The organism is Klebsiella sp. V115_8 (assembly GCF_029967715.1).
Taxonomy (GTDB): Bacteria; Pseudomonadota; Gammaproteobacteria; order Enterobacterales; family Enterobacteriaceae; genus Klebsiella; species Klebsiella quasipneumoniae.
The window spans coordinates 224,486-282,156 of sequence record NZ_JASCAR010000044.1 but is presented as its reverse complement, the minus strand read 5'-3'; the positions used below and the strand labels follow the sequence as shown (position 1 = coordinate 282,156).

The window sequence follows — 57,671 nt, the reverse complement described above, 5'->3', positions numbered from 1 at the left end:
AAGGTCATCAACATGCGAACGCCTACGCTTGCCCGATAATTCGCCCTGACAATCGCGCCACGCGTAGGAACCACGGTTTTAACCGTTTGCTCTAACTCAACGTTAGCCGGTAATGTATCGGTGATTAATGACACATCATTTTTGCGATAAGGCATTAAGTTAGAGGCAACCGTATATCCGCGATAATCGGTTGTCGCTCCGGTCATATTCTGGATGCCTACGCCGGCAGCCCCGGGGGCGGCAATCAGCACGTTGGTTTCACCCAAGGGCTGAGAAAACGTCAGGCCATTGGCATGCGCAACCACACCTCCCTGAATCCCATAATTCAGACGATCGGTATTTTTGTCATAGCTGTACCCGGCTGTGATTTCGCCATAGGTGCCGCGATAATCACCATTCATATTGCCGGTGTAGGCCGCATCGTGAGTGCCGAAACCCTGTTGAATATTCCAGTTGAGCGTATTATTCGGCAAAGCAACGCCATTTAACCCAGCGCTGTGTGTCGTACCGTTATTCTTGCTGGTATTCATGCCATAGTTTGCCCATGTCTGCGGCAACAGTTTTTCCAGGGGAATGCTGATATTCAGCGCCAGCATCTGGTTTTTATCGTCGCTCTGGGGTGAGCTGTACGATCCCGCGCTCCCATTCTTACTCAGCGTCCAGGTCAGGCCATAACTGATACTGTGCCAGTAGTTGTTATACCCAACGCTCCATGATTCCATCGCCTTACCCGAATTCCAGTAATCTTCACGCGCGGCGTTCAGCATCAACGATCCCAGATGGTCTCCCAACCCCTGGCTCAACGTCAGCTCTGCACGGTTGCGGCGTCGGTCCTGAAGCGCCTGACTGTCACCGTAAGAATCCAGGACCTCTTGCATGCCATAGTAGCCGCTGGTCGAATAGCGGTAGCCGGCAATCGCGAAGTTGGTGCCCGTTGCGGCAAAATTTTTACTGTATCGAGCCCGCCATGATTGCCCCCTGGATTTCGGCATATTTTGCGGCGTGGACCAGCCCTGGGTGATATCGCTGGAGATTGCGCCAAAGTTACCCATGTTTTTACCGACGCCCGCGGCGAGGGACTGGTACTTACTCGACTCCTGTAATCCGCCGTAAAACGTAAAGCCATAGGGCAAGCCGAGAATAACGCTCATCTGAGCAAAGGGCGTTTTGTCCACGCTGCCGTTGTAAGAACGATATTGGCCGCCCGTTAACGCATATTTTATTCGGCCTTCACGCTGTAATACGGGAAGGGAGGCAAATGGCACGCTAAAGTGCTGCTCACTGCCATCAGCCTCTTTAATAGTGACATCAAGATCGCCGGCGCCGCCGGTAGGATACATATCCGTGATTTCAAAAGCCCCCGGCGCCACAAAGCTCTGGTATATCTGATAGCCATTCTGGCGAATTATCACCTGGGCATTGGTCCGGGCGATACCACGCACCACTGGGGCATAGCCCTTGAGGGAGTCGGGCAGCATGTCATCATCGGAGGCAAGTTGTCCTCCCCGAAAAGGCATGCTGTCGAAGACATCTGCCGGGGCAGAGCTATCACCCAGCGTGAGCTGCGACTGTAACGGGATTATCGTACGCTGAGCATAGGTATAAACCGTCTTCCAGGCATCGTGACCCTGTGAATCGCGCGACCAGGTGGTGTAATTCCTTAACCGCCAGGGGCCAATATTCACGCCAGGACGCAGGTTGGCATACTGATTATCGCTGGTGCTGCTGTTGCTATTTTTTGCCCAGTTATTGGCCCCACTCAGACTGTAGTTGAGCAGGGCGGCGTTAATCCCTTGATCCCAGCGATCCGGCGACACCGCTCCGCGCGCTTGCGCTGATAGTGCCGCTTGCGGAATGCTCAATACCAGACGCTGCATGGCAAACTGGAAATCCGTACTGGCCTGAGGGATCGCGGACAGGTTCGCACAGGATGTTTCGCCTTTTAACGCGGGAAAAAGTCCAGTCTTCACTCCCCAGCTTTCTAATTGCTCAATGGATAAACAGGGGACTAATTTGTCATCACCGCCAGGCTCTTTCAGCAACACAAACCTGATATCGCGGGTATCAACTAACCGATCGTCCAGGACGATATCAACATGATAATCCCCGGGAGCTTGCGCGCCCGATTCAAAACCAGAAAGATCGACTTTTTCTGTCCCCGGATTATCCAGTTCAACCAGTTCTGGATTAAAAAAATCGCGACTATAGCTATTTTGCGTATTACCGAAGAGCGCGATGGTTATCAATAATGCCAACCGTGGAGAACGTGCTTTTATATAATCCATTGCCATCATCATAAATCCCACTCAGTGTCTTTTCGCCGGTCTACAGACTGGCTTTGTGTTCTGCCCCGGGACTGCCATAATCATTGATAATTTTGAATGTCACTGGCCCGCCCGTTACGCCGGAGGGTAAATCGAACGTCGCTGTGCTACCGGGTAATACATAACTGACATCGGGTAATTTTTTACCTGATAGTGAAATGTCGTTAAAATTCATGACATGCCGAGTCGGATTGTTTACCTGTATCTTATTACCGACGCGTTGCCAGCGTAATTTATCGACCTGCTCTTCAGGGGATGCGCCTTTCATTGCCGCCGGACGGTAGATGAGCTTGATTCTGGTTTTAATGGCAATTTGCAACGTATTGTCAACTTTAGCTGCAGAGGGTATGGCTTTTATATTAAGCCAAAATAAGCTCTCTTTATCCTGAGGTAATGCTCCGGTGGCAACAATGCGCTCGACGTTTTGTTGGCCATTATTCAGTCGATATAACGGCGGCGTAATGATGAAAGGCGCCTTTTCGGCACCGCCACCTGGCGTTTCGATCCAGGACTGGATCAGGTAGGGGGTTTTATCAGGATTATTTATGCCAATTGAGGCTTCTTTTTTATTACCATCAAAAATGACCCGCGTACCACCAATAACGACACCGGCCTGAGCAGCGGATAAGCCAATACTCAATATCGTGGTGGTAAGCAAGATACTGCGAAGAACATTCATTTTAGACCTCTGAAACATGGGGCCGTATCGACCCCATCAGCTTTTCTGGACAGAAAATCAGTTATATACAATGGAGAAGTTAGCAACAGAGTTGGCCGTACCCGGCGTTACTGATGCCGTGGTGGAGATATATTGCGCGTAGAATTTCAGCGTATTGTCCTGGGTGCTGCTAAGGGTGTAGTTATAGCTGTTCTCACCGTGTAAAGGCAGGTCGACTTTATCGGCGGTCATCAGGTTAATCGCCACCCCTGACGCCGCACTGGAGGTTGAGGTATCAATAGCCAGCAGGTTAGGGTTGGTCAGATCGGGGGTGCCATCAAAGCGTACTTTTGTCGAAGTCACTGTGGTTGGGCAGTTTTTAAGCACGATATTAAAATCCTTTGCAGCCGCTTTTGCGCCACTGTTCGGAAATTCAGTTTTATAAAAGTTACCGAGATTGACCTGCTGGTTTTGCGATGCCACATCGACTTCACAGGCAGTATCAAGAATATTGCCGACGAAATTCACGGTGCCAGCGGCAGCAAAAGCGTGAGACATAGACAGCGCTGCAGTTGCGGTCAAGGCAACTAAAACAAGACTCTTTTTCATTACGTTGTTTCCTTATTAACTTGGTTTGCCACTTATATTCAGGCAATAGGGTGCCGATGAGCGTTACACTCTTTTTGTACCAGCGCCTTATTTATTACTGTGCAGCATGGCAGCCATAATTAATTACGGTAAGATCATGAACTGTTCTGCTGGTTGGCTAAAATTTATCTAATCACTTTCTTAAACTCAAATGATTTGTGGGTCTATAAGTAGACTCTCACTTAACGAATAAGTAACATTCCTTTTTTTATTGTATTTATTAAGGCCCGGTCTATTTTTAGACTCAAAGGTCATGAGGCACAAAATCAATTACTTAGGGTACATCTTTAGCACGGTCTACTTTTGGACCCTAAACTAATATTTCGCGGTTTCTTCATTTTTAAGATAATTCGTCGGGTCGATCAATAAAGCGATCACCGTAGAGGAATTGAGGCAGCATATGAACACGCGCTTAACCACCCCGGAAAACCAGGACAAATCAATTGCCCTGGAATTAAAACCATTTCGGCACATCGAGACTCTGATAAATCATGTGTTGCCAGCAGCAGAAAGAGTAGTGATCGGCAGAGGTGAGGTCGTGCATTATTATAAAGATGATATCCGGCAATGTTTTTTACTATTGCATGGTAGCGTCGCGCTGCACCGTCGCGGCGATGGCATTGTTTTAAATTCTGAATCATCACCGTTTATTCTGGGCGTCAGTAGTCAGTTTTCCTCAGAGCATCTCTATGTGAGAGCGCTGGAGACGTCAGAGATCGCCCGGGTGTCACTGGATTGTTTTAATCACATCGTGGCGCAACTGGAGCTATGGGAGCATTTTTCGAAAGTCCTGATTTACACGGCCTCCCGGGTGTATGAGCATTGCGCACAAATCTCGCAGATGTCGGCTTATGACATCATCCGCTTTCAGCTTGTTGAACTGATGCAAGAGCCGGATGCGATACGGCAACAAATTACGGCTGCAGCCTATATTAAGAGCCGAACCTATCTTTCACGGAGCGGGATTATGCGAATTCTGGCAGAGCTGCGAACCGGGAACTACATCACCATGGAACGGGGTATACTTCTTGATATCAATCATTTGCCTCGAAAATACTGACGATGAGGATACCCGCATCAGGAAGACAAGCTATAATCAGACAGGTCAATCTAAAGGTTATCGGTTATGTCCTCTTCAGCAAAACCTCACAGAGGTTCACCCTACGCGCAAGAGTTGATGACGCATTTACAGCCGTATTGCACGCCACGTAAAACTGAAAGGGGGGAGCAACTGGATTTCAAGGTAAATGGCCAGGGGATGTGTTACCTCATCCTTGAGGGAACCGTAGCGGTTTATCGCCGAAACGATAATATGATGCTGTCCACTGCGCGCAGTCCCGCCGTGTTTGGTCTTGCCAATCTGACGGATATTTACTTCGATGATTACATTAAAACTATCAACTGCTGCGTGATTGGCGAGATCTCCACCGCTCGTGTTCATGACATTATTAAAGAAAAGTCGTTATGGGGGCTGCTCTCAAAGCAACTGATGTTTGTGTATGGCCGACTTTACAACAATGTGATGCCGCAGGGCGCACCGACGGCGTACGAGATGATCCGCCAGCAGTTGCTCAATTTAATCGAAGAAGATGAGAGTTATCGCGCCGCAGTCACAGCGGAACTCTACATCCGTGAGAAAACCCATCTTTCTCGCAGCGGCGTCATGCGCATTCTTGCAGATTTAAAAACGGGTGGTTTTATCGAAATGGAAGAGGGAAGACTCATTAAAATCCATAAGCTTCCCGCCAGGTACTAAATTCAGACACCGTCAGACAAAAAAACGCCCTTCATCTCCATTTAGCGACCACACCAGGGTCAATGATAATTTTTAATGCCCAGGGCAGGGCGCGCCATGTTCTACCCAGTGGTGCACCGATCGGGCGGGATCGTCCGCTTAGCCAGTTTCTTTTGCAAAATGATGATAATAATTGGGGATCCTGATGCGGAAATTGCACATACCGCCAGCAACGTATCCATATTCTGGAGCGCCATGCGATGGTCAGGTAACAGAAAAGCGGACAGGAAAAATGCGGCAGTCGTCATCAGATACATCATGGACGTCTGTAATGAAGAGAATCCCGCTCGTTGGTTGTTATCAGGAAACTGAATCGTAACCGCCGAAGATGAAACCAGACGACTGTAAGCTGCCCCGAGAAATAACGTCATAAACAGCGCCGGATGCGGATAGCCCAGGAGGGGTATCAGCAAGCTCAGAATAAAAACGAGGGTTGACCCGGTCGCCAAACTCAATGCAGAAAAACGAGAGGTTAATGCCCCTGTCATTCTTGTAGACAAATACCCCGCCAGTCCCCCGCCGAAGAACAGCCAGGGCAGCAGGCCTTCAGAAGCCCCCAACAGCTGCGTCATTAACGGCGCCAGAACAGGAATGATCAGCATTGGACTAAACTGTACCAGCGCATTACCGGAAGCAAACAGTAAAGTATCAACATCGAGGGGCAGCGCGTGAGACGTGTCGAAAGTGACGGGGTCCTGAGGAATGACAGTGACGATCAATGGCAATGCCAACAAACAGAGCGTGCTGATTAACCACAACGCGACATGCCAACCGTAATGAGTACACAAAAATAATATAGCGGGCATCCCCACAACGCTTACCAGCGAAAATGACGCAATCACCGTCGCCAACATTTTTCCGCGCAAGTCAGCCGGCGTGTGGTTTATCAAAATACCGATCCCCACACCCATTGTCGTCCCTCCAACCAGCCCTGCGAAGAATCGCAAGGTAAGAAGAAGAGGAAAACGGGTTATGAATGTCGTCAACAGTGTCGCCATGGCTAGCAGCACCATATTAGCGATAAGAAAACGCTTCTTATTGCAACGGTCAACCCAGTAAAAGGCGATAATTCCCGACAGGACGGCTCCAGAGGTGTACATACCGGATACATAGCCTGAGAAGGAGACGGGAACAGCGAAATCCGCGGCCATAAATGTAAAAACAGGACTGAACATCATATATTCCAGCGCATTAGTAAACTGCACAAAAGCGATGACCAGCGCTATCCGTATCAGCGCCTTTTGATTAAATGTTGTGGTGACCCGTGGCATAGCAAGCGACCTGATGATGAAAGATAACCTAGCTTAACTGCTATCAAACTTATCGATTAGATGGTAAAAATGGCACTCATTATTATCATATGTGGGATAGTTGATGCGGCCAGTTCTTGATTTTAATGCGCTGAAAGTCTTCATCGCTGTAGTTGAAAGAGACAGTTTTGTGGGGGCTTCGAAAGCCCTTGAAATGCCGGCATCAAATGTCAGCCGTTGCATTGCTCAGCTAGAAGATAAACTGAATCTACAGCTTATTGAACGCAGTACCCGACATATGAAACTCACTCAGGCGGGGCATCTACTCTATTCCCGGGCGAAGCCATTACTGGAAGCGCTTGAGCAAACTGAAACCGAATTAACGTTGCGGCAAATGCAATTCAAGGGGCCACTACGTATCTGTATTCCCAATGAAATCGGTCCTGCACTGCTGGGCGCTATTGTTGCCGATTTCGCCTGTCAGCATCCGGACCTGGAGATAAGTTGCGTCACCAATTTGTCTGGTTATGAATCCCTGCGCGATGATCTGGATCTCGCTGTCATTGTGAGTCGTGGTCAGATGGATGACAGTGACTACATAGCCCGTCATCTGGTGACCATCCCTTGCACCATCGTTGCGGCTCCCTCCGTTATCCAGCGTTATGGCACGCCTTCTCGGATACAGCAATTTGAAGAATTGCCCTGTATTACAACGGTAAATGCGCTTAAAGGCGCTCCCTGGCAGTTTGTGAATAAAAAGGGCGGATTCGAGACGATTAAAGTGAACGGTCGTTATCGGGTCAACAGCGGGGAGATGGCAGGGCGAGCGGCCATCTCAGGCGTCGGTTATGCCATCCTGTCGAAACAAGCCTGCCAGCCCTATATTGACGATGGCCGGTTAATCGAAATTGAATTTGAACAATCGGCAGCCCCCTTGCAATTGTTCGCCCTGTATTCCGATCGCCGTTATTTGCCGGCAAAAACAAGAGCGCTTATTGATTTCATGCATCAGAGATTGAGTCATGAATAAGAGGCCATCATCAGCGCACCTGGATGCGCTGTCCCGTTCAGCCGGCGCTCTTGCCGCTCATCACCTCGACTCAAGCACCATTGAATCATTCCTCGCTGATCGCCAAAAAGCGTCTGTTAAGCAGGCTGTCAGCTTATCTTTTTAGCCATTGCCCTGGCGATGACCGGGGCGCTTTCTACGGACAAGCTCAGGCCTTCAAGTCCAGAACGACATGGCTGAATGTTTGATAAGTTTTTTCATCGGGGGCAGGCGGAATTTTGGCGACTTTCAGCGCGGACATCACCTGCGCGCAGAATGGCCGATCGCCGTTCTCGACCGCCGGCTCCTGCACCGTCCCGTCACGCTGCAGGGTAAAGCGCACCGAGCATTTTTGCCCTTGCCAGGTGTCCGGCTGGTCTATGTTAGCGAAGATAGCCGCCTGGATCCGCGCCAGATAGCGTGAGGCATTGGCCTGCGGTGACGTATCGGCACCCGTTTGATAATCGCGAAGTATCTTATCCACTTCTGCCGATATTTGAGCGTCTTCGGCGCTGTCCGGCGCAGAAGCATGACCCGAACAGGCGGAAAGGAGGAAAGAGAGGGTGCAAACGAGCACGGCGTTAATTTTCACGGACATGGTAAGCCTCCTTGCTGGTGGTGACACATTTCGTGTACGAGGCGGTTATCCTCTGTTATTCCGCGAGATTATTCAAACGTTGAATGCATGGCGCTCGCTTTAAGTGACACTGTCACACATTTTGGGCTTTCGTCGCGGACGGTTAGGCCATCCAGTCGCGAATCAGGTCACCGTATAGCCGTTCTGCCTCCGCCAGCCGGCTGAGCAGGCAGTACTCGTCGGTTTGATGAGCCATCGACGGCTCCCCGGGGCCGAGAATAATACAGGGCGGGTCGCCCAGGGCAGGCAGCAGCAGCGAGGCGTCGGTAAAGTAGGGCACCACGCGCGGCGTAATCGGCTCAGCGTGCAGCGGCTGACAGCGTTGGTAAACCTGCTTAATCCATGCATGATCCTCCCGGCTCAGGACCGCAGGCAGGTCGACCAGCGTGGTGACCGTAACGCTTTCGCCCAGCAGCGTCGTCAAGCGCTCCCGGATAGCGGCGTGCTGTAAATTGGGCGCGCTGCGGATATCGACATCAAAACGCGTGCGGTCCGGTACGGAATTAATATTGAGTCCGCCCTCTATGCGTCCGACGTTGAGGGTGGGTTGCTTCATCAGCGAATGCGGCGCGCCCGGCGAAAAATGCTGGATCTTACCCAGCGCATCCGCCGCAAGATAGATAGCATTGATCCCCAGCTCCGGCATCGCGCCGTGGGCGGTTTTTCCCCGCGTTTCGCAGCGTAGCCAGAGGGCGCCTTTATGGCCGATAACCGGGTAGTTGGCGGTGGGCTCACCGACGATCAGCGCGCCCACCTCTGGCAACGTATCGGAGGCGATCAGCGCCCGCGCGCCGTCGCAGCCGGTCTCTTCTCCGCCGGTGATCAGCAATAGTGCGCCGCGCCCGGCGCGAATCGTTTGCCGCTGATGAACGCAGGCGACGGCAAATGCCGCTATCGCCGCTTTCATATCGCTCGACCCGCGTCCTAAATGCTTGACAAATTTTAATCAGCAGAGAATTGTATAGACAGTTTACCGCATCATCCGGGAAGTCATTCCCAAACCCGTTTAAGTCATTCCAGTCGCGCACCGACACGGACCGGTTGCCGGGATGACATTAAGCAGGTATCCGCCGAACGATCGATGATTGTTCTGGCCATATAGACGATATTTGCCCGCCACAAAAACAATCCTTCTGCGTTCGCATGCGGCGCGGAACTCTGCTGGCTATCAACTATTCCCGACGAGGATACTGATGATGTTATTTCACACCGGAAAACTGCGTTTACTTGCTGTCGCCACGACCATGCTGGCATCGATGAGTTTTATTTCTGCCGCCAGCGCTGCCGGTCCGACTTATGCGCTGGTGCAAATCAATCAGCAGGCGCTGTTCTTTAATTTGATGAATAAAGGCGCGCAGGATGCGGCTAAGGCCAGCGGCAAGGATTTAGTTATTTTCAATTCTAACGATAATCCCGTGGCGCAAAACGACGCGATAGAAAACTATATTCAGCAAGGCGTTAAAGGCATTCTGGTCGCCGCTATCGACGTTAACGGAATTATGCCAGCGGTAAAAGAAGCCGCCGCCGCTAACATTCCGGTGATTGCGATTGATGCCGTATTACCGGCCGGACCACAGGCGGCCCAGGTCGGCGTGGACAATATTGAAGGCGGCAGAATTATTGGTAAATATTTTGTGGACTACGTGCAGAAAGAGATGGGTGGCAAGGCGAGGGTGGGGATTGTCGGCGCGCTGAATTCGGCCATCCAGAACCAGCGGCAGAAAGGGTTCGAAGAGACGCTGAAAAGCAATCCGAACATTACCATCGCTAACGTGGTCGACGGGCAGAACGTGCAGGATAAAGCGATGACCGCGGCGGAAAACCTGATCACCGGCAACCCGGATCTGACAGCAATCTATGCCACTGGCGAACCCGCGCTGCTCGGCGCTATCGCCGCCGTAGAAAACCAGGGGCGGCAGAAGGATATTAAAGTGTTTGGCTGGGATCTGACGGCGAAGGCGATTTCCGGTATTGACGGCGGCTACGTGACCGCCGTCCTGCAGCAGGATCCGGAAAAGATGGGCGCCGAGGCCCTGAATGCGCTGAACAGCATCACGTCGGGAAAAACCGTGCCGAAAACCATTCTGGTTCCGGCGACGGTGGTGACCAAAGCGAACGTCGATGCTTACCGTCCGCTGTTTAAGTAGGTCAACGCGCGCCGTCCTGGGTTAACAGGGCGGCGAGCTCATGGCTGCCGGGAAACGCGCTGAGCGTTCCCCGGCGGCTAACGGTTATGGCGGCAGCGCGGCTGGCGTGCGCCAGCGCCAGGTCATCCGGCGCGACGCCGCGCAGCAGGGCGGAGGCCAGCATGACGGCGAGGAACGTATCGCCTGCGCCGGTCGTATCGAGCGCCTCGGCGGGCACGGCGGGACAAAACTGGCGCTGTCCCGCCTGAACCAGCCAGGCGCCAGCGGCGCCCTGGGTTATCACTAAGGTTTTCACCCCATAGGGCTGAAGCAGCTCGGCCTCGGATTCATTGACTACCGCGATGTCGATGAGCGGCCACAGATGGCAAAAGTCAGGATTGACGGGCGAGGGGTTGAACACCGTTGTCATGCCGAGAGTTTTGGCGTACCGGAACAGCGCCCGCGTTTTATCAAGGGAGAAATTGCCCTGCTGTAGCAGAATATCGCCGGCGGCGGCATCCGCCATATGCGGAATAATATCCTCAAGGCTGAAGGCGTCGGCAGCCGCCGTCGTGGTAATGATGGCATTGTCGCCATCAGCGCTATTTAAAATAATCGAGGTGTCGCTATGTTGATTGAAAGGGTCGTCGGGAAGTAAGGTCAGTGGTTCATTTTTTATCTGCTGGCGGATCCAGGCGCCGTTGCTGTCATTTCCCGTGGCGGCAATTAAACGCGTCTCTATTCCACAGCGGGATAATATAATCGCCTGATTCGCGCCTTTACCGCCGATATCCTGCGAGACTTTAACGCCGTGAATGGAAGTGCCTTTTTTCGGTATATCCGGAATAGACCAGGTTTCATCGACGGCAATATTACCGGTAACGTAAACACGCATAGTGTTCCCTTAACAGGATGGATAAGATGGTTGCTATCTCAGCAGAAAAAACCAATGCAATACAAGCTATTTTTTCACGAAACAAAGCCGTTATTGGCGTTATTCATTGCGATCCTTTTCCTGGTGCGCCTAAATATCGAGGAAAATCAGTCTCCGATATTGTTGAGCGTGCGCTTCGCGATGCTGAAAATTATATTTCAGGCGGTGTTCATGGTCTGATTATTGAAAACCACGGCGATATTCCGTTTTCCAAACCTGAGGACATCGGCCATGAAACCTCCGCGCTGATGGCGGTCATTACCGAGAAAGTTCGTGAGCGGTTTGCTGTCCCGCTGGGTATTAACGTCCTGGCTAACGCGGCGATCCCGGCGATGGCCATCGCGCTGGCGGGCGGCGCCGATTTCGTCCGAGTCAACCAGTGGGCCAACGCCTATATCGCCAACGAAGGATTTATTGAAGGGGCGGCCGCAAAGGCGCTGCGCTACCGCAGTATGCTGCGCGCTGAGCATATTCGCGTTTTTGCCGATAGCCATGTCAAGCACGGTAGCCATGCCATCGTCGCCGATCGTTCGATACAGGAGCTGACGCGCGATGTCGATTTCTTCGAGGCCGACGCGGTGATCGCCACCGGCCAGCGCACGGGCGATAGCGCCACGATGGCGGAAATTGACGAGATCCGCGCGGCGACGGCGCTACCGCTCCTGGTGGGCTCCGGGGTAACGCCGGCTAACGTGAGGCAGATCCTCGGACGGACCCAGGGGGTCATTGTGGCCAGTACGATGAAGGTCGATGGCGTCTGGTGGAACGATGTTGAGCTGGCCCGGGTGAAGCATTTTATGTCGGTCGCTCAGGCCGCACTGGAGGAAGCCTAATGGAAGCGTTTAGCGAACGCCTGCTGCGCGAACATCAACCGGCGTGGCAGGCGATGCAGCAGCACCCGTTTGTCACTGATATTGAACAGGATCGACTGCCGACAGCCGTCTTCAACCGCTATCTGGTGTTTGAGGGCAACTTTGTCGCGACGGCCATCGCGATTGTTGCCCTCGGGGTCAGCAAAGCGCCGGGTATTCATCAGCAGCGCTGGCTGATTGGCGTGCTGAATGCCCTGGTTGATACGCAGATCGCGTGGTTTGAGCAGGTGTTGTCAGCGCGACAGATCGATCCCGCTGGGTACCCGGATGATTTGCCCGGTGTACGGCGCTTTCGCGACGGTATGCTGCGGACCGCCCGCGAGGGCAGTTATGAGCAGATCGTGACCCTGATGTTCGGTGCGGAGTGGATGTACTATCGCTGGTGCCGACGGGCGAGCGAACATCGACAGAGCGATGCTGATTTACGACGCTGGGTGGAAATGCACGCGGAGGACGAATTCTATCAGCAGGCGCTCTGGCTAAAGAACGAACTCGACCGTTGCGCCATGGCGCTGAGTGAAAAAGAAAAGCAGGCGCTGTCGGCACTTTACGGTGAAGTACTGCAGTGGGAAATTGATTTCCATCACGCTGCGTACGAGGAATAGCCGCGAGGTGAATCACAGGAGGCTCCGGAAGCGGCGTCTCCTGAAATCTTGCTCGGGTAGTCCGCGTCTTATCCGGGCATTGCCTCTCCAGCCATCGTACGACGAGGGGCCATCATTTCTCTGCATGGCTGGGGGGGCTATGTCCGCTTCCATTTCGTGTCGCCTTGCCGGAATACAGACTTTCCTGCCGTAGCGGGGCAAATATCCTGCACTTTGACGCTTATTGATTATACTTTGATGGTGGCTTGTGCTGCTTCAGGCAGTTGACGCGAGGGCGGGTAGCAAACCAGCCCCCTGACATTGGGTCAACAGGTCCGATGATGATGTGATCATGTAACAGTCGAGGAGGTATGGAAAGATGGGCTTATTAAGTTTTGTGAAAGAAGCGGGCGAGAAAATATGGGACGCCGTCTCCGGCGACAGTAAAGAAGAGCGGGCCGATAAACTGAAAAAACATATCGATGGTCTTAATCTGCCTGGCGCCGAAAAGGTCAATATTGATGTTGCGGACGATGGCACCGCCACGGTCACTGGCGATGTTGCTTCGCAGGAGGATAAGGAAAAAATTCTGGTAGCGGTCGGGAATGTCACTGGCGTAGGTCAGGTCAGTGACGGCGTTAAGGTGACGCAAAGCGGGGCGGAAAGTCGTTTTTACACGGTCAAATCCGGTGACACCCTGAGCGCTATCTCCAAAGCGATGTATGGCTCTGCCAATGATTATCAACGTATTTTTGAAGCCAATAAACCGATGCTGACGCATCCCGATAAAATCTATCCGGGTCAAGTGCTGATTATCCCGGCGAAGTAGGCCGTTCATTCCACTCAGCAGTAACATCAGTGATGGCAGGGATACTTGCTTTATACCGTCGTCGGGAGCAGCTGCGGACATCAATTCCTCTCTCAACGGCAAAAGAGCCAGCAAGCTGGCTCTTGTTTTCCCGGTTCAGGCGCTTACTGTGCGTCAGCCAGCGCCAGCCTGGCCTCTTCCTGCTCGCTGTTTTTACGCTGTTGCTCAAGCTCCAGCGCGCCGCGATGAGAAAGATAGCAGAACAGGATGCAGCAGACGATCCCGCCCATCAGCAGATAGAACCCGCCGTGCCAGCCCATTTTATCGACCATCACGCCGAACAGGCTGGTGCCTAACGAGGCGCCAAAGATATAGCTCATAAATCCGCGCAGGCCCACGGCGGAGCCAACGGCAAAGCTGGGGACGATCTCCATGGTCTGGACCGAGGCCAGAAACTGCGGGACGTAAATCAGGCAGCCCACAATCGCCGCAAATACCGTGACCATCAGCAGTGATTCGCTTTTCCAGTAGCCGATCAGACAGATGAAGATCAGCGCCATGCAGATCATGGCTAACGGCATCCGGCGGCCTTTGAACAGCTTATCGGAAAGCCAGCCGGCCAGCAGGGTTGACGGAATCGCCGCCCATTCAAAAAACAGGAAGGCGACGCTCATCTGCTCTTTAGAAAAATGTTTCACCGTCAGCAGGTAGATTGGCAGCCAGCTGATCATGCCGAAACGCACCATATAGACAAACACATCCACAAGGGAGACATACCAGGCGTTTTTGTTACGCAGGACGTAGGTGCAGAAGATCTGGAATGCACTCATGTTCTCCGGCGCTTTCCGGGCGTGTTTGGTCTTCAGCACCACTTTCTCTTCCGGCATCATCTCTTCCAGCGAAGGCAGGCCCTCCTCGCGCGGCGAACCTTTACCCAGCACCAGTACGCTGATGGCGAATACCACCGCCACGCAGGCCGGCACAATGTAGCTGGCGCTCTGCCAGTGCTCGGTACCGAGAATCGCAAACGCGGCGCCGACGATCGGGGCGACAATTCCGCCGCCGACGTTATGGGAAATATTCCAGAAAGCTCCTACGCGGCCACGCTCCCGGCGCGGAAACCAGTTCGCGATGGTAATGAAAGAGGGGCCGACCCCCATCCCCTGAAACAGGCCGTTCAGGACAACCAGCGCAGCAAAAACCCAGAATGCGGTGCTGAATCCTAACCCGACGTTGACGATGGCGCACAGTACGAGACCGCAGGCCATAAACACTTTCGGGCTGGCTTTATCCGCGAGGCTGCTCATCACGCCTTTACTGATCCCGTACGCGATGAGCATACAGCTGCTGAGCAAACCGATCTGCGTGGCGCTAAGATCTAACTGTTCTTTCAGATAGGGCGTGGATAAGGTGAAGTTATTGCGCACGATATAGTACGCCAGATATCCCAGAAATACGCTTAGCAGCGCCTGCATACGGTATCGACCATACGTTGCCTGAATTTTCTCAGCAGGAACTGTATTCGCCGACGGCCCTTTTTTTAATAATGATAACATGTCGTCACCTGTATTTTATATTGATGTGAACATCAGGAGCATTCGGCCTGAAGGGTGAAATAAGCGGCCGTAAAATACAAATCGTCGAAATGAGTCAAAACTGACTCAAACTAATGAATTGATGGGTTGATTTTGACTCATATTGAATGAGCGAGAACCTGCGGAATTAATGTTGCGCTGATTTTATGTCCGGCTTGTGCGGACTCTAACAAATTACCCAATCATTATCTGGTAATCTTTAGCGATATTCCCGGGCGGCCGTTTGGCTATTTTTCCGCTCGCGGTGATTAATTCGCCAGCTGTCATAAACGGGTAAGTTTTGTCTCAACGTAATTTTTTTGGTATTTCAATATTTATGAACGGGATCACAAACATGTCTCTTCGTCGGGGCGGGATAGTGAGCAAAATGCTCGCGATGCTGCTGCTGACCGCCTGGCTGAGACCCTGTGCGGCGCAAAGCAATGAGCTGGTGATGGCGACGACATTTTCTCCCAGCGCCACCGTGTGGATTATCGATCGCTGGCAGAAAGAGCCGGGGTCAGTGACGATCAGGACGCTCAACCGCACCAGCGCCTCGCTGGAACAGCTGCTAGACACGGCAAATGCCGAAAATGTCGATCTGATCCTGACCTCGTCGCCGATGCTGCTGCAGCATCTTCAGGAGCATAAAAAGCTGGCACCGTTCAGCGGTGCGCCGGCAGTCAGCCAACAACTGGTGCCGGAATCCATTCGCTCCACCTCCGTGGCCGTAGCGATTTCCGGGTTCGGTTTGCTGATTAATCGCCCGGCGCTGATGACACGGCACCTGCCTGCGCCAGCGGACTGGGATGATCTGACCGATCCTCGCTATCAGGGGGCGCTGCTGATGAGCAGTCCGTCGCGTTCGGATACCAACCATCTGATGGTGGAGTCGCTGCTGCAACAAAAAGGCTGGATTAAGGGATGGGCAACGCTGTTGATGAGTGCGGGAAATCTCGTCACCATTTCATCCCGCAGTTTTGGGGTGGCGGATAAGATTAAAAGCGGCCTGGGCGTGGCCGGTCCGGTGATTGATAACTACGCCAATCTGCTGATGAACGATCCGCACCTGGCTTTTACCTATTTCCCGCAGTCGGCGGTTTCGCCGACCTATGTCGCGGTGCTTAAAAACAGCCAGCACGCCAGCGAGGCGCGGCGGTTTATTCGCTATCTGTTAAGCCCGGAGGGCCAGACGATCCTCGCCGATGCCAATACCGGGAAATACCCGGTAACGCCCCTGGCGGCGGGCAATCCGCGGGCGGCGCAGCAGGCGGTGCTGATGAATCAACCGCCATTGAACTATCGGCTGATCCTCAAACGCCAGCGTCTGGTGCAACGGATGTTCGATACGGCGATCAGCTTTCGTCTTGCCCAGCTAAAAGATGCCTGGCGAGCGCTGCATAGCGCGGAGGCCCGTCTCAAGCGTCCGCTGCCCGAGATTCGCGCGTTGCTGACCCGTGTGCCGGTCGATCCGGCCAGCAGCGAGGATGAAGCCTGGCTGGCTCAGTTCGACAATAAGAGCTTCGCGGAACAGCAGATGATGGAGTGGCAGCTCTGGTTTCTCAACAATCAGCGGCAGGCGATTAATAAACTGGAAGAACTGAAATGATGGGCAGGTCCATACTGCAACGTCTGCGGCAAATCAGTATCAGTAGCAGCCTGCGCGGGGCTTTTCTGATGGGGGCGCTGCTGACGCTGATTGTCAGCAGCGTCAGCCTTTATTCATGGCATGAGCAAAGTTCGCAGATCCGCTATTCGCTGGATGAGTATTTTCCGCGCATCCATTCGGCTTTTCTGATTGAAGGGAATCTCAACCTGGTGGTCGATCAACTCAATGAATTTCTGCTGGCGCCGAATACCACGGTACGGCTGCAGCTGCGCAACCAGATTATCCAGCATCTGGATAAAATAGAGCGGCTGAGCCAGGGGCTGTCGCCGGCAGAACGCCAGCAGCTGGCGGTGATATTGCAGGACAGCCGCGCGCTGCTGGCGGAACTGGATCGCGTGCTCTACAACATGTTTCTGGTTCGCGAAAAGGTGGGAGAGCTTTCGGCGCGGATCGACTGGCTGCACGATGATTTCACCACCGAGCTGAATTCGCTGGTGCAGGATTTTACCTGGCAACAGGGAACGCTGCTCGATCAGATTGAAGCCCGACAGGGGGATGCGGCGCAGTACCTGAAACGCTCCCGGGAAGTGCAGAATGAACAACAGCAGGTCTATACCCTGGCTCGTATTGAAAATCAGATCGTTGACGACCTGCGCGACAGGCTCAATGAACTGAAATCCGGGAATGATGACGGCATGCTGGTGGAGACGCATATCCGCTATCTGGAAAATCTGAAGAAAACGTCGGATGAAAATATTCGTGCGCTGGATGACTGGCCGAGCACCATTACCCTGCGACAAACGATCGATGAGCTGCTGGAAATTGGCATGGTGAAAAATAAGATGCCGGACACCATGCGCGACTACGTTACCGCGCAAAAAGCGCTCGTGGAAGCCAGCCGGGCCAGAGAAGCGACGCTGGGACGCTTCAGAACGCTGCTGGAAGCCCAGCTTGGCAGCAGTCACCAGCAGATGCAGATGTTTAATCAACGTATGGGGCAGATTGTCCGGGTCAGCGGCGGGTTAATCCTGGTGGCGACGCTGCTGGCGCTGCTGCTGGCGTGGGGGCTGAACCATTATTTTATTCGCTCGCGGCTGGTGAAACGCTTTACCGCGCTGAATCAGGCGGTGGTACAGATTGGTCTGGGCCAGACCAAAGCGACCATTCCGGTTTACGGGCGCGACGAGCTGGGACGTATTGCCGGTTTGCTTCGCCATACCCTCGGTCAGCTTAATGCGCAAAAACAGCAGCTTGAACAGGAGATAGGCGAGCGGAAAGCGATTGAGGCCGATCTGCGTGCCACTCAGGACGAGCTGATCCAGACCGCTAAACTGGCGGTGGTGGGGCAGACGATGACCACCCTGGCGCATGAGATCAATCAGCCGTTGAATGCGCTGTCGATGTATCTTTTTACCGCAGGAAGGGCGATCGAGCAGGGACAGACGGAGCAGGCGCGGACGACGTTAAGCAAAGCGGAAGGGCTGATCAACCGCATTGACGCGATTATCCGCTCCCTGCGCCAGTTTACCCGCCGCGCAGAACTGGAAACGCCGCTGCACCCGGTCGATTTGCGCCAGACCTTTACCGTGGCGTGGGAACTGCTGGCGATGCGCCATAAACCTCAGCAGGGGACGCTGCTGATACCGGATGACGCCGTCTGGATCCTGGGAGACGAAGTGCGTGTTCATCAGGTGCTGGTGAACGTGCTGTCAAATGCCCTTGATGCTTGCCCGCACGCAGCGCAAATCACCGTGAGCTGGCACATCCAGGGCGAAAGGCTGTGCGTGTTGATTGCCGATAACGGCCCCGGCTGGCCTGCGGCCTTACTCCCTTCGCTGTTAAAGCCGTTCACTACCAGCAAAGCCGTGGGGCTGGGAATAGGGCTTTCGATAAGTGTTTCGCTGATGACGCAAATGGAAGGGGCGTTGCGCCTGGCGTCGACGTTTACGCGCAGTGCCTGCGTGGTGCTGGAATTCAATTTGACGGATGTAAAAGATGTTGAGTAATCACTGTTCGATTCTGCTGATTGATGATGATGCCGATGTGCTGGATGCCTATACGCAGCTGCTTGAGCAAGCGGGGTATCAGGTCAGTGCCTGTAATAATCCTTTTGATGCGCGGGAGCGGGTGCCGAAGGACTGGCCCGGCATTGTTTTAAGCGATGTCTGCATGCCCGGCTGCTCCGGAATCGATTTAATGACGTTGTTTCATCAGGATGACGATCTGCTGCCGATTCTGCTTATCACCGGTCACGGCGATGTGCCGATGGCGGTGGAGGCGGTGAAAAAAGGGGCCTGGGATTTCCTGCAAAAGCCGATCGATCCAGGCAAGCTGCTCACGCTGGTGGATGCCGCGCTGCGTCAGAGGCAATCGGTGATCGCCCGTCGCCAGTATTGTCAGCAAAAATTACAGGTTGAGCTTATTGGCCGCAGCCAATGGACGGATCGGTATCGCCAGCGCCTTCAGCAGCTGGCAGAGACGGATATTGCGGTATGGCTTTACGGCGAGCCGGGAACCGGCCGGATGACCGGCGCGCGTTACCTGCACCAGTTAGGGCGTCACGCCGAAGGTCCGTTTATCTCCTGCGAACTCAACACGGCTAACGCCCACACGCTGAATGAACTGATCGCGCAAGCCCAGGGCGGGACGCTGGTCTTAAGCCACCTGGAGCATCTGTCTCACGGGCAACAGCATCATCTGGTACAGCTGCAGAGTCATGAGAAACGGCCTTTTCGCCTGATTGGTATCGGTAATGCTTCGCTGGTGGAGCTAGCCGCCAGCAGCCAGATAGTGGCGGAACTCTATTACTGCTTCGCGATGACGCAAATTGGCTGCCAGCCTCTGTCAAAGCGACCTGATGATATCGAGCCGCTGTTTCATCACTATTTGCAAAAAACCTGTCAACGGCTGAATCATCCCGTCCCTGAGGTGGATGCCGGTCTGTTGAAGGGGATGATGCGGCGGATGTGGCCAAATAACGTTCGCGAACTGGCGAACGCCGCCGAGCTGTTTGCGGTGGGGGTATTACCGCTCGCGGAAACGGTGAATCCGAAGATGCTCGTCGGCGAACCGACGCCGCTGGATCGGCGGGTTGAGGAGGTCGAGCGGCAGATCATCACCGAAGCGCTGAATATCCACCAGGGACGTATTAATGAGGTGGCGGAGTATCTGCTGATACCGCGTAAAAAACTCTATCTCAGAATGAAGAAGTATGGCCTGAGTAAAGAGCACTACAAAGGGGTTTAGGCATGGCGCCAGACGATGGTTAATAATATCCTGAATGGTTCCTGCGCCGGAAAATAACGATGTTTTTACGCTAAAGGGACAGGGAAGGGTGAACCCTTATGAATACCTGAAAAAAGAGGACACCATTTTTTAAATGGATTTTTTATTTAAATTTGCAAAAGTGAAGAGGTAAAAACTTAAGCGCCTGTTATTTTTTTATTTTATAGAAGGAATTCTGAGTGAAGCGCATTAACGAACGTGCCTGGGAAGTGTTTGGTATCTATGGAAGGGTTTGTGAAAGCTGCTCCGGGGCGATCGCATTAAGCCTGTTGCAGGCGCTGGCGATGTTTGGTTGCCTTGAGAAAAGAGAGGCTGGCGGGTTAACGCTGTATTGCATTCTGACTTTCATCGCCGTTGTGGCGACGATCGGTTTTTTTGCCTCTCTGATAAGTATAGGAAGAACTATTCATATACAAAGTGAAGGTCATAAGGTAGCTGAATTCCTGATTTCCTGCATTTTTTATCCGGTCGTTATCGGTATCCTGCTTTCGGCGCTTGCGACGCTTCAATCAATATAAGGTGACATCAGGCGTAAGGACCACAGAGCGATCTCCACGCCATCATTTTAAAGTGGCATGAATAGGTGAAGGTCGATTCCGATTTAACGAAACGAAGCTGCATCAGGCGGCTCGTCGCATCGTCGACATAGACTAGTGAGATACAGGCGGGTGCACGGTTCTCGAACCAGTGGTGGTCGCAACCATTAATCTGGATCAGTTCGCCGCAGCAGGCCCGAAGATAACGTGGCTGCTGAATTTTCAGCGCACGTTGTTTGCGGGGGATCCAGAGACCGGCTTTAACCATGAGGGAACGGACAGTCTCATTGGACAGGTTAACATCGTGCAGTACTGCGAGTTTCTCACACGCCAGCGTAGACCCAAAGTCGGTATAGCGCTCGCGGATAATATTGAGCGCGTACTGTGCAAGGTCATCTGGCAGCTGGTTATTGCTGAGATTTCAACAATGTTGGTTAGCGATATCTGGCGAGCCTGATTCACGGCAGTGCATCAGAAGGCGTCGGTACTGGCGATCAGATATACTCAGGCGCTGTGTGGCCATCAAGTGTGGTCAGACTCCGGTCGACAACGTCCTGAATGATTTTGAGTCGGTTAACTTCGTCCAAAGTGAAAACGTCCGCTGCATGAGCCGTCATCAGAATCCCTCGATGGTGAATCTACGGGTCACTTATCCAGCAGCAGGCCTTACAACTCAGCCACCATAATCTAAGTGCGCATAATGTATATTATGTTAAATTGCGTATAGTGCCCAATAACTTCATATTTGACAGCGGCCTCTTAACAAATCAACACGGTACTTATTTATGACTGACATCCCTTTTCTTGCGTTATGTTCATAGTACATGTTCGCCCTGTCATCTGATATTCAAACTCCTACCTTAATGGACAATGCTTCCTGAAGATGAACTTTCACCGGACCAGAAACTGGCGGTTGTGTATGTTTCATACTTGCCTCCAGTTTCAGGGAAATTAAAGTTAAACAGGCAGATTTTGTCTCACAGAACACCCAGTATCACTTTGACAGGAAATCACGAAGGTAAAATCTCAATCGTGGCCGCTCTGGCGCGAGTCCCTGTCATTGCTGAAACATAGCTGCTGCTGGAGTACTTTTTCTGATAAGCCTGATCAATTTTACTTTCAAGCTCAGGGTCTGATGGTTTTGCGAACAGGACGTCGAACTCCTGTCCAATAGCCAGTATCTTACCCGCCTGCTGGGACAATGCAGCCTGATACCATTTTGAACGGGTACCACTATAGGCTCGGACGAAAAGTCTGTTCTCCACCTTCACTTCCCAAATCCATGTCGGCGTACCGGTCGTATTCATATCGGGATGATACGGAGCGATTTTCAGGTCGTCGGCCGCATCTATTCTTGTTAATAATTCAGGGTTCCAGAACATAAACTTCTCCTCTTTCAAGAGCAGTGTCTGTCGTTTGTCGCACAGACACTGCATCTGAAAGCACCGGACGGTGCTATGGCTTACTTATTAAGATTTTTGTTAAAAAATGCAGTGATGTTATCGAACGGGATCTTATCCATACGATCATATAAATCGACATGTGTGGCATCTTTAACAATCAGAAGCTCTTTTGGTTGATTTGCCGCTTCATAAGCCGTTTTGGAGAAGTAAAGCGAATGCGCTTTTTCGCCATGGATGAACAGGATCGGACGCGGAGAAATTTCCTTGATATAGGTCATGAGCGGGAAATTCATGAAGGCCATCGGCGTTGTCACCGACCATGAATTGCCAGAGTTGACGGCTCGTGGATGATAACCGCGTTTGGTCATGTAGTAATCCGCATAGTCCACGAGGAACTGTGCTTCCCCGCCCTTCAGTTTATTATAGGCTGGCTGGTATGCAGGTTTGCCGTTTGCCGCATCTTCCCAGCGCTGAAGACTCATCTTCTCCAGCGCCTGCTCGCGTTGCTCCGGCGTTACGCTGTCATTGTAGCCTTTCGACATCACGCGGCTCATATCATACATGGTGCTGGCAACGACCGCTTTTACGCGTTTATCCACGGCAACAGCGTTCAGGGCAATCCCTCCCATGCCGCAGATACCAATGACACCGATACGTTCACGATCCACATAAGGTTGCAGTCCAATGAAATCGACTGCGGCCATAAAGTCTTCGGTATTGATATCAGGGGAAGCAATATTGCGGGGTTCACCACTGCTTTCACCGGTATAAGACGGATCAAATGCCAGCGTCACGAATCCGCGCTCTGCCAGGGTCTGAGCATAAAGACCTGAAGCCTGCTCTTTTACCGCGCCAAATGGCCCGGAAATCACAAGCGCAGCAAGCTTCTTGTTCCCGCGATCTTTAGGAAGATACACATCTGCGGCCAGCGTAATACCGTAACGATTTTTAAAAGTAACTTTTTGATGATCCACTTTTTCGCTCCTTGGGAAAGTTTTATCCCACGTCTGAACCAGATGGACTGAAGAATCTGCTGTGCCTGGTGCCGGCTGGGCGACCGCAGCTTCTGTTGAAATCAGAGCCATCGCTCCGGCGATGAGTGCGCGATTAAAAAAGCGCGTTGAAGATTTTAGCGTCATGATATTAAAACCTTTCATTGGATGTTGAGGGATAGTTTCAGACAGCATGCATGAGTATTTCAGTTACAACTCTCTTTTCCGGAACCGAATTCGATTCGGGTTGGGTTGTAGAAAGTAAACTCTTTCACGTATGTCTCCTCCGGATAACCTGTCTGGCAGTTAAAAATGGCTTTAACCTGAACGGTTTAAATTGGCTCGCTGTGAAAGCTGACTGACAGGTCACAGCTTCATTTCAGTGTTGTTATTTTGAGTGCCTTACATGAAAGTTGTTATTAAAATACTCTGCATTATTTGCCTGATCCTCTGAAATTGAATTTAAAGCGTATATTTCAATTTTCATCGCTGCTAAGTTGTTAACGTCAAAAGCCGCAATAAACGTGAGGTATTACAGAATGATTTCTGACAAGACGGTTGAAAAACTACTCGGCGTGCTTTCCCGTGATATTGCTCAGCGCACTCCGGGCACCGGTGATTTCCCAACAGCGGTAGAAGGACTCCAACTGTTCCGCCGAAACGAAACCGCTCCTCCGGTGAGCTGCCTGGTCCCTCCCAGTATCGTTCTGGTGGCCGATGGCGCGAAGATCATGTGGGTTGGTGGTGAACCTTACGAATACAATGCGGAAAAATTCCTGATCACCTCCCTTGACCTGCCAGCCAGCTCGGAGGTTTTACAGGCTTCGACATCCCGGCCCTGCGTCGGCGTAGCCTATAAACTTGACCAGCGCGTGCTGATGGAATTAATTGCCCAGGGAAGCCTGCCGCCGGTCAAAAAACGAGACGCGGGAACGGGTGTCGGTATAGGAACGGTTACTGATGTTTTGCTGGAACCTTTCTGCCGTCTGCTTTCTTTGCTTGACGAGCCTGAAGCCATTCCTGTCCTCGGGCCGCTGATTCAAAGGGAGATACATTACCGGCTTTTGATGAGCGATCAGTCCGATCATCTCAGACAGATTGCAGCAGTAGACGGCCATGGCTACCGTATCGGTAAAGCTATCGACTGGTTAAAAACCAATATTGCGTCACCCTTACGCGTAGAGGAACTGGCAAGTCGGGTGCAAATGAGCACGCCCTCTTTTCACCAACACTTCAGGCAGCTTGCGGGAATGAGCCCGCTCCGGTATCAGAAATGGCTGCGCCTCAATGAAGCCAGGCGACTGATGCTGAATGAACATTACGATGTCACCACAGCAGCCTATGCTGTCGGTTACGAAAGCTTATCCCATTTCAGCCGGGAATATACGCGGATGTTCGGGGAGTCACCCAAGAGGGATATTACTGTGCTGAGAAAGTCAGCTGGTAAGCTTCAATAAATTCTCCACAGCCACAAGTGAAATCGGTAGTGAATTATATTACTTCAGCCCGGGGTGGCCGCTTCGAAATAAAGCTAAGAGGCATTACGGTAGCGTAATATCGAGATAACTTCAGCAAGGGCGGGTGACAGTTGATGACGGCTGGAGTAATAAAGATGATAACCTTACAAAGCGGATTGGTGTTGTTATTGGTGGATTCGGTGTTCTCATGCCGACGAACGACGTGACCGAAAACTTCCCGACAAACCAGCTATGGCGTTGTTCATAAAACTCCTCCGGCACGTTTGTGGCGCTCTCGATCGTCGTTGGGTTCATCAGGCGAACGCACGTCGGCGACACAAGGACCGCACCAGGTCTGCCGGCGCGGTTAACAACATGTTTCGCTTCTGGTTGCGTATCTGCCAGATAATGCTGACTCACTCAATTTTAACCGTTCCCGGCAAACCGCACGCCGCACTTTCTCCGCCCTAAAATGTCCAGGTAACTGCTGCTGCCAGTGCCGCCTCGTTACGTCGTAACACGATCGGGCTTTGATTGGCATGCTCCCCAAGCCAGGTATAGTCAGCGCTCAGAACCGTGCCCCAGTGGGCATCAAATCGGTGACTCCAGATCAGACTGTTGTCTATGCCATAAAATCCCCCCGGTGCTGAATAGCGGCTATAACCTGAACGCTGGCTCTGCTCCGGATTCACGCCATACCAGGTATTCAGGTAACGGTTGTCGCCAAACAGGGCCGCCGTTTGAAAGGCGATCGTGTCCTGATCGGTTTGTACGGGAATCAACGTGAAGGATGCCTGGTAACTTACCCCCTGGCCGTCCGTTAAAGGCAGCGTCGCTTTACCTTCAACACTGAGCCACGAAAGCGTCTGCCAGCCAACGGCAAGGGCCGTGTTCAGTGAGACGTCAATGTCTCCCATCCCTTTCAGATTATTTGCCCCTGCCCGCCAGCTGGCGTTTTTATCCGTCCTTCCCAGATCGTATCCCAGCGTATGTTCGAAGTACCAGCCGCTGGCGTTCTGCAGGTCATACCCTACCCCTTTCTGCGTATCAATAAAGAAAGCGCCGTTACGACCCTGAAGCACCGGAACCACCTGCCATACCTGCTTGTCTGAACCTGAGTATCGCGGAGCGTAGCGCCCCCCCAGCCCGATAGTGAAAGAGCCGTCATCATTTGCCTGTACACAGGATGTGATGGCCGTCAAAAGCGGTACGGTCATATACAGGGCTTTTTTTATCGCTATCATACTGTTCTCCTCACGGATGCTGGTTTCTCCTGAGGCAGGAGCTGCCACAAAATGTTGGCGCAGTATGATTTGGCAAAATCAATGAATCGTCGGGATAGTGTTAAGAATCGGTCAAGGTGAACGGATGTTGTCCAGAAGAGTGCTGATTATTGAAGATGACGCCGATGCGGCTGGCGTGCTCGAGGCCTATTTACGCCGTGAAAATTACGATGTCGTCATTACCGGAGATGGACTTTCCGGGCTGGATATGGCGCACCGGTGGAAACCCGATCTGATCCTGCTGGATGTGATGCTTCCGGGGCTTAACGGCACCGAAGTCCTGGCTGGCCTGCGTCGTAAAAATGATGTTCCGGTGATCATGGTCACCGCCATGGGAGATACTCCCGATCGTATTGGCGCTCTGCGCTATGGCGCTGATGATTATGTTGTTAAGCCTTACCATCCGGGAGAAGTTGTGGCCCGGGTGCAGGCGGTATTGCGTCGCAGCAATAAAACGGAAACAAAGGAAGAGATCCTTCGCTGGCAATCACTTGAAGTGGATGTTACGGCCATCGTGGCGAGCATTATCGACGGGGACACCACACCGCGGACGTTGGATCTGACCCCAACCGAATTTTCACTACTGACCACGCTTATGCGCTCTCCTTCACGACCTTTTTCCCGCCAGCATTTACTGGAGCACTGTTTGCCGGAAAGTGAAGCCCTGGAGCGTGTGGTGGATACCCATATTTATAACCTGCGTAAAAAACTCGAAGCGGCGGGTATTTCCGGCGTGCTGGTTAACGTTCGCGGCGTAGGCTACAGGTTCAGACAACCATGACAAAAACCCGCTATTCCTCCCTGTGGCGCTGGATTTGCGCACGTATATTAGCGCTGGCCATCGGAAGCGTAATTGTCATAGCGACCTGTATGTGGCTACGTTATGCGGTGCAGAATTACTGGATCATGAGCAGAATGCCGGCATCGGTCAGACAAGAGTTTCTTGCGCTCAGCCAGAACCCGCAGGCGGACCCGGCGCGCTTCCATCAAATCGTCGATACCTGGTGGGGGTTGAGTTATTCAACACCCTCCATCGCCTCGGCAGACTGGGTCACCGTGGCGTTACTGGTCCTGGTCATGATCCCTTTTATTGTGGTGATGGGGTTGAGATATGCCAGGCCACTGGCGCTGCAGTTCAGCCGGTTGCGTGATGCGGCAAAGGACGTCGCCGAAGGGCAATTTGGCCGCCAGGCAGAGCTCATCAGGAATGCGCCGGCTGAAATGGTCAGCTTTGCCAGTGACTTTAATACCATGACGGGGAAACTGGCCCGCTATGAAAAAGAGTTACGTACCTCTCATGTGGCCATGGCGCATGAGCTTCGCTCCCCACTGACTGCCGCTATCGGACGTTTGCAGGGCATGCTGGATGGCGTGTTTGATGCCAGCCCGGAACAACTGGCAATGGTAATGAAACAGCTTCAGCACCTGAATCGCCTGACCGATGAACTTCATCTGCTCTCACTGTCTGATGCCGGGAATCTGGTTCTGGAAAACGAACCCTTTCGTCTGGATGAGCTGCTTAAGGAACGGGTGACATGGATCATGCCCCAGGCTGATGAACATCGTTTTACCATCAGGCTTCATCATTCTCAGGCGTGTCCTTTCAAAGGCGATACGTTCCGTATGGGCCAGGTGTTTACTATCCTTATGGAAAATGCCCTCCGTTACGGGCGTGATGGCGGCTTTCTTGATGTCACGCTGCACTACGCCAGCGGGCAATATTGCCTCGAATTTCGCGATGACGGCCCGGGGGTATCCTCCCGGTTCCTGCCGGAAATGTTCAACCGTTTTAGCCGGGAGGAGCAGTCGCGTGCCCGCCACTCCGGCGGCAGCGGTCTCGGTTTGTCGATTGCTCGCGCGATTTGTCAGGCCCATGGTGGCAGTATCAGCGCGTCGTTACCTGAAACCGGCGGACTCGCAGTCAGCATTTTGTTACCCTGGACGTCGTCTGAGATGGAAAATAGCCGCTCTTGATAATACCTTGACGAAACGTCGAATCTTTCTCGACTAAGCGCGCATTTAATAACGCCGTAACCTATATGGAGCGGCGTTATGTCAGATGAATTTTTACTCTCCCTCCGCCACAGTCTGCACCATTTGTACGACGTGGCGCGCACCCTTTCCTGGCTGCACTTTCTCCCTCTGACCCTTCTTTCGGTAGTGATTTTTCTGCTGCCCGGATGCGGGGACAACCATGGTAATACGACTGATCCTGTGCGAACGGTGCGCTACGTTGTTGTTGGCTCAGCGCAAACCCTTCCCGCGCTGGAAAGAACCGGAGAGATCCATGCGCACGATGAAACGATTCTCAGCTTTCGTACCGGCGGCCGGATAGTGACGCGTAGCGTCGATATTGGCGATCGGGTCAATGCAGGGCAACTGCTGGCCACGCTTGAAAATACAACCAGTCAGAATCAGCTCGATGGCGCACAGGCTGATTATGAAGGAGCCAAAGCCGCTGCTCAGGTTGCTGCACTTAACCTCAACCGAATGCAAAAGCTCATGCCAACAGGCGCGATTGCCCGCACGCAGCTCGATACCGCCCGCGCAGACTGGCTTGTCGCCCGCGCGCGTTTAAAAAACAGCGAGTCCGCATTGCGTAATGCCCGGGAAAGCCTTGGCTGGACGCGTCTGATGGCGCCGCAAAGCGGCGTGATCACCGAAGTAAGCGCCTCTGCGGGTCAGGTGGTCAGTGGTGGTCAGTCGGTGTTGACGCTGGCGACCGGTGAAGCCCGCGATGTGGTGTTTGATATCGCTAAACCCGAGGCGATCCCGCCACAGGAACAGGCTGGCTTGCGAGTTTCCCTCCTCAGCGACCCGTCGGTGCAAGCGTCCGCCGCGGTAAGAGATATTAGCCCGCAGGCCGATCCTCAGACCCGCACATGGCGCGTCAGGGCTACCCTGCAAAACCCACCGCTGGCAATGGCGCTGGGCGCCAGCGTTACCGTCACGTTACCCGCAACGGGTCCGCATGGATACGCCCTTCCCGCTTCAGCGCTGAGCCGCGTCGACGACAAACCGGCGGTTTATGTGATTAACCCACGGTCGCAGGCCCAGCTTCGCGTGGTGGTGCCAGCATACTATACCGCCACCGCGGTTATTATCTCCGGCGGCCTTGAACCAGGCGACCGGGTGATTACCGCCGGCGTGAGTAAATTACGCTCCGGCGAGCCGGTGATTGCCGGGGAGTGCGAATCATGAAACCCGTATTGAATGAGAAATTTAACCTGTCCGCCTGGGCGCTAAATAATCAACAGATGGTCAGTTTCTTCATGCTGCTGATCATGGCTATGGGCGCGTTCTGTTATGAGAACCTGCCACGTAACGAAGATCCGGCGTTTACGATTAAAACGGCCGTTGTTTCTGCGCAATGGCCCGGGGCATCCGTAACGGATACCACCCGACTGCTGACCGATACGCTGGAAAAAAAGCTGCAGGAAACCCCCTGGCTTGATTATCTCGAAAGTGAAACCCGTGCCGGGAACTCCGTTATTCATGTCAATCTCCGTGACGATACCCCGCCGCAAAAGGTGCCGGATATCTGGTATCAGGTACGTAAGAAAATGCAGGATATTGCCCCGTCGTTGCCAGAAGGCGTTCAGGGCCCCGCCGTCGACGACGAATTTGATGATACGTTCGGTACGATTTATGGATTTATACCTGAGGGCTATACCCTGCGGGAGGTCCGGGACCGTGTTGAGACAATCCGCCGGGAACTCATGTCGTTACCGGATATCGGAAAAACCAGCCTGCTGGGTGAGCAGCAGGAACAGATAGTTCTCTCTTTTTCTCCAGCGCGTCTGGCAAGTATGGGGTTGAACATCCAGCAGGTAGCGGATGCCCTCAGAGCACAAAATGCGGTTGTCCCGGCAGGTATGATCCGCACCGGACAGGAAAATATGGCGATAAAGGTCAGCGGGGAACTGACTTCTGAAGCTAGCTTACGTGCTGTCACGCTGCGTATTAACGATCGTTACCTTCCTCTGACGGATATTGCCACCGTTAGCCGGGAAAACACCGAACCTCCCCAGCCGGTTTACCGGATTAACGGCAAACCCGCCATCGGGCTGGCTATCTCGATGGCGCCGACGGGTAATATGCTGCGTTTCGGCGCCGCGCTGAATGCAAAAATGCATGCCATCAGCGTCACGCTGCCGCACGGTATTGAGATGGTCAAGGTTGCCGATCAATCAGCGGTGGTCAGCGATGCCGTAAGCGGGTTTATCCGGGTGCTTATCGAAGCCGTGGCGATCGTCCTGGCCGTTTCGTTTGTCTCGCTGGGTTTACGAGCCGGACTGGTCGTGGCTGCGGCCATCCCACTGGTTCTGGCCATGACCTTTACGGGAATGATGCTGGCAGGAATAGGTCTGCAGCGTATTTCTCTCGGCGCATTGATTATCGCGCTGGGTCTGCTGGTCGATGACGCCATGATCACTGTGGAAACCATGGTCTCTGGTCTGGAAGCCGGGGATTCCCGCCGGCAGGCGGCTACCCGGGCTTTTAAAACGACCGCATTTCCGATGCTGACGGGCACCCTTGTGATGATTGCCGGGTTTATTCCCGTGGGATTTGCTGCGTCCAGCGCCGGTGAATATTGCTTTTCCCTGTTTGCCGTGGCGCTCATCGCCCTGCTGTGCTCATGGGTTGTCGCGATCCTGTTTTCACCGTTAACCGGGACGTGGCTGTTATCTGACAACATCAGACAGAAGGCGAAAGGTCCTGGACGGATGGCCCGCGGATACCAGTGGCTACTGCGCAAGGCGTTGCGTCACCGCTTCGCCACCGTGTGTATTGCTCTCATTGCGCTTGGTCTGTCCGTTTACGGAACAACCTTTATGCAGGGGGAGTTTTTCCCCGCCTCCGACAGGCCTGAATTGCTGGTCAGCCTGACGCTACCGGCCAATGCCTCGCAGTCGGAAACGCAAAATAGGGCTGAACAGCTGGAGAAGGCCCTGGCAGGCAACCGCAACGTTGAGCGCTTTTCGACATACGTTGGGTCGGGAGCGATTCGTTTTTACCTGCCTATGGATGTGCTTCTGGCAAATGAAAATATCGCCCAGATGGTGGTGGTGGCTAAAGATCTTAAAGCGCGAGATCGTCTTCATCGACAGTTAAACAGGATACTGGCTACGCGCTTTAGCGACATCATCACTCGCGTATCGCCCCTGGAACTTGGGCCCCCCGTCGGCTGGCCAGTCAAATACCGGGTGAGTGGGCCAGATTATCTGAAGATCAGGTCGATCGCGAACCGCCTGAGCGATGTCATTGGCCGGTCACCCTCCTCCCGCGAGGTTAATCAGACGGCAGGCGAACCGGAGAGAGTCATTACCCTCAAGGTCAATCAGACCGCCGCCCGGGCTGCGGGCGTGTCGTCAGAAAGTCTGGCCCGGATGCTCAATACCGTCTGGTCCGGCAGTATAGTCACGTCGGTTCGCGATAATGACCGTCTTGTCGATGTGGTGCTCCGGGCCAGGGACAATGAGCGTCTTAACCTCGCCACCTTCTCTTCGCTGACTATTCAGGGGAATGACGGTAAACAAATCCCCCTCAGCGCCTTTGCCACGCCAGTCTGGGGCGTGGATGATCCGGTTATCTGGCGTCGACAGCGTTTGCCTTTCATCACCGTGCAAACTGACCTCGCCCCGGGACTTCGCGCCGAAGCAGTATCCGCAGCGTTGAGACCAGCGGTAGACAGGTTGCGCGCGGAACTGCCTGAAGGCTACAGCATTGAAGAAGGGGGCGCGGTTGCTGAATCTGAAAAAGGTAATAGTTCGGTCTATGCGGTTCTGCCGGTGACACTGGTCATCATGCTCTTGCTGTTGATGCTCCAGTTGCGCAACTATTCCCGTATTGTGTTGGCTATACTGATGGCCCCATTTGGTTTACCGGGTATCGTGCTGGCTATGTTACCTGGCGGAACACCAATGGGATTTGTCGCTCTGCTTGGCGTGATTGCGCTCGCTGGCATGATCATTCGTAACGCCGTCATACTGATTAGCGAGGTTGACAGCAATCTTGCTCAGGGGATGGCAAGCGATGCCGCCATTATTGCGGCCGCAGAGCATCGTGCGCGCCCCATCTGCCTGACTGCCTGTGCAGCCATTCTGGGAATGATCCCCATTTCTCATCAAGTATTCTGGGGACCGATGGCCTATGCGATTATCGGGGGACTACTGATTGCCACGCTGGTTACACTGACCGTTTTACCTGCATCGTTTAGCCTGTTGCTACAGCTGAGAATGACTTCCTCCGGCGAGATTCATGAAAAATGAGTGGCGTGCCGTCGTACCCTCGTCTCAGGGTTCTGCCAGGTTATTCGCCAGAAGAGAAAGCACTTGCGCCATCCTGCCATCCACCTGCTGCGACGCCCGGATAACAGGAAACCTGACAATGACAATCACAATGCGATGCGGTCTAGCCCGTCCTTCAGGCGCAGGGTCGCGAGCTACAGCGCAGCACGTGATAATAGAACAAAATTTTACTGCTTCTTCGGCAACAGAGAGCGAGGAGAAATGCCAAAGGCTTTGCGGAAGGCGTGGCTGAAATGAGAAAAATCAGAGAAGCCGAAATCCAGCGCCGCCTGGGACACGCTATTGACACGTCCTCGTTCGATAGCCTCTCGGCTCGCCAGCAGCCTCTCCTGCCAAATCACTGTCATCGGCGTTTTTTTGTGGCGGGCGAAAGCACGCGTGACGGTGCGAACGGAAACGTGGTGCGCCCGTGCCAGGCTTTCGATGTTCAAATCTGGATCGACAAATTGCCGCCGGATGTAGTTCATCATCCGCGAATACAGATCGCGCTCAACACCAACGTTGTTCAGGTCCTGTAACTCCAGGCTCAGCACCAGTAGATCCAGCAACGTCCGGGAGAAGCGGCCAGAGATATCCGGAGTGTCCAGGCAGGCGGGCATCGTTGCCGCCTGACGCAGCATTTCGCGCAAGGGGATCACCCCCGGGCGGCGGTCGTCGAGCACCGTCGCGGTGAGGTGTTCGACCCCAGGTAAATGACAGCTCAGCAAATGGCGGGGTATCCGCACCAGATGATTATCGCGCCCGCCAAGACTGAAGCGGAATGTCTGGGCGGCATCGTAGAGCACCAGACTGTCCACTGCCAGCGTCGCCTTGCGTCCCCCCTGTTCAAGCTGACCGTATCCATCCTGCATATACCCCAACCACAGATCGTCGTCGGGGCCCTGGCGCAAAAAACGGGCCGTGCGATCCCAACTGTGTAGCGGCGCGGACAGTGAACACATATCCACCAGACCCACTCCACGTACCGTTAGCCGTGCATCAAAGTCGACCCCAGCCAGAGGGGTGCTGGCGGCTGGAATACAGTGACGTAACACTACGTCGTTCCAGTACTCGAAGCGGCGCGACTCGGTTACGCCAACGGTTGAATAGTGGAGACTGCCCGCAGACTGCATGCTATTCATCATCATTCACCTCGTGCCGGGTATTCCGCCAAAACGACAGAAACGATTTCGCTGACAGCAACTCTCATGCCAACGAGCTAATACACCCTCTTTCAGTTTCGCCGATCGGCGCTAAGTTACCGGGAAATAACACTGAAAATCCGTGCCCCTCTTTTCTGCTGGCATATAGGGCGTTGAATAGCAGTACGACAAAATCTGGAATCGCACCCTAAACGTGCGAAGCCTGCACTATGGCGGACCATCACACGACGGGGCTGCCCGCAACCGAATGTCCCTTCCAGCCAAACGACTGTCCTGCTGAAGCAAGTACGCCGCAAATTTCTCCCTAGTATCAGTAAGCGTAAGGTCTTCCGGCCACACCGTGCTCCGGACATAACACGACATCAGACAAGAGGGGGAACGTCATGACTTTCAGCAACGCTACGTTTCGCATCAGCCTGGCCGCCTGCACACTGTGGCTGGCAACCGGCCCGGCCCATGCGGTCGATCTCAATTCGCAGGATTTGATTCCAGCCCCTGCCGGCACCGATGCCATTCTGGGATATTTCACCTACGCGACGAGAGATAGCTTCACCCCGACCGGGGGCGGTGAAATTAAGCAAGAGACCGGGCTCGACTCCTTCGTCAGCATCTTTCGTTACGTTCACTACATGGACGTCGGTGGCTTTACGGTTGCGCCGCAAGTGCTGCTGCCTTACGGACGCCTCTACAATGGCTCACTAAACGGCGTTCGACTTGATTCAGCCAGCGGCCTGGGCGACCCCATCCTTGCCGCGCCGGTCTGGCTGGTCAACAACCCCAGCACAACCTTCGCCATTGTGCCTTACCTGTACCTCCCCGCGGGCTCCTACGACGCCGGACGCACGCTAAACGTTGGTGAAAATCGCTGGAAGTTCGATCTGCAGCTCGGCGGCGTGCAGCAGCTGGGTAACGGTTTCGCCACCCAACTGTCCACAGATGTGATGTGGTATGGCGTCAACGACGACGCCTCGGGCATCGGCACCGGTCGACTTAAGCAGGACAACACCTATCAATTTCAGGGCTGGGTGAACTGGACGCCGCCCGCCGATAAGAGCTGGACCCTGGCCGCCGGTTATTCCCAGTACTGGGGCGGCAAACAGCAGCTTGACGGTATTGAGAACGGACAGGCGACGCGCGTCGATCAGGTACGGCTGGAATTATCGAAATTCATCACCCCCACGGTACAGGTACAGGGTCTGCTCCAGCGCGACCTCAACGTCGATGGCGGTTTTAAGGAAGATCTGCATACCACCCTGCGCGTGATGAAACTGTTCTGATGCGAATCGGCACAGAGACATCCCCAGACTCACTACTCACCCGCAACGGAGAAATCCATCATGACCGATCAGCAGCAAAAACCCACACTCTATGAACGTCTCGGCGGTTATGACGCCGTTTACGCTTTCGCAGGGGAAGTGTTGAAGACCTGTATGAAGCATCCCGATATCGGCCATATCTGGGCGCACGTATCCGAATCGTCGTTCCAGAAAGAGCATATCAACTTTGTCGATTTTCTGTGCAAACACTGGGGCGGCAACACGGTCTACCGGGGACGAGATATGGTGACCGCGCACCGCGGAATGGGGCTGACCGAAGTGCACTGGAAAGCCGTATTCGAGGCTATTAATGAATGCTACGAGAACTTCAACGTTCCGCAGGATATTCGTGAAGAGGTCACCGCATTCCTGACCCAGTTCAAACCCGCCGTCATCGGTAGCCCTTCATACCGGGATGTGGTACTCGCCCACCCTGACATGGACGTAACCAAGGGGATGAAAAGCGTCGGCATCCACTGGCCGAAAACAGATAAACCGTCTTAACCGAGGACGGACCTCCGCGCAACAGGCGGGTGTCCGTCTCAGCCAAATGACTGACCTGCACAACCATGTAGTGATGACATTTCGGGCTTATGTTGAAGACAGGTTGCATTGGCAAACATCGTACAAAGGGAACTCCATGGCTATTGAACGTCCTACTATTGAACAACTGCAAGCGCTCGCCAGTCGGCTAAACATACGATTGACGCCTGCACAAGCCGAAGAATATCTGGCGCTGATGCAGGCCAATTTCGACGCCTATGATCTCATCGACGCCCTGCCCGACGAGATCCCCCCGGTGCACTACCCGCGCGCCGCCGGCTATCACCCTGAAGGCGAGGAAAATCCGCTCAATGCCTGGTATTACAAGACCGAGGTGACAGGTGCAGCAACCGGTAAGCTGGCTGGCCGCACCGTGGTGCTCAAAGACAACATCGCGCTGGCTGGCGTACCGATGATGAACGGAGCCTCGACGCTTGAAGGCTTCGTCCCTGTCTACGACGCCACCGTTGCCACCCGACTGCTGGATGCCGGCGCGACTATTCTTGGCAAGGCGACCTGCGAGCACTTCTGCTTGTCGGGAGGCAGTCACACCTCCGATCCGGCGCCAGTACATAACCCATTGCGCCGCGGCTACTCGGCCGGTGGCTCATCTTCTGGGAGCGCCGCTTTGGTTGCTTCCGGAGAAGTTGATTTGGCGATGGGCGGCGATCAAGGAGGCTCTGCGCGTATTCCCGCCGCATGGTGCGGCCTCTATGGGCTGAAACCGACCCACGGTCTGGTGCCTTATACCGGCATCATGCCGATCGAAGCCACTTTCGACCATACCGGGCCGATGACCCGCAGCGTAAAAGACAACGCCTTAGTCCTTGAGGTCATTGCCGGCGCGGACGGATTGGACCCGCGTCAGTATGCCCCCAAAGTAGAAGCTTATACCGAGGCTCTGGGTAAGGGAGTACATGGCTTAAAGATCGGCATTATGGCCGAAGGTTTTCAGTTGCCGAATCTGGATGTGCGAGTCGCGGAGAAAGTTCGTGCTGCCGTCGCCCGTCTGCAGGATCTGGGTGCTACGGTCGACGAGATTTCGGTACCGGAGCATAGCCTGGCGGGTGCGCTCTGGTCCCCTATCGGCTGCGAGGGGCTGACCGCGCAGATGATGCATGGCAACGGCATGGGCTTTAACTGGAAAGGACAATATGACGTGGCGCTGCTGGACAAGCACGCCCGGTGGCGTGAGGACGCCGACGCGCTTTCCCCATCGCTGAAGATATGCATGTTCGTCGGCCAGTACGGGCTGGAACGCTACCATGGCCGCTACTATGCCAAGGCGCAGAATATCGCGCGTCGCGCGCGTGCGGGCTATGACCGGGCGCTGGCGGACTTCGACCTGCTGGTGATGCCCACTGTACCGCTTGTCGCTCAGCCATTACCGAAACCTGACTGCTCCATTACCGAATATATCTCCCGCGCATTTGAGATGATCGGCAATACCGCACCGCAGGATATTACCGGCCATCCGGCAATGACTCTCCCTTGTGGGCTGGTCGACGGCTTACCGGTAGGAATGATGTTGGTAGGACGCCACTTCGCCGAAAGCACCCTTTATCAGGCCGCCGCCGCATTTGAAGCTTCCGGCGACTGGCGGATGTTTTAACTCTTAACCATCGGGAACCATAAAATGAGCCATCAACACGACCACGACCATACTGAACCGCCGGCGGACATCGAGCTACGTGTCCGGGCGCTGGAATCCCTGCTACAGGAGAAAGGACTGATTGACCCGGCGGCACTGGATGAACTGATTGACACGTACGAGCACAAGGTCGGCCCTCGTAACGGCGCGCAGGTGGTCGCTAAAGCGTGGAGTGATCCGGAGTATAAACGTCGACTGCTGGAGGACGCCACAGCCGCCATCGCCGAGCTGGGTTTCTCCGGCGTGCAGGGTGAAGACATGCTGGTAGTGGAGAACACGGCGGACGTGCACAACGTGACCGTCTGTACATTATGTTCCTGCTACCCCTGGCCGGTGCTGGGTCTTCCGCCGGTCTGGTACAAATCGGCCCCCTATCGCTCGCGTATCGTTATCGACCCGCGCGGCGTTCTTGCCGAATTCGGGGTAACCATACCCGAAAGTAAAGAGGTGCGCGTCTGGGACAGCAGCGCGGAACTGCGCTATCTGGTCCTGCCAGAACGTCCGGCGGGTACCGACGGCTGGAGCGAAGCGCAGCTGATTGGACTGGTCACCCGCGATTCAATGATCGGCACCGGGCTGGTCGCCGCGCCATAATAAGAGGAGAAAACCATGAATGGGATACATGATCTGGGCGGTATGCACGGCCTCGGCCCGATCCTCAACGAGGAAAATGAGCCGTATTTCCGCCATGAATGGGAGCGCCGGGTATTTCCGCTGTTCGCCTCGCTGTTCGTCGGCGGACATTTCAATGTGGATGAATTCCGCCACGCCATTGAACGCATGGATCCAGCCCACTACCTGGAGGCAAGCTACTACGAGCACTGGTTGCACGCATTTGAAACGCTGCTGATGGAAAAAGGGGTGATCACCGCCGATGAACTCTGGGGTGGCTCGCCCCCTGCTCCCTGCGCGCCAGGCACGCCGGTGCTGACGCAGGACATCGTCGCGGCGGTTGTCAGTACCGGTGCCTCCGCGCGCGTCAGTCACGATGTTGCTCCCCGCTTTAAGGCCGGAGACCTGGTTCGGGCAAAAAACATTAACCCAACCACCCACACCCGCCTGCCGCGTTACGTGCGTGGGAAAATCGGCCGTATTGAGACCGATCACGGCGTATTCATCACGCCAGACACTGCAGCGCACGGTCTGGGCGAACATCCTCAGCACGTCTACAGCGTAAGCTTCAGCGCACTGGAACTGTGGGGCACGCCGCGCCCGGACAAAGTCTACATCGATCTGTGGGACGACTATCTGGAGGAAGCATGAGCCTTGCGACACAGCGTGATTACGCCGCCGTCGGGTTACCCCGCGACGAGGAGGGGCCTGTGTTTGATAAGCCCTGGCAGGCGAAAGCATTCTCCCTGATCGTCCATCTGCACCGGGCGGGGCTGTTCCCGTGGGCAGAATGGGTACGGACGTTCAGCGAAGCGATCAAGGCTGCTCCGGCGCAGCCCGGCGAAAGCGTGAACGATGCCTACTATCGCCAGTGGGCGACAGCAATGGAGAACATGATCACCGCCCTCCACCTGACCGCGCCGGATGACATTGCCCGACGGACACAGGAATGGCGACTGGCGTATATCAACACGCCGCATGGTCAGCCGATCGTCCTGGCCAATGCCTGCTGTCCGCCAGCGCATAACCACCACTCGCTTCCACTCGGCGTTCCGGTCACGGTTAGCCCGGCACAGTCTTCCATCAGCAAAATCAACAACGGAGTTACATCATGAGCGATATCACCCTTACCACCAACGCCCCGGCCACTCCGATACCGATCGCGGCGCTGTTGCCCTGGGCACTGTTCACCACCCTGCTGGCGCTTTTAGCGATCTATTTCGTCGGTGCGGAACAAGGTGCGACGTCGATGTTTTCCGGCACCCAGGTGCATGAATTCTTCCACGACGCACGCCATCTGCTGGGTTTTCCCTGCCACTGAGGAGGCGGACATGATTGGGAAACTATTATTCAAGGGGATGATAGCAGGCATTCTGGCTGGACTGGTGGCATTTGCCTTTGCACACCATTTCGGCGAGCCGCAGGTCGATCGTGCTATTGGAATTGAAGACAGTCTGGCCGCTCATACACACCAACACAGCGCGTCGGCTGATGGCGGTGAAGAAGAGGTGTTTAGCCGTCAAACCCAGTCCGGGATCGGGCTAATGGCCGGTATGGTGCTGTTCGGCGCAGCGCTGGGCGGCGGTCTGGCACTGAGCTGGGCCTTTAGCTATCAGCGCTTCGGACCATCGAACCCGCGTCTGTTAGCGTTATGCCTGGCGCTGGTCGGCTTTCTGGTCATGAGCCTGATGCCTGGTCTGAAATACCCACCCAATCCGCCTGCAGTCGGTAACCCGGATACCATCGGCTATCGTACCGAACTGTACTTCGTCATGATGTTGCTTTCCATCGGCATTGTCATCGCGGCCGCGTGGTTATCACATCAGCTAATACCGCGCCTTGGCAGAGGAAATGCGATGATGTGGGCAATGCTGTTCGCTATGGCGCTGATGCTCATGGTTTGTGCCCTGATGCCGACAGTGAACGAAGTGCCCGAACACTTCCCGGCGGACCTCCTATGGCGTTTCCGTATTAGCTCCTTCGGCACGCACCTGGTGCTCTGGAGCGTCATCGGTGTGGCGTTCGGTGCCTTAGCCGAACGTACGCCGGCGACACGTGCGCAACGCCCAGCCTTCCGCCGCGGTTAACATCATGAGAGCGTCGCTAACGCTGATTTGTCAGGGAGAAACGGCAGCGTCCAGTGGTTCACATTTCCCCTGTGATGCCCCTCTGAAGGCGCGGGAATGGCAACGGGCGCGTCAGTTACAAAGCCGTGTCGCCCGTTGTCACCGCGTCTGGATCTCCCCGGAGACCGCCGCCCGACAAACTGCCGCAGCGCTCTCTTTACCGGGTACCCCGGTAATGGAGCTGGCGGAGCCCGACTACGGCATCTGGGCCGGTCGGCCATTACGTGAGGTGATGACGCAAGACGCCGACGCTTTCCTGGCCTGGCTGGAGGGTGAAGCGCCGCCGGGCGGAGAATCACGTGTTCAGCTGTTGGCGCGCTGTGGCCGCTGGCTGACAAAACACGTCGATATTCAAGGACGACACTGTGTAATTGCGTCTGCCTCCACTATCCGTGCCATGATCCTCGCCGTTCTCGGCGCCCCACTTCACTCATTTGCACGTATTGACGTCCACTCGCTCAGCATCACCGAGTTGCGCAGTGACGGACGGCGCTGGAATTATTGTTTATTAAGAGATGACATAAATGGCTAATGCTCGACGGTGTCCCGCTGAAGCCATCAGCAAGTAAGCGCCTTTGGCCATGGATGGCTCCATCTACTTGTCCTGCATCGCTAAACCCAATGCCATAGGACCGCTCAGCCCCCTTCACGACCGGTCCTGCGCAAAAAAGTAAACCTTCCCTGACCATGATTATTTATACTCAGAAAACAGGTCATTAAGAAAGGAAGCCACGCGTTGAAATGGGTAACCTGGTTAAAACGTATCGTGTTGTCCCTGCTGCTGTTGATTGTTGGCGCTCTGGGACTACGCGTTTATGACATTCAGCGCGGGCCCGATCTGCAGCTCTGGCATACCTGGGTTCCGCATGAAATGGGCGCGGATGAAATCGACAATGCTGACTGGAACGATTACCTCCAAAAAGAGAATGCGCTCTTCGGTGAGGTAAAACGCCAGGTTACCAATAAGCTGGACGCTGAACAGCAAACCGAACTGAATCGTTACTACAGTCACAGCCCCATCTATCCGGACTCGTTTCCCACCAACTGGAATCGGTCATATATCATGATGCCGGATGGCAAACCGCAAGGCGCTGTGGTGTTGCTGCATGGTCTGACGGATACACCCTACAGTCTGCGGCATATCGCCGAAAATTACCGGCAACAGGGTTATGTCGCCATCGGTATCAGGTTACCGGGCCACGGGACGGTACCCGCCGGGCTGACCGACGTGGACTGGCAGGACTGGCTGGCCGCCACGCGCCTGGCGGTGAGAGAAGCGAAACGACTGACGAGTCATGATGCGCCCCTGCATATCGTCGGATTTTCCAACGGCGGCGCGCTGGCAATGAAGTATTCGCTGGACGCGCTGGATAATGCCGGACTGGCAAAACCCCAGCGGGTGATCCTGATTTCTCCGATGATCGGTATTACCCGCTTCGCGCGCTTTTCCGGCCTCGCGGGCTGGCCCGCGTTTCTTCCCGCCTTCTCGAAAGCCGCATGGTTAAACATCATGCCTGAGTTTAATCCGTTCAAATATAACTCCTTCCCGACGAACGCCGCCCGTCAGTCGTTTCTGCTGACCAAAGCGCTGCAAAAGCAGATAGTGACGGATTCGAGAAATCATAGGCTTAACAGCTTACCGCCGGTATTGACCTTTCAGTCCGTTGTGGATTCAACGGTCAGTACGCGGGCGATCGTGACGGCGCTGTATAACCGCTTGCCGGATAATGGCAGTGAAATTGTCCTGTTCGATTTAAATCATGCGGTCAGGTTTAATTCATTATTACGCCGGACGTCTTACACCGCGCTGGCGCGGTTGCTGCCCGCGGCGCCGCGAGCTTATCAAACCACGATCATCACTAACGCCAATTCCGCCAGTACAGAGATGGAAATTCGCACCACCCGCGCCGGGAAAACAGACACCACGGTGGAAAAGCTGCAGGGAATGCACTATTTACCGGACGTCTACTCTCTTTCTCATGTCGCGCTCCCCTTCCCCTTGAGCGATTCGCTGTACGGGCGCTATCCCCATCCGCTGAATCAATACGGGATCAGCCTTGGCACGTTTGCAGCTCGCGGTGAGCGTTCTGTGCTGGTTGTGGGTCTGGACTCGCTGATGCGCCAGTCTTCCAATCCGTTCTTTCCCTATATGATCAAGCGCATTGACGAAGGGATCGACACTCGCCCGGCGCTCTCCGGAAAATAACTCCCCTCTGGATAAGTGGCCGCCGAGGCCACTTTTTCCTGAGGGCGCTACACTATGCTTTCGCCGACGTCGACAGCCACTGATATATCGAGGACAGATCCTGCCCGGCAAATCCCGCATCCGCCGCCTGCTGCCACAGTTCGGCGATGTTATCCAGTCCCGGCATGGTGTGCGGCTCGGACAGGGACAAGGCCAGCCGGGCATCTTTCAGCGCATGCGCCAGCTGCATCTGCGGCGCGAATTGCTCATTGGCGATGGCGTCCAGTTTGACTTTGACATAGGGCGCCGCCAGCGGGCCGCCCTCCAGGGCGCTCCACAGCTGGTCGGGGGTAAAGCCCAGCGTCTTTGCCAGCTGTGCGCTTTCCGCGATGCCCTGCATCATCGCAATCAGCCAGGCATTGAGGACCAGCTTCATTTTCTGGCTGTTGCCCGCCTCGCCAAACCACTGCGTCCCACGTGAGATAGCGGCAAATACCTGTTCCGCCGGGCCACACTTTTCACGATCTCCGCTGGCGAGCACCAGGATCTGCGCCTTCTCCGCCGGGGCTTTGGTCCCTGAAACCGGGGCATCGACGAAGGTCATCGCCGGCTGACGCTCCCGCAACAAAGCGATAGCCTCCTGGGTCTCCGCCAGGCCGATGGTGCCCATCTGGCAATAGATCGCCTGCGGCTGACAGGCAGGCGCTATTTGCGCCAGTACCTGCAGGGTAGCCTGACCATCGGCGAGCATACTGATGATCACCTCGGCATCGGCCACCGCCTGCTGCGGCGTGGCGTGCAGGGATAATCCCTGCGCCTGTAAATCCTCGCCGCGCGCTGGCGAACGGTTCCAGCCCGCGACGGTAAAGCCCTTCTTCAGCAGATTGCTGGCAAAAGCGTGTCCCATGGCGCCGAGTCCCAGCACCGCGACTTTTGGTAATGTACTCATCTTGTCTGTCCTGATTCGCGTGTTAATAAATGGCGGACGTCTACTATCGCATCTCTGGCACGGATGTCAGTAGCAATAACCGCCATATAAAGTGACACTGTCACTATATGATAGCCACATTTATCGCGGCTCAGGGCTGGCGGAGCCACTCCAGCAAGCGGCGTATCGCTGGCGACAGGCGTTCGTCATCCTGATAGCACAGGCACAGCCGACGCAGCGCCCAGCGATCCTGCAATGTGATAACGGCGAACCGGTAGCGTGGCAGGTAGCGTTCGGCAATAACGCGCGGCAGGATCGCCCCGCCGGCGCCGTGAGCCACCATCTCGCAAAGCCCTTCAAAATGGCTCATCCTGATGCGGACGTTCAGCGCCTGGCCGACTCCGGCGGCCTGCTCTTCGATATGCTGCTGCAGCGCGCTGGTCTGATAGAGCGCGACCAGCGGCTCATGGATGATCGTTGCGAAAGCCACCTCGGCGGCGTCACTCAAGGCATGGGCCGGCGGCACGATCAGCACCAGGGGATCCTCCGCGACGGGCTCCAGGCGCAACGGCCCGGGGTCGACCGCATCGGACACCACCCCGACCTGCGCCACGCCAGCCAGAATGCTGCTGACAATATCTGCGCTGGTGCGCTCTTCGGTGTCGATCTGTATCCCGGGATGCGCGGCCATCCACGTGGCGAGCTTGCCTGGCAGAAAAGCCGACATCGCCGAGGTATTGGCAAACAGGCGCAGCGTGCCCTGCTGACCGCGGGCGAAGGCGTGCATCGCCTGGCGCAGACGCCGCTGCTGCTCTAACAACGGACGAGCATGGCGCGCCAGCACCTCCCCGGCCTCGGTCGTTGTCACCCCCCGGGCATGACGGTGCAGCAACGGCACACCGACCTCCGCCTCCATTTTGCGCAGCCTTTCGCTGGCGGAGGCCAGCGCCAGATGGGCCGCCGCCGCCCCGCCGGTAATGCTGCCGCTATCCACGATGGCGATAAACAGTCGCAGATCGGCGAGATCCAGTCGCATAAGCCCTCCTTTCCCTTCGGTTTTACCGTAGCCTGCGGGCAACATACCGCATTGTCCACCCGGAGACCAGCTGTTTCAATGCCCTTCTCTGAGCCGATAAGTGAGCCATGATGTTTGATCTTCACACTCTCTGTTTACTGCTGATCTTTATTGCCGCCGGGCTGGTCAAAGGGGTGACCGGTATGGGACTGCCCACCGTGGCGATGGGCCTGCTTGGCCTGCTGATGCCGCCACCGGCCGCGGCGGCCCTGCTGGTGCTCCCCTCGCTGTTAACCAATCTCTGGCAGCTGCTGGCTGGCCCCGCGCTGGCGCAGATTGTGCATCGCCTCTGGTTAATGATGACCGGGATGATTATCGGCACGCTGGCGGGGTCGTCACTGCTCATCCACCTGAACCCGCGGTGGTCGTCGCTGGCGCTGGGCGTCGTGCTGATAGCTTATGCCGGATACGCGCTCCGTGGTCCGGCGGTGCAGGTTTCCGCCCGCGTGGAAAAGCGCCTGTCGCCGCTGATGGGCGGACTGACCGGACTGATCACCGGGGCGACCGGGGTATTCGTTATTCCGGCGGTGCCCTGGCTGCAGGCGCTGGGCTTTCGTCGCGACGAGCTGGTCCAGGCCCTGGGACTGTCGTTCACCCTCTCCACTCTGGCGATGGCGGCCGGCCTCTCCCTGCACGCTGGCTGGCGCGCAGAGTCGCTGCTGCTGTCGGCGCTGGCGCTGTTGCCCGCGCTGCTCGGCATGTGGCTGGGACAGCGGATCCGCTCGCGTCTCAGCCCGCAGCGCTTTCGTCAGGGCTTTCTGTTGTTCCTGCTGGCGCTGGGGCTGGAACTTGTCCTCCGGGGGCTGCTGGGGGGATCGGCCTAGCGGCGGGTAATGTGCTTCACATTGTATTTACTGGTGTTCTGGTAGATCTCTGAGAAATCAACGATCGCCCGGTTCTGGGCGTAGCTGACAGACTGCACCCGTAGCAGGAGGCTGTTAGGCGCCACCTGCAGCAGCTCCGCCTGCTCGCGGGTCGCCAGCACCGGCGTATAGCTGCGGTGGCTCTCGATAATGGTGATATGGCACTCTTTTTTGAAATAGTTGAACTTAGACTGCTCAAGGTTACCCACGCTGAGCCACGGAAAAGCGGCGTACGGAATGTAGCTGTTCTCCACCAGGATCGGGACCTCATCAATCAGGCGCAGCCGCCTGACGTAGTAGACTTTCTCTCCCGGCTGGATCTTTAACTGCTGGGCAATGGCCGGCGGGGCGTCAAGCAACGTGAACTCAATGACCTTATTACGGTAGTTGGTTACCCCCACCACCTGCATCTGGTAGTTAAACCCCTCCAGCTCGCCGCCATGATAGTTACTCTTACGCACAATGCAGGTTCCGCTGCCGTGCCGCCGGGCGATCAGCTTTTCCTCCTCCAGTAGCGCCAGCGCTTTGCGCAGCGTCATCACCGAGACCTGCAGCTCCGCAGCCAGCGCTTTTTCGCTGGGCAGCATATCCCCGACGGCGTAGTCGTCGCTGTTGATACGGGCCTTCAGTTCGGTGGCAATCTTTTTATAAATCACTTTTAGATGTCTCGTTGAGATGGAAGGCGTGGAAAAGAACGACAAATAACGCATTGTATTTACAGATAATAGTTAATTTTTACGCGAGAGATTAGACGTTAACTCATCTATAAAAATGGCTATATTTATATATCTCTCCTGCAACAATATATATGACTTTCGTCACAGATGGCCTTTTTCCTGCTCGGGATCCCGGTGGTCTGCTCCTAGTCTGATAAGCCTATTGATCAGGTGATGACAGCAGGCTATGAAGACGAGAGGACAACCATGATTGGCGTGAAAAAGCTTCAGGACTTTTCCAAGGCGATGATCGGGCCGGTGCTGTATCTGCCGGCTATCGGCCTGTTGATCGCCCTGTTCAGCATGACCACCAACCGGCTGTGGGTGGATGAAAGCAGCGGGATCTATCTGTTAGGGAAATTCGTCTCCAGCATGCTCTGGGCGCTGATGAACAATCTCGGGTTTCTGTTCTGCCTCGGGCTGGCAAGCGGTCTGGCGAAAACCCGCAAAGCCGAAGCCGCTTTCGTGGCGGCCATGACCTGGCTGGTCTACCTGGCGGCGAACAACAGCTGGCTGACCCTGACCCATCGCCTGGCGACCGGGGCCACCAACGCGCAACTGTATGGCAGCGGACAAACCTACATCTTCGGTTTTCAGGTTATCGATATGGGCGTGTTCCTCGGTATTATCCTTGGCTGCGCTGTCGCCTTTGTACACAATCGCGTGGTCGGCATCGAATTTCGCGGCGCGCTGTCGATCTACGGCAACAGCAAGCTGGTGCTGATTGTGATGCTGCCGCTGGTGGGCCTGTTTGCTATCGCCACCGTCTATCTCTGGCCGGTGGTGGAGTTGGGCATCTCGGCGCTGACCGGCTTTATGAAATCATTTGGCGCCATCGGGGTCTTCCTGTACGGCTTTCTCAACCGGTTCCTGATCCCCACCGGGATGCATCATCTGATCTGGTCGCCGTTCGTCTTTACCTCTATCGGCGGTCAGCTGCTGATTGATGGCCAGACCGTCATTGGCGCCAAGCCTATTTTCCTCGCCGAAATCGCCCGTCATCCCGTTGACGCGCTCAGTGATTCCGCCCGCTTTTTAACCTATGGGATGGTGAAGATTTTTGGCACCGCCGGTATGGCGCTCGCCTTCTACCGCACGGCGAAACCGGAGAATAAACAGCGACTCAAAGTCACGCTGATCCCCTTAATTGTCACCTCAGTGCTGGTGGGGATCACCGAACCGTTTGAGTTTCTCTTTATCTTCACCGCCCCGCTGCTGTGGCTTATCTACTCCCTGCTGGACGGTTTCTTCCAGATGCTGGCCTGGCTGCTTCACGTGCGGGTCTGCGCCACAAACGGTCTTATCGATTTTGTCGTCTATAACCTGCCCGCCGGCGCCAGCGTGACGCGCTGGCCGGTATTTGTCCTGCTCGGCCTGCTGGAAACCGCCACCATGTACCTGGTCGGCACCTTCTGCATTACCCGCCTGCGAATGCTTACCCCGGGGCGCGAAGCCGCTGCCGATGCGGCATCTTCCCCACAGACGGATCAGGCGCATGGCGATTCAGACAAAGGCGCGCTGGTGATTGCGGGGCTGGGCGGTAAAGAGAATGTTTGTACGGTGGAAAACTGTTTTACCCGTCTGCGGGTCGATGTGCGCGACCCTGCTCTCATCCAGCAGACGCTGTTGAAAGAGAGCGGCGGGAGCAGCGTGCTGATTAAAGGCAATCATGTCCAGGTGATCTATGGCTTGGGGGTTAACAAAATTCGAACGGCGGTCAACGCCAGTCTGGGTGTAACTGAATAACGAGGTGGTAAATGAAAGATAACTTTGTGGTCACGATTGCCGGCGGCGGGAGTACCTACACGCCAGGGATTGTCATGATGCTGCTGGAAAATATGGCGCGCTTTCCCCTGCGGGAGATCCGTCTGTACGATAACCATCACGAGCGTCAGAAGACCATTGGCGACGCCTGCGCCATTCTGGTGGCTGAACGCTTCCCGCAGGTGCAGTTCAGCTATACCACCGATCCGCAGGCGGCCTTCACCGACGTTGATTTTGTGATGGCGCATATTCGCGTTGGCCTGTATGAGATGCGGGAAAAGGATGAAAAGATCCCGCTGAAATATGGCGTGCCGGGCCAGGAAACCTGTGGGCCGGGGGGGATCGCCTACGGTATGCGCTCGATTGCCGGCGTACTGGAGCTGGTCGATTATATGCAGCAGTACGCCCCGGGGGCGTGGATGCTCAACTACTCCAACCCGGCGGCCATCGTCGCGGAAGCGACCCGTCGCCTGCGTCCCGACGCGCGCATTATCAACATCTGCGATATGCCGGTGGCCATTGAGGGGCTGTTTGCCGACATCCTCGGTCTGCCGTCCCGCAAGGCACTGAACGTCCGTTACTATGGCCTGAATCATTTTGGCTGGTGGACCAGCATCACCGATAAAGCCGGTAACGATCTGATGCCGGCGCTGAAGCGTCACGTGGCGGAGCAGGGTTACAGTAGCCCAAAAGAGGATTTTCAGCATAAGGCGCCGAGCTGGATCGAGACCTTTAAAAAGGTGAAGGATGTGTTTGCCCTTGATCCCCTGACCCTGCCTAACACTTACCTGAAATACTACCTCTACCCTGACTACGAGGTGGCGCACTCTGACCCGGACTTTACGCGGGCCAACGAGGTGATGGCCGGACGTGAAAAAGAGGTCTTCGATATGGCCCGGGAGATCACCCGTCGCGGCACCGCGGAAGGCGCGCATTTCCACGCCGGGGCCCATGCCACTTTCATCGTCGACCTCGCCTGCGCCATCGCCTTTAATACCCAGGAGCGGATGCTGTTGATCGTGGAGAACAACGGGGCGATCGCCAACTTTGACGAAACGGCGATGGTGGAAGTCCCCTGCCTGGTGGGCGTCAACGGCCCGGAACCGCTGGCGATGGGAAAAATCCCTTTGTTCCAGAAAGGGTTGATGGAGCAGCAGGTGGCGGTGGAGAAGCTGGTGGTTGACGCCTGGATCGAGGGCAGCTACCAGAAACTGTGGCAGGCCATCACCCTGTCGAAAACGGTGCCCAGCGCCGCGGTGGCGAAAGCGATCCTCGATGAGCTGATCGTCGCCAACGAAGGTTACTGGCCCGCGCTGCACTGATTTTTTGCCGCAACCCTGCCGGGAGACCTTCTCTCCGCAGGGTTATCAGCGGCACCCGTCCCGCGATGCCTGCCTCATAGCCTTCCTTTGGCACAGACGCGACAATGGCCTGCGCAACCTCCTCCACACCGATGCCCCAGAGCCGCCAGCCACGCTTTTCCCTGATCGCAGTAATGAAATATAAATTCTATTCTTCGATATTATGGCGTAAAAATGTGATCTGCGTTGTATTCTTTGAGTTACATTAACCCACTGAAAACAACATCATTATTACTCACTCGCAAAATTAACCCCCTTTTCATGGGGATATCGCGCTGCATGCCATTGTGATTGGCTTCATGTATTTACCTTCCTGCAACACTGATTTGAAATTAAATTTTCATAATGTGATCTTGTAGCATGCTCGTTCCATTTCTTTGTGCCATATTCTTATCACAGTAAATCGCCGGAACGACAGCAACATGCCACACCAGGGCGCTGTCCTGCCGACGCACTGAAGACCGCTAACCCCGAAAAGGAGAACGGATATCGACAACATCCATATCACCACCAAGCCGTAAACCTCTTTGACCGCCATTGCTTAGCGTACCCTGCCATGTGCTGAGCAATTACACAAAGAAGAAAATCATTTAATTCAGTTAGATACGACAACACAGGCGTGATAAATCCTGACTGGGGAGATGTATTTTTATCTTGTGTCGTTCAACAAAATAAAGGGACTACCATGTCATTTATAACAAACCTGAACCAGCAACAGAGAAAACGACTTCATCAGATCACCTTAGTGGCCACCTTCGGCGGCCTGCTTTTCGGTTACGACACTGGCGTTATCAACGGCGCCTTTTCCTCACTGAAGCAGTACATGGCGCTGACCCCGACCACCGAAGGGCTGGTGATGAGCGTCCTGCTGGTCGGCGCCGCGCTGGGCAGCGTGTTTGGCGGCAAGTTTGCCGACTACTTCGGCCGGCGCAAATACTTACTCTTCCTCTCCTTTATCTTTCTCATCGGCGCCCTGCTTTCCGCCGCGGCTCCTGATATCACCACCCTGCTGATTGCCCGCGCCCTGCTGGGCTACGCCGTCGGCGGCGCCTCGGTTACCGCTCCGACCTTTATTTCTGAAGTGGCGCCCACCGAGATGCGCGGCAAGCTGACCGGCCTGAATGAAGTCGCCATCGTTATCGGCCAGCTGGCGGCGTTTGCCATTAACGCGATCATTGGCATCATCTGGGGCCATCTGCCGGACGTCTGGCGCTATATGCTGTTAGTGCAGGCGATCCCCGCTATCTGCCTGTTTGTTGGTATGTGGCGCGCGCCGGAAAGTCCGCGCTGGCTGATCAGCAAAAACCGCCACGAAGAAGCGCTGCATATTCTCAAACAGATCCGCCCGGCGGAACGCGCACAGAAAGAGTATGACGACATCTCCACCCTGATCAAAATTGAAGCCGGCAATAAGTACAGCACTCAGAACACCTTTACCACTATCCTCACAACGCCATGGATCCTCAAAATTTTGCTGGTGGGCATTACCTGGGCCGCACTGCAGCAAACCACCGGGGTGAACGTCATTATGTATTACGGTACGGAAATCCTGAGTGCCGCCGGCTTCTCAGAGCGTACCTCGCTGATCTGTAACGTGCTGAACGGTGTCTTCTCCGTCGGCGGTATGCTGATTGGCGTGCTGTTCCTTGTCGACCGTTTCAAACGTAAGACGATCATCATCTACGGCTTCGCGATTATGGCCACGCTGCATCTGATTATCGCCGCGGTTGACTACACCCTGGTGGGCGATCTGAAAGCCACCGCTATCTGGCTGCTGGGCGCGCTGTTCGTCGGCGTGATGCAGGGCTCGATGGGCTTTATCACCTGGGTGGTATTAGCCGAGCTGTTCCCGCTGAAATTCCGCGGACTGTCGATGGGGATCTCGGTATTTTTCATGTGGATCATGAACGCGGTAGTCAGCTACCTGTTCCCGCTGCTGCAGGCGAAACTGGGCCTGGGGCCGGTCTTCTTCATCTTCGCGGCCATCAACTATTTGGCGATTCTGTTCGTGGTGTTCGCCCTGCCGGAGACCTCCAATAAATCGCTGGAGCAGTTAGAAGCGGAGCTGTCAGCGAATCATGAGGATAAAAAATCCACTCGTCTCACCAGGGAGGTTGGCTATGATCGATAACATCACGCTGGATAATCTGCACATCGGCTGCAAGGCCAGTAATAAAGCGGAAGTCATCGCCATGATTGGCGCGGAGTGTAAATCCAAAGGCTATGTCAATCAGGAGTGCGTTCACTTTCTGCTGGAGCGTGAACATCAGGTTTCCACTTTTTTGGGCAATGGCATCACCCTGCCGCATCTGCCGAAATCAGCGACGGATATCATCCTTAAAACCGGGATTGAGATCTTTCAGTTTCCTGATGGCGTTATCTGGGATCGCGGCAACGTGATGTTTATTGCCATTGGCGTGATTGCGAAAGAGAAAGAGCATATTGACGTGCTCAAAGAAATTGCCTCGATATTCAGCGATGAGCTGATCGCGAATGCGCTGTCATTAATCTCTGACAAAAATGACTTCCTGAAGATCCTCCAGCATAACGCGCTGCCCCATTAAGTGCGCCACCGGCCGGGGCGCTGCCCCCGGCCCCTCCATTTATTGGTCTGGCAGCAAACAGACATTGCGAAAAATCTAATTTTCCCCGTTATCACGTCAATCACAATAATAACCGGGGGAATTAACGCATATTAAATTGCTATCAAATCTATTTATTATACGACCCCCTTATCTGACACACTAAAATCATCAATAAAAACATAATTTTAAGCATTGAAATAGTGTTTTAACCTCTGTTTTGGCAATCAGGCCGCGAGTGCCGCGCGCCAGTAATTCCTGCGCTATCCCATTAGTTTTGATTTAAATCAATACCTCTTTCATGGTTAAAATGCATTTTACAGCGCGATTATTTTGGCAAGGTGTATACGACATTGGTTTTACGATTTGGATATTTATTTAGCCGGCCCGCAAGCCTGTGGGGATGGCTGATGTGTAACGCGCTTAACGGTATCGCGATCGTCCTTTGCTTTCGCGGGATAAGCGTCGTGACAGGCTATCGTCAAGCGGTCTGGCAGGTCATCATCACGCTGGCTATTATTATATCGACCTGGTATAGCGCTAATTATTTCGCCGCCCTGGAAGCGCGGCGCGACAGACGACGCTTTCTGCTGCTGGCCTGGGTGGTCATGACCATTCTGTTGAATTTCATTCACCTGAGCGGTGGTGAATACCGTTATTAAAGGAGCATGCCCATGACGCTGGCGATGCTGTGGGTACTTATCACTCACCATAAAGGGCTCGCGCTCTTGCTGGTCGTGATAATTGCACTGCTGTTTATTGCGCTTACCCCGCTGGTCAAAAAACTGCTGAGCACCCTTCACGATCGTTCCTGACCTTTCTCCCATAGCCGCCAACAGGCGGCTATCTCTCCTCCTGATGGACTGAATCCGCCACCAGCCTCAGCGGCATGCCACCTGCTACTGCGCGCATAAAAAGAAATGAGAACCATTATCAATGAAGCTATGCTAACGTGTCAGCCCAGGCAAAACGCCAGATGACAGAGAACAGGGGGACAGACGAGGTGAAGCAGGATTCAGGGATCATCACAGCGCGGCAGACGCACGGATTGCTGACGCTGGCGATAGGCGCGCTCTTCTACAGCAGCGGCAGTTTCGCCCGGCCGGATCTGCAGCCGCTGGGACCGAATATTGCGGATAAAGGGTCAGCTTTCTATCATTTTACCCAGCGCCAGTACGACTCTGCCGATGGTGAACGCCATTACCGGGTGTGGACCGCGGTGCCGGATAAAGCGCCGCCGGCCGCCGGTTACCCGGTGCTGTATATGCTGGACGGCAACGCGGTGATGGATAAACTCAACGACGCGTTTCTGCAACAGCTCTCCGCCGGTTCCCCACCGGTCATCGTCGCTATTGGTTACCAGACGGCGCTGCCCTTCGATACCGCCGCCCGGGCCTGGGATTACACTCCGCCGCTGAAGACGCATGAACCTCGCGCCGGGAAAACCGCGCTGCCGCCGCGAAAAACCGGGGGTAATGATCTGTTTCGTCAGCTGCTGAGCGAAACGATGGTTCCGCAAACAGAAGCTAACCTGAAAATCGATCCCCGCCAGCGCGCTATCTGGGGCCACTCTTACGGCGGACTGTTTGTACTCGACGCGTGGCGAAACCACTCCCTTTTCAGGATCTACTATTCTGCCAGCCCGTCGCTTGGCCAGGCGCAGACGTCTCCCCTGAAGGACACCCAGACCCTTGATGCCACCGCGTTTACCGGGACGTCCCTGTATCTGCTGGAAGGCGACGGAAACGCCGCTGGCGAGCCCTCCGGGCATGAAGCCTCCCTGGGCGTACTGCGTCAGACCCAGCAGCAGCTGGCCAGCAACGGTCTGACGGTGCTATTCTGGCGCTACCCTGGCCTGACGCACGGTCAGATGTTCGAGGTCTCCCTGCGCGCGGCGCTGCTGCACCTTTCCGGGCAGCCTACGTTAGCGCATCAGTAACGATCCCGCGCCCACCAGCCAACGGCGGGTGCGTTAATTCTGCCGTGGCAGATGTTTAACATCGACCGGCTCGCCGAACAGAAAGCCCTGCATTTCGTCGCATCCCTCTTCTTCGAGGATTTGCCGTTGCCCTTCGGTTTCTACCCCTTCGGCGATAAGCGGGGTATTGATTGAGTTGCCCAGCGAGATAATCGCCCGCACGAACGAGCGAACCTGAGGATTGCTCTCCACATCCTGCATAAAGCTACGGTCGAGCTTGATGACGTCGAAATGAAAATCGCGCAGCATGCTCAGGGAGGAGTAACCGGTGCCGAAGTCATCCAGCGCAATACTGATGCCCATCTTTTGCAGATGATGCAGCACGCTGAACGCCAGCTGTTTATTGATGATAAACGCCGTCTCCGTCACTTCAAATTCCAGCAGGCTAACCGGATAAGCGGTTCGCATCAGGATCTCGCGGACTTTTTCGATAAAGCTGCGGTGACGCAACTGTACCGGTGAGATATTGACTGAGATTTTTTTATTCAGCCGATTATCCAGTGATTCGCTGCACACCTGCTCCAGTACCCAGTAGCCTAATGGCACAATAGCGCCACTCTCTTCGGCGATGGGAATAAACACCTCCGGCGGGATAGCCCCCAGCTGCGGATGCTGCCAGCGCAACAGCGCTTCATAACCGGTGATGCGACGATCTTTAATGTTGCGGATCGCCTGATAGTGAAGCGAAAACTCCCCCGCCTGAATACCGCGGCGGATGTCGGCGGCCATCATATTCCGCTGCCGCGTCTTGTCGTCCATCTCACGTTCGTACCAGCAAATCTTGTGGTCGAGACTGCTCTTTGCCCGATACATGGCCAGATCGGAATTGCTCAGTACCGTATTAATATCCGTCCCGTCCTCCGGGTAGACGGAGATACCTATGCTGGCGGAGAGGATCACTTCCGTCGCGGCAAACGTCTGCTTACCGCTGAAGCAGTGCCAGAGACGGGTGGCAAAGGCGTCCACCTCGCTTTCATCGGCAAAAGGTTTGACGGCCACAAACTCATCGCCGCCGAAGCGGGCGACCATCTCCTCCTTCTGCAGCGTTTTCAGCACGGCGCCTGCCACGCGCTGCAGCAGCTGATCGCCAATAAGATGGCCCTGCAGATCGTTAATCTCTTTAAACTTATCTAAATCGATGGTGAAAACGGCAAAGCGGCGGGCGTCATTACCGGTGATCAGCTTTTCCACCCGCTCAAAGAACTCCACCCGATTGGGTAAACCGGTCAGCGCATCGTAGCGCGCCATCCACGCGATGCGGTCATTGATCGCCTTCTGTTCGCTGATGTCGCGGGTAATTTTGGCAAAGCCCAGCAGGTTATGTTGTTCATCGCGGATGGCATTGATCATGACATGCGCCCAGAACCGGGAGCCATCTTTACGATACCGCCAGCCTTCGCCTTCGAACTGGCCGCTACGCAGGGCAATTTGCAGATTTTTTGCCGGCACCCTGGAGAGCTGTTCGGCTTCGCTATAGAAGAGACCGAAGTAGCGGCCGACGATCTCGTCGCTCAGGTACCCTTTTGCCCGGCGGGCGCCCTCGTTCCAGCTGATGACCGTCCCATCGGCGCTCAACATATAGATGGCATAATCTTTAACACTTTCAATAAAGTGGCGATAGGCAATGTCCGTCAGGTGATCGTTACTCATGGTACAGCGCTCTCTGTGGCTCGGTCGTGGCAAAACGCATTAGATATAACAGAATCACGCCCATAATGAATACAAGGTTAAGGTGTTTTATGGTCGCCTTTCCGGCCCGGGCATGCGCCGACCGCGCGGTGCATACGCCTGTTAAGCGTAGTGGACCTGGCCATCTTCGGGAGTGACAAACTCGGCGAGTTTCGCACTTAGGTCGCCCACTAATAGTTACTTTTATTGATTAAAAAGTTTGATTGAAAGAATAAATAAAAGGAGTAATGTTAATAATACTTTCTATGGAGGTTAAATATGTTGCGTGATTATTTAAAAGTGGAAAAAGAAGATCGCCTGGTTGAACAACAGAGTCGTCATGACAATAGTCAGCATTATTCTTCGGTGACCGAATGGGTTATTTTAAGTAAAGATGGCCAGCGTAAAGGTCGGGTATCCCTGTTTGACCGCTTCACCACCCGCCGCTCCTGGAGCGACAGCTTCCGCATTACGCAGTTCGATAATGCGGGTAAAGTGGTGGTGGATAAACTCACTGACGCGCTGTAAATCCCCCGGATTCCCGGCCTGACGGGAGAATATTCATACGCAAAATTAACACCTGCATAAAATATATTGATGCGTCGCCATCATGTTATTTTCATTCCGCATACTGATAACCTAATGGGTAATTTTCGCCATGGTAAACAGCGCGAATTTTTAACCCGAACACATGCTGAAAAATAAGCCCGCCGGTCGGGCTTTTTTGCATGGTGTTCGCCGCCCAGGCCACAAAATGCCAGGGACAATCCGCGCTGGATGGTATACGATACATATACGAATCATATATGGGTTGTTGCTATGGGAATCGTCAAAATCTCCGATCTGCTGCACGATGACATTCGTGATGCCAGCAAAGCCATGTCCCGCTCCGTCAATGCGCAGGCGGAATACTGGATCCGTCTGGGCATGATGAGCGAACTCTACCCCGAGCTTAACCACCAGCAGATCAAACTGCTGATGCTGAAATCCGGCTCTGACCGTCTGCTGGAGGTGATCAATGCCATCAATAATCATTAAAACCGCCGATGAGCTCGCGCGCCAGCGTCATGCCGGCCAGCTGCTGGCATCGGTGTTTGCCATGCTGGATACCTTTATCGTTCCTGGCGTGACGACGATGGAAATCAACGATCGAGTGGAAGATTTTATCGTCAACCAGCTGCACGCCCGTCCGGCCAGCAAGGGGCAATACGACTTTCCCTATGTGTTGAACACCTCGATTAACGACGTGGTCTGCCATGGGATCCCCAAGGCGACCGAGCATCTGCGCTCCGGGATGATCGTTAACGTCGATATTACCCTCGAGAAAGCGGGTATGATCGCTGACTCCAGTAAGATGTACCTGATAGGCGACGTTTCCCCGCTGGCGCGCCGGCTGGTAAAGACCACCTATGAAGCGATGTGGAAAGGCATTGAGGTGGTGAAACCTGGCGCGACGCTGGGCGACATCGGCCATGCCATTCAGCGCTGGGTCGAGGACCATGGCTACAGCGTGGTCAGAGAATACTGCGGTCACGGCGTCGGTCAGGAAATGCATGAAGAGCCGCAGGTGCTGCACTACGGCAGGCCCGGGGAAGGCGCCGTGCTGCGGGAAGGCATGGTATTCACTATTGAACCGATGGTGAACCAGGGCGACAGTCGTATCAAGACCAAAAAGGATGGCTGGACGGTGGTCACCCGCGATAAAAAACTCTCCGCGCAGTGGGAGCACACCGTGGCGGTGACCGCCAGCGGTTTTGAGGTATTGACGCTGCGCGACGACGAGCAGTCGCGGATCCGCTGAGTTACCTGTTCGCTTTGCCGAGGCGCCCATAACGGATAATCCTGCCCGGGGCCGGGAATGCTGAGGTACCTTCTGGCGGGGCAGCCCGACTGACGCCTCTCTCTTGATGGCCGCAGTCCGAACAAGGAATTGCTCTGACCGGCGAATCGTAAGAGAATAGCGCCTACACGCGACGATCTGATTACACGGGAGTTCATCATCAGCTATTCTCGTCGATTCCCCTTAGCCAGCAAAGTGGCGCTGGCAGGCGCGGCGCTCATCGCCGCCGGCATGCTGTTCAGCTGCACCAGTAAGGCCCCGAAATCCCTCGTCACGCCGCCGAAGAGCGCGGCTGTTAAAGCCGGTCAGACGCACCGGGAGCCGGTACGCGGTGTCTGGCTCACCACCGTCTCGCGCCTTGACTGGCCGCCGGTCGGGTCGATTATCGCCAGTACGCCGGAAAGCCGCATCACGCAGCAGAAGCTGGCGCTGATCGCCAAACTCGATAATCTGCAGCGCCTGGGGATCAACACCGTCTTTTTCCAGGTGAAACCGGACGGTACGGCGCTCTGGCGGTCGGATATTCTACCGTGGTCCGATATGCTGACCGGCAAAATCGGCGAATATCCCGGCTACGATCCGCTGCAGTTTATGCTGGATGAAGCGCACAAGCGCGGCATGAAGGTTCACGCGTGGTTTAACCCTTACCGCGTCTCGGTCAACACCAAACCGTCGACCATTGCCGAGCTGAATAACACCCTCACTCAGGTACCGGCCAGCGTGTTTGTCCTGCACCGTAACTGGATCCGCACCGCCAGCGACCGCTTTGTTCTCGACCCGGGTATTCCCGAAGCGCGTGACTGGATCACCAGCATCGTCGCTGAAGTGGTGCAGAACTACCCGATTGACGGCGTGCAGTTCGATGACTATTTCTACACCGAAACCGCCGCTTCCCCGCTTAACGACAACGAGACCTTCCGCCGTTACGGGCAGGGCTATGCCTCGAAGGGCGACTGGCGGCGGCATAACACTCAACAGCTTATTGCCCAGGTCTCCGCGACCATTAAAAAACTCAATCCGAACGTCGAGTTTGGCGTAAGCCCGGCCGGGGTGTGGCGCAACCGCTCCCACGATCCAGCGGGGTCTGATACCCGTGGCGCGGCCGCCTATGATGAATCCTATGCCGATACCCGCAGCTGGGTGCAGCAGGGACTGCTCGACTACATCGCCCCGCAGATCTACTGGCC

At 54.8% G+C, this 57,671-nt stretch carries 54 protein-coding genes and 2 pseudogenes (2 of these 56 running past the window's edge); 40 read left to right on the top strand and 16 right to left on the bottom strand.

The window, feature by feature from the left end; translation table 11 throughout:
- The 3 genes in view from QLG03_RS22830 to QLG03_RS22820 are tightly spaced (at most 57 nt apart) and all read right to left on the bottom strand, a layout consistent with a single transcriptional unit that may run on beyond the window.
- Positions 1–2,297, bottom strand: partial view of a fimbria/pilus outer membrane usher protein gene (locus QLG03_RS22830; RefSeq protein WP_255987580.1) — the 5' portion only. The gene continues 238 nt to the left of window position 1, outside the view; 2,297 of the gene's 2,535 nt are visible here — the first part of the coding sequence; its start codon is at positions 2,295–2,297; the stop codon falls past the left edge of the window.
- Between the two features lie 28 nt (positions 2,298–2,325).
- Positions 2,326–3,003: a molecular chaperone gene (locus QLG03_RS22825; RefSeq protein ID WP_255987578.1), complete on the bottom strand. Its 678-nt coding sequence runs from the start codon at positions 3,001–3,003 to the stop codon at positions 2,326–2,328.
- Positions 3,004–3,060: 57 nt separating this feature from the next.
- The gene (locus tag QLG03_RS22820) at positions 3,061–3,591 is read right to left on the bottom strand and encodes a fimbrial protein (RefSeq protein WP_023289719.1); all 531 of its coding nucleotides are present in this window, start codon (positions 3,589–3,591) and stop codon (positions 3,061–3,063) included.
- 439 nt (positions 3,592–4,030) lie between these two features.
- Here QLG03_RS22820 and QLG03_RS22815 point away from each other — a divergent pair, with 439 nt between their 5' ends.
- The gene (locus QLG03_RS22815; protein WP_255987576.1) at positions 4,031–4,690 is read left to right on the top strand and encodes a winged helix-turn-helix transcriptional regulator; all 660 of its coding nucleotides are present in this window, start codon (positions 4,031–4,033) and stop codon (positions 4,688–4,690) included.
- A gap of 66 nt (positions 4,691–4,756) precedes the next feature.
- Positions 4,757–5,386 (top strand): helix-turn-helix domain-containing protein, encoded by a 630-nt coding sequence (locus QLG03_RS22810; protein ID WP_117128854.1) that lies wholly within the window; start codon positions 4,757–4,759, stop codon positions 5,384–5,386.
- A 101-nt stretch (positions 5,387–5,487) separates the two neighbouring features.
- Here QLG03_RS22810 and QLG03_RS22805 read toward each other — a convergent pair whose 3' ends face one another.
- Positions 5,488–6,696 carry an MFS transporter gene (locus tag QLG03_RS22805; RefSeq protein WP_255987573.1) on the bottom strand — a complete coding sequence of 403 codons (1,209 nt, stop codon included), beginning with the start codon at positions 6,694–6,696 and terminating at the stop codon, positions 5,488–5,490.
- Between the two features lie 103 nt (positions 6,697–6,799).
- On the opposite strand from QLG03_RS22805, the gene QLG03_RS22800 reads away from it, so the two are divergent.
- The gene (locus QLG03_RS22800; protein ID WP_072420183.1) at positions 6,800–7,705 is read left to right on the top strand and encodes a LysR family transcriptional regulator; all 906 of its coding nucleotides are present in this window, start codon (positions 6,800–6,802) and stop codon (positions 7,703–7,705) included.
- A gap of 187 nt (positions 7,706–7,892) precedes the next feature.
- On the opposite strand, the gene QLG03_RS22795 is transcribed toward QLG03_RS22800, so the two are convergent.
- Both QLG03_RS22795 and QLG03_RS22790 read right to left on the bottom strand, forming a co-directional pair.
- Positions 7,893–8,321, bottom strand: coding sequence for a cell envelope integrity TolA C-terminal domain-containing protein (locus QLG03_RS22795; protein ID WP_274578553.1), 429 nt, complete (start codon positions 8,319–8,321; stop codon positions 7,893–7,895).
- Positions 8,322–8,463: 142 nt separating this feature from the next.
- Positions 8,464–9,285 (bottom strand): annotated as a pseudogene (locus QLG03_RS22790) (M20 family metallopeptidase); the annotation flags it as partial.
- A 268-nt stretch (positions 9,286–9,553) separates the two neighbouring features.
- Between QLG03_RS22790 and QLG03_RS22785 the strand changes: the two are divergent.
- The gene (locus tag QLG03_RS22785) at positions 9,554–10,507 is read left to right on the top strand and encodes a substrate-binding domain-containing protein (RefSeq protein WP_023289707.1); all 954 of its coding nucleotides are present in this window, start codon (positions 9,554–9,556) and stop codon (positions 10,505–10,507) included.
- A 1-nt stretch (position 10,508) separates the two neighbouring features.
- Here QLG03_RS22785 and QLG03_RS22780 read toward each other — a convergent pair whose 3' ends face one another.
- On the bottom strand, positions 10,509–11,381 hold the full coding sequence (locus QLG03_RS22780) for a PfkB family carbohydrate kinase (RefSeq protein WP_060590629.1): 873 nt from the start codon (positions 11,379–11,381) through the stop codon (positions 10,509–10,511).
- 26 nt (positions 11,382–11,407) lie between these two features.
- Between QLG03_RS22780 and QLG03_RS22775 the strand changes: the two genes are divergently transcribed.
- From QLG03_RS22775 to lysM, 3 genes are all read left to right on the top strand, one after another.
- Entirely contained in the window at positions 11,408–12,253 is an 846-nt protein-coding gene (locus QLG03_RS22775; RefSeq protein WP_023289705.1) for a BtpA/SgcQ family protein, read from the top strand.
- A complete protein-coding gene (locus QLG03_RS22770) occupies positions 12,253–12,897 on the top strand; it encodes a TenA family protein (RefSeq protein WP_044523237.1) in 645 nt (214 codons plus the stop codon). The genes QLG03_RS22775 and QLG03_RS22770 overlap by 1 nt, the downstream gene beginning before the upstream one ends.
- 358 nt (positions 12,898–13,255) lie before the next feature.
- Entirely contained in the window at positions 13,256–13,705 is a 450-nt protein-coding gene (lysM, locus tag QLG03_RS22765; protein ID WP_023289703.1) for a peptidoglycan-binding protein LysM, read from the top strand.
- Positions 13,706–13,848: 143 nt separating this feature from the next.
- On the opposite strand, the gene pgtP is transcribed toward lysM, so the two are convergent.
- The gene (gene pgtP / locus QLG03_RS22760) at positions 13,849–15,240 is read right to left on the bottom strand and encodes a phosphoglycerate transporter PgtP (RefSeq protein ID WP_023289702.1); all 1,392 of its coding nucleotides are present in this window, start codon (positions 15,238–15,240) and stop codon (positions 13,849–13,851) included.
- Positions 15,241–15,646: 406 nt separating this feature from the next.
- Here pgtP and pgtC point away from each other — a divergent pair, with 406 nt between their 5' ends.
- From pgtC to QLG03_RS22730, 6 genes and pseudogenes are all read left to right on the top strand, one after another.
- Entirely contained in the window at positions 15,647–16,867 is a 1,221-nt protein-coding gene (gene pgtC, locus QLG03_RS22755; RefSeq protein ID WP_044523231.1) for a phosphoglycerate transport regulator PgtC, read from the top strand.
- Positions 16,864–18,873 (top strand): two-component system sensor histidine kinase PgtB, encoded by a 2,010-nt coding sequence (gene pgtB, locus QLG03_RS22750; RefSeq protein ID WP_233672972.1) that lies wholly within the window; start codon positions 16,864–16,866, stop codon positions 18,871–18,873. The genes pgtC and pgtB overlap by 4 nt, the downstream gene beginning before the upstream one ends.
- A complete protein-coding gene (locus tag QLG03_RS22745) occupies positions 18,863–20,113 on the top strand; it encodes a sigma-54 dependent transcriptional regulator (RefSeq protein ID WP_110237686.1) in 1,251 nt (416 codons plus the stop codon). Before pgtB ends, QLG03_RS22745 begins: the two co-directional genes overlap by 11 nt.
- A 218-nt stretch (positions 20,114–20,331) precedes the next feature.
- Entirely contained in the window at positions 20,332–20,670 is a 339-nt protein-coding gene (locus tag QLG03_RS22740; RefSeq protein ID WP_085551864.1) for a hypothetical protein, read from the top strand.
- Between the two features lie 172 nt (positions 20,671–20,842).
- Entirely contained in the window at positions 20,843–21,145 is a 303-nt protein-coding gene (locus tag QLG03_RS22735; RefSeq protein WP_255987557.1) for a hypothetical protein, read from the top strand.
- Positions 21,146–21,154: 9 nt separating this feature from the next.
- Positions 21,155–21,284, top strand: a pseudogene (locus QLG03_RS22730) (hypothetical protein); the annotation flags it as partial.
- 414 nt (positions 21,285–21,698) lie between these two features.
- Here QLG03_RS22730 and QLG03_RS22725 read toward each other — a convergent pair.
- Together QLG03_RS22725 and QLG03_RS22720 are read right to left on the bottom strand one after the other, a co-directional pair.
- Positions 21,699–22,070 carry a DUF2255 family protein gene (locus QLG03_RS22725; RefSeq protein ID WP_025999258.1) on the bottom strand — a complete coding sequence of 124 codons (372 nt, stop codon included), beginning with the start codon at positions 22,068–22,070 and terminating at the stop codon, positions 21,699–21,701.
- Between the two features lie 80 nt (positions 22,071–22,150).
- On the bottom strand, positions 22,151–23,248 hold the full coding sequence (locus QLG03_RS22720) for an alpha/beta hydrolase (protein ID WP_048324209.1): 1,098 nt from the start codon (positions 23,246–23,248) through the stop codon (positions 22,151–22,153).
- Between the two features lie 374 nt (positions 23,249–23,622).
- On the opposite strand from QLG03_RS22720, the gene QLG03_RS22715 reads away from it, so the two are divergent.
- On the top strand, positions 23,623–24,540 hold the full coding sequence (locus QLG03_RS22715; RefSeq protein WP_048324208.1) for an AraC family transcriptional regulator: 918 nt from the start codon (positions 23,623–23,625) through the stop codon (positions 24,538–24,540).
- 467 nt (positions 24,541–25,007) lie between these two features.
- On the opposite strand, the gene QLG03_RS22710 is transcribed toward QLG03_RS22715, so the two are convergent.
- Positions 25,008–25,784: a MipA/OmpV family protein gene (locus QLG03_RS22710; RefSeq protein WP_147733441.1), complete on the bottom strand. Its 777-nt coding sequence runs from the start codon at positions 25,782–25,784 to the stop codon at positions 25,008–25,010.
- Between the two features lie 124 nt (positions 25,785–25,908).
- Between QLG03_RS22710 and QLG03_RS22705 the strand changes: the two genes are divergently transcribed.
- From QLG03_RS22705 to QLG03_RS22690, 4 genes are all read left to right on the top strand, one after another.
- Positions 25,909–26,604 (top strand): response regulator, encoded by a 696-nt coding sequence (locus QLG03_RS22705; RefSeq protein ID WP_064154609.1) that lies wholly within the window; start codon positions 25,909–25,911, stop codon positions 26,602–26,604.
- Positions 26,601–27,797: a HAMP domain-containing sensor histidine kinase gene (locus tag QLG03_RS22700; protein WP_147733440.1), complete on the top strand. Its 1,197-nt coding sequence runs from the start codon at positions 26,601–26,603 to the stop codon at positions 27,795–27,797. The genes QLG03_RS22705 and QLG03_RS22700 overlap by 4 nt, the downstream gene beginning before the upstream one ends.
- Positions 27,798–27,875: 78 nt before the next feature.
- Positions 27,876–29,024: an efflux RND transporter periplasmic adaptor subunit gene (locus QLG03_RS22695; RefSeq protein ID WP_065812543.1), complete on the top strand. Its 1,149-nt coding sequence runs from the start codon at positions 27,876–27,878 to the stop codon at positions 29,022–29,024.
- Positions 29,021–32,095, top strand: coding sequence for an efflux RND transporter permease subunit (locus QLG03_RS22690; RefSeq protein ID WP_147733439.1), 3,075 nt, complete (start codon positions 29,021–29,023; stop codon positions 32,093–32,095). The genes QLG03_RS22695 and QLG03_RS22690 overlap by 4 nt, the downstream gene beginning before the upstream one ends.
- A 206-nt stretch (positions 32,096–32,301) precedes the next feature.
- On the opposite strand, the gene QLG03_RS22685 is transcribed toward QLG03_RS22690, so the two are convergent.
- Positions 32,302–33,255 (bottom strand): AraC family transcriptional regulator, encoded by a 954-nt coding sequence (locus QLG03_RS22685; RefSeq protein WP_147733496.1) that lies wholly within the window; start codon positions 33,253–33,255, stop codon positions 32,302–32,304.
- 404 nt (positions 33,256–33,659) lie between these two features.
- On the opposite strand from QLG03_RS22685, the gene QLG03_RS22680 reads away from it, so the two are divergent.
- The 10 genes from QLG03_RS22680 (at position 33,660) to QLG03_RS22635 (ending at position 41,730) form a co-directional block, all read left to right on the top strand.
- On the top strand, positions 33,660–34,553 hold the full coding sequence (locus tag QLG03_RS22680; protein ID WP_101866177.1) for a transporter: 894 nt from the start codon (positions 33,660–33,662) through the stop codon (positions 34,551–34,553).
- Positions 34,554–34,613: 60 nt separating this feature from the next.
- Positions 34,614–35,096: a group 1 truncated hemoglobin gene (locus tag QLG03_RS22675; RefSeq protein WP_064154614.1), complete on the top strand. Its 483-nt coding sequence runs from the start codon at positions 34,614–34,616 to the stop codon at positions 35,094–35,096.
- A gap of 136 nt (positions 35,097–35,232) precedes the next feature.
- Complete coding sequence (locus tag QLG03_RS22670) at positions 35,233–36,747, top strand: amidase (protein WP_147733438.1); 1,515 nt, start codon at positions 35,233–35,235, stop codon at positions 36,745–36,747.
- A 24-nt stretch (positions 36,748–36,771) separates the two neighbouring features.
- Positions 36,772–37,380: a nitrile hydratase subunit alpha gene (gene nthA, locus QLG03_RS22665; RefSeq protein ID WP_147733437.1), complete on the top strand. Its 609-nt coding sequence runs from the start codon at positions 36,772–36,774 to the stop codon at positions 37,378–37,380.
- 15 nt (positions 37,381–37,395) lie between these two features.
- Positions 37,396–38,049 (top strand): nitrile hydratase subunit beta, encoded by a 654-nt coding sequence (gene nthB, locus QLG03_RS22660; RefSeq protein WP_064154617.1) that lies wholly within the window; start codon positions 37,396–37,398, stop codon positions 38,047–38,049.
- Positions 38,046–38,513, top strand: a complete 468-nt coding sequence (locus tag QLG03_RS22655) for a nitrile hydratase accessory protein (protein ID WP_147733436.1) — start codon at positions 38,046–38,048, stop codon at positions 38,511–38,513. The genes nthB and QLG03_RS22655 overlap by 4 nt, the downstream gene beginning before the upstream one ends.
- Positions 38,510–38,719 carry a CbtB-domain containing protein gene (locus QLG03_RS22650; protein ID WP_117137038.1) on the top strand — a complete coding sequence of 70 codons (210 nt, stop codon included), beginning with the start codon at positions 38,510–38,512 and terminating at the stop codon, positions 38,717–38,719. Before QLG03_RS22655 ends, QLG03_RS22650 begins: the two co-directional genes overlap by 4 nt.
- 10 nt (positions 38,720–38,729) lie before the next feature.
- Positions 38,730–39,485: a CbtA family protein gene (locus tag QLG03_RS22645; protein ID WP_087824286.1), complete on the top strand. Its 756-nt coding sequence runs from the start codon at positions 38,730–38,732 to the stop codon at positions 39,483–39,485.
- A gap of 4 nt (positions 39,486–39,489) precedes the next feature.
- Positions 39,490–40,056, top strand: a complete 567-nt coding sequence (locus tag QLG03_RS22640) for a histidine phosphatase family protein (RefSeq protein WP_064154773.1) — start codon at positions 39,490–39,492, stop codon at positions 40,054–40,056.
- A gap of 204 nt (positions 40,057–40,260) precedes the next feature.
- Entirely contained in the window at positions 40,261–41,730 is a 1,470-nt protein-coding gene (locus QLG03_RS22635; protein ID WP_147733435.1) for an alpha/beta hydrolase, read from the top strand.
- 52 nt (positions 41,731–41,782) lie between these two features.
- Here QLG03_RS22635 and QLG03_RS22630 read toward each other — a convergent pair whose 3' ends face one another.
- Together QLG03_RS22630 and QLG03_RS22625 are read right to left on the bottom strand one after the other, a co-directional pair.
- A complete protein-coding gene (locus tag QLG03_RS22630) occupies positions 41,783–42,658 on the bottom strand; it encodes an NAD(P)-dependent oxidoreductase (RefSeq protein WP_044523052.1) in 876 nt (291 codons plus the stop codon).
- A 130-nt stretch (positions 42,659–42,788) separates the two neighbouring features.
- The gene (locus QLG03_RS22625) at positions 42,789–43,673 is read right to left on the bottom strand and encodes a LysR substrate-binding domain-containing protein (protein WP_152843538.1); all 885 of its coding nucleotides are present in this window, start codon (positions 43,671–43,673) and stop codon (positions 42,789–42,791) included.
- A 110-nt stretch (positions 43,674–43,783) separates the two neighbouring features.
- Between QLG03_RS22625 and QLG03_RS22620 the strand changes: the two genes are divergently transcribed.
- Positions 43,784–44,536, top strand: coding sequence for a sulfite exporter TauE/SafE family protein (locus QLG03_RS22620; protein WP_255988002.1), 753 nt, complete (start codon positions 43,784–43,786; stop codon positions 44,534–44,536).
- Here QLG03_RS22620 and QLG03_RS22615 read toward each other — a convergent pair.
- The gene (locus QLG03_RS22615) at positions 44,533–45,231 is read right to left on the bottom strand and encodes a UTRA domain-containing protein (RefSeq protein ID WP_004205898.1); all 699 of its coding nucleotides are present in this window, start codon (positions 45,229–45,231) and stop codon (positions 44,533–44,535) included. The genes QLG03_RS22620 and QLG03_RS22615 overlap by 4 nt on opposite strands.
- Before the next feature lie 267 nt (positions 45,232–45,498).
- Between QLG03_RS22615 and QLG03_RS22610 the strand changes: the two genes are divergently transcribed.
- The 7 genes from QLG03_RS22610 to QLG03_RS22580 all read left to right on the top strand — a co-directional run bounded on the left by QLG03_RS22610 (position 45,499) and on the right by QLG03_RS22580 (position 52,937).
- Positions 45,499–47,037, top strand: a complete 1,539-nt coding sequence (locus QLG03_RS22610) for a PTS transporter subunit EIIC (protein ID WP_255988000.1) — start codon at positions 45,499–45,501, stop codon at positions 47,035–47,037.
- 11 nt (positions 47,038–47,048) lie between these two features.
- Positions 47,049–48,377 (top strand): 6-phospho-alpha-glucosidase, encoded by a 1,329-nt coding sequence (locus tag QLG03_RS22605; RefSeq protein ID WP_274578549.1) that lies wholly within the window; start codon positions 47,049–47,051, stop codon positions 48,375–48,377.
- 724 nt (positions 48,378–49,101) lie between these two features.
- A complete protein-coding gene (locus tag QLG03_RS22600; protein ID WP_032452833.1) occupies positions 49,102–50,547 on the top strand; it encodes a sugar porter family MFS transporter in 1,446 nt (481 codons plus the stop codon).
- A complete protein-coding gene (locus tag QLG03_RS22595; protein ID WP_117137033.1) occupies positions 50,537–50,980 on the top strand; it encodes a PTS sugar transporter subunit IIA in 444 nt (147 codons plus the stop codon). Before QLG03_RS22600 ends, QLG03_RS22595 begins: the two co-directional genes overlap by 11 nt.
- A 428-nt stretch (positions 50,981–51,408) precedes the next feature.
- The gene (locus QLG03_RS22590) at positions 51,409–51,660 is read left to right on the top strand and encodes a hypothetical protein (RefSeq protein WP_023289674.1); all 252 of its coding nucleotides are present in this window, start codon (positions 51,409–51,411) and stop codon (positions 51,658–51,660) included.
- Between the two features lie 12 nt (positions 51,661–51,672).
- Positions 51,673–51,813, top strand: a complete 141-nt coding sequence (locus QLG03_RS22585) for a hypothetical protein (RefSeq protein WP_023289673.1) — start codon at positions 51,673–51,675, stop codon at positions 51,811–51,813.
- Between the two features lie 188 nt (positions 51,814–52,001).
- Positions 52,002–52,937 carry an alpha/beta hydrolase-fold protein gene (locus QLG03_RS22580; protein ID WP_255987545.1) on the top strand — a complete coding sequence of 312 codons (936 nt, stop codon included), beginning with the start codon at positions 52,002–52,004 and terminating at the stop codon, positions 52,935–52,937.
- A gap of 33 nt (positions 52,938–52,970) precedes the next feature.
- Here the strand turns inward: QLG03_RS22580 and QLG03_RS22575 are convergent, their stop codons facing one another.
- Positions 52,971–54,626 (bottom strand): EAL domain-containing protein, encoded by a 1,656-nt coding sequence (locus QLG03_RS22575; RefSeq protein WP_023289671.1) that lies wholly within the window; start codon positions 54,624–54,626, stop codon positions 52,971–52,973.
- 297 nt (positions 54,627–54,923) lie between these two features.
- On the opposite strand from QLG03_RS22575, the gene QLG03_RS22570 reads away from it, so the two are divergent.
- The 4 genes from QLG03_RS22570 to QLG03_RS22555 form a co-directional block, all read left to right on the top strand.
- Positions 54,924–55,172: a hypothetical protein gene (locus QLG03_RS22570; protein ID WP_004205912.1), complete on the top strand. Its 249-nt coding sequence runs from the start codon at positions 54,924–54,926 to the stop codon at positions 55,170–55,172.
- A gap of 291 nt (positions 55,173–55,463) precedes the next feature.
- Complete coding sequence (locus QLG03_RS22565; protein WP_002904808.1) at positions 55,464–55,682, top strand: ParD-like family protein; 219 nt, start codon at positions 55,464–55,466, stop codon at positions 55,680–55,682.
- A complete protein-coding gene (map, locus tag QLG03_RS22560) occupies positions 55,663–56,445 on the top strand; it encodes a type I methionyl aminopeptidase (protein WP_072420205.1) in 783 nt (260 codons plus the stop codon). Before QLG03_RS22565 ends, map begins: the two co-directional genes overlap by 20 nt.
- Before the next feature lie 234 nt (positions 56,446–56,679).
- Positions 56,680–57,671: the 5' portion of a glycoside hydrolase family 10 protein gene (locus QLG03_RS22555; RefSeq protein ID WP_044523014.1), read on the top strand. 301 nt of this gene lie beyond the right edge of the window; 992 of the gene's 1,293 nt are visible here — the first part of the coding sequence; it begins with the start codon at positions 56,680–56,682; the stop codon falls past the right edge of the window.

Coding starts and splice junctions, on each gene's coding strand:
- QLG03_RS22775 (WP_023289705.1), top strand. CDS start 11,408: ATGGTTGCTATCTCAGCAGAAAAAACCAATGCAATACAAGCTATTTTT.
- QLG03_RS22600 (WP_032452833.1), top strand. CDS start 49,102: ATGTCATTTATAACAAACCTGAACCAGCAACAGAGAAAACGACTTCAT.
- QLG03_RS22620 (WP_255988002.1), top strand. CDS start 43,784: ATGTTTGATCTTCACACTCTCTGTTTACTGCTGATCTTTATTGCCGCC.
- QLG03_RS22825 (WP_255987578.1), bottom strand. CDS start 3,003: ATGAATGTTCTTCGCAGTATCTTGCTTACCACCACGATATTGAGTATT.
- lysM (WP_023289703.1), top strand. CDS start 13,256: ATGGGCTTATTAAGTTTTGTGAAAGAAGCGGGCGAGAAAATATGGGAC.
- QLG03_RS22690 (WP_147733439.1), top strand. CDS start 29,021: ATGAAACCCGTATTGAATGAGAAATTTAACCTGTCCGCCTGGGCGCTA.
- QLG03_RS22820 (WP_023289719.1), bottom strand. CDS start 3,591: ATGAAAAAGAGTCTTGTTTTAGTTGCCTTGACCGCAACTGCAGCGCTG.
- pgtC (WP_044523231.1), top strand. CDS start 15,647: ATGCTCGCGATGCTGCTGCTGACCGCCTGGCTGAGACCCTGTGCGGCG.
- QLG03_RS22655 (WP_147733436.1), top strand. CDS start 38,046: ATGAGCCTTGCGACACAGCGTGATTACGCCGCCGTCGGGTTACCCCGC.
- QLG03_RS22680 (WP_101866177.1), top strand. CDS start 33,660: ATGACTTTCAGCAACGCTACGTTTCGCATCAGCCTGGCCGCCTGCACA.
- QLG03_RS22815 (WP_255987576.1), top strand. CDS start 4,031: ATGAACACGCGCTTAACCACCCCGGAAAACCAGGACAAATCAATTGCC.
- QLG03_RS22810 (WP_117128854.1), top strand. CDS start 4,757: ATGTCCTCTTCAGCAAAACCTCACAGAGGTTCACCCTACGCGCAAGAG.
- nthA (WP_147733437.1), top strand. CDS start 36,772: ATGAGCCATCAACACGACCACGACCATACTGAACCGCCGGCGGACATC.
- QLG03_RS22770 (WP_044523237.1), top strand. CDS start 12,253: ATGGAAGCGTTTAGCGAACGCCTGCTGCGCGAACATCAACCGGCGTGG.
- QLG03_RS22695 (WP_065812543.1), top strand. CDS start 27,876: ATGTCAGATGAATTTTTACTCTCCCTCCGCCACAGTCTGCACCATTTG.
- map (WP_072420205.1), top strand. CDS start 55,663: ATGCCATCAATAATCATTAAAACCGCCGATGAGCTCGCGCGCCAGCGT.
- QLG03_RS22795 (WP_274578553.1), bottom strand. CDS start 8,321: ATGTCCGTGAAAATTAACGCCGTGCTCGTTTGCACCCTCTCTTTCCTC.
- QLG03_RS22805 (WP_255987573.1), bottom strand. CDS start 6,696: ATGCCACGGGTCACCACAACATTTAATCAAAAGGCGCTGATACGGATA.
- QLG03_RS22720 (WP_048324209.1), bottom strand. CDS start 23,248: ATGAAAGGTTTTAATATCATGACGCTAAAATCTTCAACGCGCTTTTTT.
- QLG03_RS22575 (WP_023289671.1), bottom strand. CDS start 54,626: ATGAGTAACGATCACCTGACGGACATTGCCTATCGCCACTTTATTGAA.
- QLG03_RS22640 (WP_064154773.1), top strand. CDS start 39,490: ATGAGAGCGTCGCTAACGCTGATTTGTCAGGGAGAAACGGCAGCGTCC.
- QLG03_RS22675 (WP_064154614.1), top strand. CDS start 34,614: ATGACCGATCAGCAGCAAAAACCCACACTCTATGAACGTCTCGGCGGT.
- QLG03_RS22715 (WP_048324208.1), top strand. CDS start 23,623: ATGATTTCTGACAAGACGGTTGAAAAACTACTCGGCGTGCTTTCCCGT.
- QLG03_RS22705 (WP_064154609.1), top strand. CDS start 25,909: ATGTTGTCCAGAAGAGTGCTGATTATTGAAGATGACGCCGATGCGGCT.
- QLG03_RS22670 (WP_147733438.1), top strand. CDS start 35,233: ATGGCTATTGAACGTCCTACTATTGAACAACTGCAAGCGCTCGCCAGT.
- QLG03_RS22800 (WP_072420183.1), top strand. CDS start 6,800: ATGCGGCCAGTTCTTGATTTTAATGCGCTGAAAGTCTTCATCGCTGTA.
- QLG03_RS22745 (WP_110237686.1), top strand. CDS start 18,863: ATGTTGAGTAATCACTGTTCGATTCTGCTGATTGATGATGATGCCGAT.
- QLG03_RS22700 (WP_147733440.1), top strand. CDS start 26,601: ATGACAAAAACCCGCTATTCCTCCCTGTGGCGCTGGATTTGCGCACGT.
- QLG03_RS22565 (WP_002904808.1), top strand. CDS start 55,464: ATGGGAATCGTCAAAATCTCCGATCTGCTGCACGATGACATTCGTGAT.
- pgtP (WP_023289702.1), bottom strand. CDS start 15,240: ATGTTATCATTATTAAAAAAAGGGCCGTCGGCGAATACAGTTCCTGCT.
- QLG03_RS22650 (WP_117137038.1), top strand. CDS start 38,510: ATGAGCGATATCACCCTTACCACCAACGCCCCGGCCACTCCGATACCG.
- pgtB (WP_233672972.1), top strand. CDS start 16,864: ATGATGGGCAGGTCCATACTGCAACGTCTGCGGCAAATCAGTATCAGT.
- QLG03_RS22710 (WP_147733441.1), bottom strand. CDS start 25,784: ATGATAGCGATAAAAAAAGCCCTGTATATGACCGTACCGCTTTTGACG.
- QLG03_RS22605 (WP_274578549.1), top strand. CDS start 47,049: ATGAAAGATAACTTTGTGGTCACGATTGCCGGCGGCGGGAGTACCTAC.
- QLG03_RS22630 (WP_044523052.1), bottom strand. CDS start 42,658: ATGAGTACATTACCAAAAGTCGCGGTGCTGGGACTCGGCGCCATGGGA.
- QLG03_RS22610 (WP_255988000.1), top strand. CDS start 45,499: ATGATTGGCGTGAAAAAGCTTCAGGACTTTTCCAAGGCGATGATCGGG.
- QLG03_RS22685 (WP_147733496.1), bottom strand. CDS start 33,255: ATGAATAGCATGCAGTCTGCGGGCAGTCTCCACTATTCAACCGTTGGC.
- QLG03_RS22785 (WP_023289707.1), top strand. CDS start 9,554: ATGATGTTATTTCACACCGGAAAACTGCGTTTACTTGCTGTCGCCACG.
- QLG03_RS22570 (WP_004205912.1), top strand. CDS start 54,924: ATGTTGCGTGATTATTTAAAAGTGGAAAAAGAAGATCGCCTGGTTGAA.
- QLG03_RS22780 (WP_060590629.1), bottom strand. CDS start 11,381: ATGCGTGTTTACGTTACCGGTAATATTGCCGTCGATGAAACCTGGTCT.
- QLG03_RS22625 (WP_152843538.1), bottom strand. CDS start 43,673: ATGCGACTGGATCTCGCCGATCTGCGACTGTTTATCGCCATCGTGGAT.
- QLG03_RS22725 (WP_025999258.1), bottom strand. CDS start 22,070: ATGTTCTGGAACCCTGAATTATTAACAAGAATAGATGCGGCCGACGAC.
- nthB (WP_064154617.1), top strand. CDS start 37,396: ATGAATGGGATACATGATCTGGGCGGTATGCACGGCCTCGGCCCGATC.
- QLG03_RS22590 (WP_023289674.1), top strand. CDS start 51,409: ATGTGTAACGCGCTTAACGGTATCGCGATCGTCCTTTGCTTTCGCGGG.
- QLG03_RS22585 (WP_023289673.1), top strand. CDS start 51,673: ATGACGCTGGCGATGCTGTGGGTACTTATCACTCACCATAAAGGGCTC.
- QLG03_RS22645 (WP_087824286.1), top strand. CDS start 38,730: ATGATTGGGAAACTATTATTCAAGGGGATGATAGCAGGCATTCTGGCT.
- QLG03_RS22595 (WP_117137033.1), top strand. CDS start 50,537: ATGATCGATAACATCACGCTGGATAATCTGCACATCGGCTGCAAGGCC.